Origin of the sequence: Mesorhizobium salmacidum (SeqCode) (assembly GCF_037179605.1) — a bacterium.
In the GTDB taxonomy this organism is placed as follows: Bacteria; Pseudomonadota; Alphaproteobacteria; order Rhizobiales; family Rhizobiaceae; genus Mesorhizobium; species Mesorhizobium salmacidum.
This window is the reverse complement of record NZ_JAPYKS010000001.1, coordinates 169,095-225,529: the sequence shown is the minus strand read 5'-3', so window position 1 is coordinate 225,529 and position 56,435 is coordinate 169,095. Positions and strand designations below refer to the sequence as shown.

Below are 56,435 nucleotides of genomic sequence, written 5' to 3'. Positions count from 1 at the left end.
CCCGGCCATCATGAAGGTGAAGATGACGGGCATCCAGGTGAAGATCGCGGCCTGCGTCGGATCCGGCGGCGTCGGGTTCATGCGCATCTGCAGGAACATGGTGACGCCCATGATCAGCGGCCAGACGCCGATCATCAGCATGTGCGGCAGCGTGACTGGGACCAGCCCGAAAAGGTTGAAGATCGATGTCGGATCGGGCGCGGCCAGATCCTGGATCCAGCCGAAGAACGGCGCGTGGCGCATCTCGATGGTGATGTAGAGCACCTTGTAGAGCGAGAAGAAGACCGGGATCTGCAGCGCCACCGGCCAGCAGCCGGCGAGCGGATTGATCTTCTCGGTCTTGTACAGCTCCATCATCGCCTGCTGCTGCTTCATCTTGTCGTCCGCGTATTTCTCGCGGATCTCGAGCATCTTGGGCTGCACCTTCTTCATGTTCGCCATCGACGCGTAGGACTTGTTGGCAAGCGGGAAGAACAGCGCCTTGACGATGACGGTGGTGGCGAGAATCGCCAGGCCGAAATTGCCGAGGAATTTGTAGAGCGTGTCGATCAGCCAGAACATCGGCTTGGTGATGAAGTGGAACCAGCCCCAGTCGATTAGCAGGTCGAACCGCTTGATGTGGCGGTCTTCGGCATAGGCGTTGATCTTGGCGACTTCCTTGGCACCGGCGAACACCTCGGTCTCGACGGTCGCCGACTGGCCGGCCTCGACGTTGATCGGGTCGGTCAGGAAGTCGGACTGGTAGCGGTGGCGGCCGTCCTCGAAATAGGCAAAGCGCGGCTGGAACGGCTGCTTCTCGGTCGGCACCAGCGTGACGGCCCAGTATTTGTCGGTGATGCCGAGCCAGCCATCGGTCGACTTGCCGGGCTGGTACTGCTTGTCCTTCTCGACCGACGCGTATTTGTGTTCCTGCAGGCCTTCGGCGCCGGTGAAGCCGATGAGGCCTTCATGCAGCACATAGGTGCTGGCGACGGCCGGCTTGTCGTAGCGCGTGACGCGGCCGTAATTGAACAGCGAAACCGCGCTCGAGCCGGAATTCTGCACCGTGTCCGACACCGTGAACATGTAGTTGACGTCGACGGAGAAGGTGCGCTTGAAGGTCAGGCCCTTGTCGTTGGTGTAGGTGAGCGTCACCGGCGTCGACGGGGTCAGCGTCGGATTGCCGTCCACGCTCCACACCGTTTCGGCACCCGGCACCGCGCCGGTCTTGTCGTTGCCGACAAAGCCGATCTCGGCGAAATAGCCCGTGGGCAGAGCCTGCGGGTTGAGCAGCTCGATCTCGGGCGAATTCTTGTCGACGGTCTCGGTGTAGTGCTTGAGCTTGAGGTCATCGAGCCGCGCGCCGGTCAAATTGATCGAGCCCTCGAGGCTCGGCGTGTCGATCTTGACGCGTTTGGATGCCGCCAGCGCCTGGTCGCGGCTGGCCGCGGTGACGACGTCACCGCCGGGGGCATTGGGAATGGCGCCCGGGGCGGTAGTGCCTGGGGCCGGCGTCGATGCGCCCGGATTGGCCGCTTCTGCCGCCTTCTTCTGTTCCTCGACGCGCTGCTGCTCGACCTTGGCGGCCTCGCGCTGGGCTTCGCTGCGCGGCAGCACGTAGAAATACTGCCATACCGCCAGGATCAGCACCGACAATGCGATGGTGATGAAGAAGTTCCGGTTGTTTTCCATCGAGAGCCCTTGGCCTATCGTGTTCCGCGAAGTCGGCGGGAGAGTTCGGCCTTCAACTGGCCGAAAGGCGCGCGCAGCGCATCATCGCGTCCGACGATGACATAATCATTGCCGGGCACCATGTCATCTGCCGCATGGACGCGGACGGCCTCTTTCAGCCGCCGCCTGACGCGGTTGCGCACAACAGCGTTGCCGACCTTCTTGGTGACGGTGTAGCCGACGCGCGGCACCCCGCCGTCGCCGCGGTCAAGGACCTCGACGAGGAAAAACCGTCCGCGTCGCTTTTCACCACGACGGACGGCCAGGAATTCCGCGCGGTTCAGAAGCCGCTTGGGATTTTGCCCCACTGGCTTGCCGGTTGCGGGCAACGATCTCGTCTCGCTTAGGCGCTGAGCCGCTTGCGGCCGCGGTTGCGGCGAGCTGCGACGACGCCACGACCACCCTTGGTGGCCATGCGGGCACGGAAGCCGTGCCGGCGTTTGCGGACGAGTTTGGACGGTTGGTAGGTACGCTTCATTTGTTTTAATACCGCGGGGTGCGGCCCTTCTTGATTCTGTCACTTTGTAACAGGAGCTTTGCCGGGCCGGCTTTGGCGCGATCGAAACCGCGCCGGGACGAATGGCCCGAGCGTGAGCGGGCTTATAGAAAGAAGGGTTTTGGAAGTCAATCCGGCGTCGGCGCGCTAAAGACGCACCTCTTTTGGAGCATCTATTTTTCCGACCAAGGGAGAAATTGGCAAAAAAGCCGCAATCGCCTAATCTTGGCTGATCAAGTGATTGTGAAGATCGAGTCGCATGAGCGAAGCCAGCCAAGCAGGGGAAGGGACCGGAACGGCGCCAGCCGCTGTCCGCACGGTACCGCTGTCGCGCGGCCTGTCGACCAAACTGCTGCTGCTCACCATCGTTTTCGTGCTGCTGGCCGAAGTGCTGATCTTCCTGCCCTGGATCGCCAGCTACAGGCTGAGCTGGCTCAAGGAGAGGCTGAGCACGGCCGCCGCCGTGTCGATCGTGCTGGTGCAGGGCGATTCGACGTCGCTGTCGCGCACGGCCCAGAATGACGTGCTGATGGCCATCGGCGCCAAGGCGATCGCGGTGCGCGACGGCGGCGTCTCGCGGCTTCTGGTGGTGGCCGACATGCCGCCGCAGGTCGACGAGCACATCGATCTCGCCAGCGTCGGCATGGTCAAGGGCATGACCGGCGCGCTGGACACGCTGTTTTTCGGCGGCGACAGGATGCTGCGCGTTTTCGGACCGGTCGGCGACAGCGACAAGGAGTTCGAGCTGATCATGCCGGACTATTCCCTGCGCAAGGCCATGCTCATCTACTCGCGCAACGTCGCCTTCGTCTCGCTCCTGATCTCGCTGTTCACGGCCATGCTGGTCTATGCCGCGATCGACCTGATCATGATCGGCCCGATCCGCACCATGACGCGCTCGATGCTGTCTTTCTCCGAGGCTCCCGATGACCCCGGGCGAATCATTCACCCCGCCGACCGCGCCGACGAGATCGGCGTGGCCGAGCGCGAACTGTCGCAGATGCAGGAGCGGCTGCAAAGGATGCTGGCCGAGCAGAAGCATCTTGCCGACCTCGGCTTGGCGGTATCGAAGATCAACCACGACATGCGCAACATCCTGGCCTCGGCCCAGCTGATGTCGGACCGCCTGCGCCAGGTCAAGGATCCGACCGTGCAGGCCTTCGCGCCAAAACTGTTGCGCGCGCTCGACCGCGCCGTCTCCTATTCGGAGGGCGTGCTTCATTACGGCCGCACGCAGGAGCCGCCGCCTTCGCGCCGAAGGGTGAGGCTGCGCCAACTGGTCGAGGACGTGCACGGACTGCTCGACATCGAGGAGGGCATCGAGTTCATCAACGCCGTCGAGGTGGCTTTCGAGGTGGATGCCGATTCCGACCAGCTCTTCCGGGTGCTCACCAATCTTTGCCGCAACTCGGTGCAGGCGATGGCGGCCGACACCGAAAGCGCCGTGGTGCGGCGGTTGGCGGTCTCGGCCGAGCGCATGGGCAGTGTCAGCCGCATCGCCGTTACCGACACAGGTCCCGGCCTGCCGCCGAAGGCGCGCGAAAACCTGTTCGCGGCCTTTCGCGGCTCGGCGCGCAGCGGCGGCACCGGCCTTGGCCTTGCGATCGCGCACGAACTGATCCGGGCGCATGGCGGCACGGTGGAATTGGTCGAATCGATCGGCGGGCGCACCACATTCGCCGTCACCATCCCCGACCAGCCGGTGCGGCTCGACCAGGCCCGTGGTGGCCTGCGCCGCCCGGCCTGAGGGTTTCGTGCTGTTTTGCCTTCCCCCGTCGCTCTCCCCAACCGTTCCCGATCGTCCACTGTCTGGATTTAGGCCGGCCCCACAGCGGCTCGAAGTGCCGGGATCGGCGCCGGCATCGCCGCATGACAAGCTTGCGACAAAACTTTTGCCGGATCGGCTTGCTTTTCGTAAATTCAGTCGTTAGGGAACTGCACACATTCGCGGCCGGTCTTTCGGACCGGATCGTGGGGCCGTCGAAAACATGGCCTGATGCGCGCCCGTAGCTCAGCTGGATAGAGCACCAGACTACGAATCTGGGGGTCAGGAGTTCGAATCTCTTCGGGCGCGCCAAAACTTTCCTAGACTGCAGTTCGTCGATGGCCGAGCGCGGGCAAGCCGCTGCCGTCTCAGGCCACCGAGCGTGCCGCCGCCCGGCCGGCGCCACGGCCCGAGAAAATGCAGCCACCCAGGAACGTGCCTTCGAGCGCGGCATAGCCATGCACGCCGCCGCCGCCGAAACCGGCGGCTTCGCCGACGGCATAGAGGCCCGGCACAGGCTGGCCGTCGGGTCCGAGCACGCGGCTGTCGAGATCGGTCTGCAGGCCGCCCAACGTCTTGCGGGTCAGGATGTTGAGGCGCACCGCGATCAGCGGTCCGTTCGCGGGGGCGAGCATCTTGTGCGGCTTTGCCGTGCGGATCAGCCGGTCGCCGAGATAGGCACGGGCGCCGCGCAGCGCGGTGATCTGCATGTCCTTGGAGAACGGATTGTCGAGTTGCCTGTCGCGGGCGCGGATTTCGCGCTCGATCCCTGCCACATCGAGCAGCGGTTCGCCGCCGGCCAGCGCGTTCATGCGGGCGACCAGCTTTGGCAATTCGGCCTCGACGATGAAATCCTCGCCCTTTTCCATGAACGCCTTGACGGGGCCGGGAATGCCCGACGTGGCGCGGCCGAGCACCTGGCGCCAGCTTTTTCCCGTCAAATCGGGGTTCTGTTCGGAGCCCGACAGCGCGAACTCCTTCTGGATGATTTTCTTCGTCAGGATGAACCAGGAATAGTCGAAACCGGTGCTCATGATGTGGCTGAGCGTGCCCAGCGTGTCGAAGCCGGGATAGAGCGGCACCGGCAGGCGTTTCCCACGCGCATCGAGCCACAGCGAGGACGGGCCGGGCAGGATGCGGATCGCGTGATCGGTCCAGATCGGCGCCCAGTTCTTGATGCCCTCGACATAGTGCCACATCCGGTCGCGGTTGATGATCGAGCCGCCGGCCTGTTCCGATATGGCCAGCATGCGCCCATCGACATGGTCCGGCACGCCGGTGATCATTCGCTTCGGCGCGTTGCCCAGCCGCTTGGGCCAGTTTTCCCGCACCAGCTGGTGGTTGGCGCCGATGCCGCCGGAGGCGACGATTACGGCTTGGGCATGAAGCCCGAAATCGCCTGATACCTCGCGCGAGCTCTTGTGGCCACGCTCGGCAGTGCTCGGCTGCAGGATATCGCCCTGTACCCCGGTCACGGCTGCCCCCGTCCGCGTCAGCGCATTGACACGATGGCGGAACCTGAAGTCGACCAATCCACGCTTTTGCGCCTCGCGCACGCGCAGCACGAAAGGGTCGAGCACGCCGGGGCCGGTCCCCCAGGTGACGTGGAAGCGCGGTACCGAATTGCCGTGGCCGATGGCATTGCCGCCGCCGCGTTCGGCCCAGCCGACGACCGGAAAGAACTTCAGGCCGCGCTCGATCAGCCAGGAGCGCTTCTCGCCGGCGGCAAAGCCGACATACGCCTCCGCCCATTTGCGCGGCCAGTGGTCTTCCGGCCGGTCGAAAGCGGCGGTGCCCATCCAGTCATCGAGCGCCAGATCATGGGAGTCGCGGATGCGCATGCGCCGCTGCTCCGGTGAATCGACGAGGAAAAGCCCGCCGAACGACCAGAACGCCTGACCGCCCAACGATTGCTCCGGCTCCTGGTCGACGATGATGATTTTCTTGCCGGCCTCGGCAAGCTCGGCGGCGGCAACCAGCCCGGCAAGGCCGGCGCCGACAATGATCACATCCGCGGCGTCAGCCATTTTTCCTCCAGTGAACCGGCTAAGCAAGCAATTCCAGGAAAAGTGTGGGGCGGTTTTCCCGGGAAAAGCGCGTAGCGCTTTCCCTAGGGAATTGCGTCAAACAATGGCTCAGACGGTCTCCCAGCCGCCTGTGTCTCCGGCGCGGAAGATGGCGTCGATGACTTTCTGGTTGAGCACGGATTCTTCCAGCGTGAAGACCCGCTCCTTGCCGCCAAGTGCTGCCCGCGCGAAGGTCTCGACCTCGAGCCTGTATTGCTGCGTGCCGGGGAAGCGGAACACCTGCGCCTCGGTGTGGTTCTGGTTGTGCAGTTCGACGCGGTGATGGTCGTAGAGCCCGGCATTGAAGGGCGAGAACACTTCGATGAAACCCTTCTCACCGTGAAACACCATCACCTGGCGTGCCGCCATCTGGGTCGACAAATAGAAAGACAGTTCGAAATCGCCGAAATCGGCGCGGATCGAGGAATAGATGTCAGTGCCGAATGTCTTGTCGCGCTCGATCGTCGCCTGCACGCGCAACGGCTCCTTGCCGGTCGAAAAGCGCGTCGACACGGTCGGGTAGACGCCGATGTCGGGCAGCGCGCCGCCGCCCAGATCGAGCTTGTTGCGCATGTTGTTGGGGTCGACATTGTAGTAGGAGAAAGCGCCCTGCACATGGCGCAGCCGGCCGATGGCGCCGCTGGCGATGAGATCACGCACCTTGATCCATTGCGGATGGTAGATGACCATGAAGGCTTCGCAGACCAGCACCTTCCTGGCGTCGCGCAGCTTGATCAGGGGCGCGATGTCCTTGGCGTCGAGCGCCAGCGGTTTTTCGACCAGCACATGCTTGCCCGCTTCGATGGCTTTGGCCGTCCATTCGACGTGCTGCGAGGTGGGCAGCGGGATATAGACGCCATCGACCTCGTCGGAAGCGAGCAGGTCCTCATAGGAGCCGAAGGCGTGGGGCGCGCCGAAGCGGTCGCCCAATGCCTTGGCCTTCGACAGGTCGCGGCTGGCGATCGCCGAGAGCACGCCGTTTTCCGCCCCGACGATCGCCGGCAACAATTGCTCCCGGCCGATCTTGGCCGTCGACAACACACCCCATCGGAACATCACGCTTCTCCATGTCGATTTTACCGGCCACGAGGTTTGCCCGAAATCGCTGGAAAAGCCAATGCGGGTGCTCTGTTCCTCGCGCCACGAAAGTGGGCGAGGAAACCAGGTACCGCAGCCGCGCTTAGCCCCTTTTCCCCGTCAGCGTCATATCGAAATCGACGACGTTGGAATAGAGCGGCGTGCCGACATCCATGCCGTAGCGCGAGCGCAGCACCTTGCCGGTGACGTGGAATTTTATCGTGCCACCCTTCAACCCGTCGAGCTCGGCGGTGAATTTTTCCGGAAACGTCTTGCCGCGCGCCGTCAGCCGGCCGGTGACGAGCGCCGTCGTGTCGCCGGTGCGGGTCACGCTGGTCGAGCGGAACTGGATTTCGGGGCTGTTGGCCGCGTCGAACACCGCGTCGGAACGTAGGAAGGCATCGATGCGGCCCTGGCCGGTCCCGACACTTTCGGGATAGATGGTGAGGTCGACCTTAGAGCGACCGACATCCTTGTTGTCGATGCGGATCGTGCCCTTGAAACGGGCAAAGGCGCCGTCGAAGCCGCCGCCGCCGGCCTTGCCGATGGTGAAGCGGATCGCGGAACCAGCCTGGCTGATCGTATAGTTGCCGGCAGCATCGCTAAGCACGACTGCCGCATGGACTGGCATGGCAAGGCAGGCGGCGGCAACCGCCCATCCGAGGATTCGCGCACGCATTGGGTTGTTCCTTGTTAGGAGGCAACGCTCTCTGGCGTCCTCACCTCACAAACGAGACCAACGCCCGTCCTATTCCCCGGCTGACGAAGGCGTGATCATGCGCGTGAGCACGCTGTCGCGCAGCAGGAAATGGTGGCGCAGGGCCGCGCAGACATGCAGCGCAACGAGCCCGATGCCGGCATAGGCGAGATACCAGTGCGCCGACGCCCAAAAACTTTCAGCGGCGTCGGATTCGGGCAGCGGCAGGTTGGGCATGACGAACAGGTTGAATGGCATGCTGGGGATTTCCAGCGTCGAAACCGACACCAGCACCCATCCGGACAGAGGCAGGGCGAGCTGGAATACATAGAGCGCCAGATGCGCCAGCGGCGCCGAGCGACGCTCCAAGGCGCCGACAGAAGACGGCAAGAGCGGTGCCGGATTGCCGAGCCGCCAGGCGATACGCAGGATGACGAGGCCAAGCAGCAGAAAGCCCAGGGATTTGTGCAACTGGATCAATTCGAAGGCCGTGCGTTGGCTTTGGGTCCTGACCATGACGAAGCCGAGCATGAACTGGCCGATGAAGATAATCCCGATCAGCCAGTGGAGGACGATGGTTGCCCAGCCATAGCGGGTGGCGGTGTTGGTGATGGTCTGCATGGGAGGCGAACGAATGCCAGGCTGGGTTTCTTCCCGGGAGGATGGACTACCCGCTCACCTTGAAGAAGTCGACGAAAGCCCTCAGCGCCGGCCGCATTTGCCGGCGGCTCGGATAGTAGACGAAGAAACCGTCGAAGGACGGGCACCAGTCCTCCAGGACGCGGATCAGCCGGCCGTCGGCAAGCGGCGCGCGGACATACTCCTCGAAGACGAAGGCAAGGCCGGCGCCGTCGACGGCGGCCTGAGCGATCAGATGGTCCTCGTCGAGGATCAGCGGTCCTTGCACCGCGATCTCGACCTCTTCGCCGTCCTTCTCGAACTCCCAGCGGTAGAGGACGCCGCTGGAGAAGCGGAAGCGGATGCAGCGATGGTCGGCAAGATCGCGTGGATGGCGCGGCTTGGGGCTTGTCTCGAAATAGGATGGCGCGCCTACCACGGCGCCACGAATGTCCGGCCCGATGCGCACCGCGATCATGTCACGCTGCAGGCTTTCGCCGAGCCGCACACCCGCATCGAAACCGCCTTCCACCACGTCGGTGAAGCGATCCTCGATGACGATCTCCAGCACGATGTCGGGATAGGCTGACGCAAAAGCGCTGAGCCGCGGCGTCAGCACCAGATGCGCTGACGTGCGTGGCACGCTGAGCCGCAGGTTTCCGGCAGGCCGGTCGCGCGCCTCGACGGCTGTCTCCAGCGCCAGGTCGATCTCGGAAAGCGCCGGGCGCAATCGCTCCAGCAGCTGCGCGCCTTCCTCGGTCGGAGCGACACTGCGCGTGCTGCGCGCCAAAAGGCGCACGCCAAGCCGTGCTTCCAGGCTGGAGACCGCGTGGCTCACCGCCGAAGGCGCGATAGCCAGTTCCCTGGCCGCGCCGCGAAAACTGCCGCATTGGGCAACGGTTGCCAGCACCGCAAGTTGTGAGAGATGTGCTCGGTTCATTGATCTATTTCTTGGAACGACCCGTACGAAGAAGAGCCGATTATCGAACGGACTGCAAGCCGTTATGTCTGCCGCATCACAACAAGGAGATGCGCGATGAAAACTCGCAAGCTAGGAACTGAACTCGAAGTCTTCCCGGTCGGCCTTGGCTGCATGGGCATGAGCTTTGCCTACGGCGGCCAACCAGAAGCCGAGGCGATCGCCACCTTGCACCGCGCCGTCGAGATCGGTGTCAACTTCTTCGACACGGCGGAAGTCTACGGACCCTACGAGAACGAAATCCTGCTCGGCAAGGCGCTGAAATCGGTTCGCGGCAAGGTGACGATCGCGACCAAATTCGGTTTCAAGATCCTGGAGGAAGGCACCGGCATGGATCGCATGGCCGGTGTCGACAGCCGCCCCGAGCATGTCAAGGCTGTCGCAGAGGCCTCGCTGAAGCGGCTCGCCACCGATGTCATCGACCTCTACTACCAGCACCGCGTCGATCCGGACGTGCCGATCGAGGATACGGTCGGCGCCATGGCCGAGCTGGTGCGCGAGGGCAAGGTGCGGGCGCTTGGCCTGTCGGAGGCAAGTGCGGCCACCATCCGACGGGCACACGCGGTGCACCCGATCGCGGCGGTGCAGAGCGAATATTCGCTGTGGAGCCGCGACCCGGAAGACGAGGTCTTTGCCGTCTGCCGCGAACTCGGCATCGGCTTCGTGCCCTACAGCCCGCTCGGCCGCGGCCTGCTCACGGGCACGATCGCCAAGCCGGAGACCCTGAGCGACGATGACTGGCGCCGTGGCCTGCCGCGCTTCCAGGCCGACGCCATGGCCGCCAATGCCAAGGTGATCGCCACGCTGAATAAGATGGCGGCCGAAAAGGGCGTGACTTCGGCACAGCTGGCGCTGGCCTGGGTGCTGCACCAGGGCGATTTCATCGTGCCGATCCCGGGTGCCCGAAAAATCCGCCATCTGGAGCAGAACACCGCGGCGGCCGGGATTGAGCTGAGCGCGGCCGAGGTGGCATCGATCGGCGATGCGCTGTCGCCCGACAAGGTGATGGGCAAGCGCTATACCGAGGAGCTGCTGGCGCTGGTGAATGGGTAGATAGATAGGCGCGAGGCGCCCCCTCTGTCCTGCCGGACATCTCCCCCTCAAGGGGGGAGATTGGATATTACCTCGGCTTTCGCCAATCGCCGGCGTCGAAAGAAGGCCGAGACCGCCAAGCGGCTGATCTCCCCCCTTGAGGGGGAGATGCCCGGCAGGGCAGAGGGGGGGCGCTGTCCCGCCGACAACATTCAAATTTCCGCCACTCACCACGGCACCACCCTAATCTCCGGCCAGTTCTCCTTTGCCCGCTTGCCCTTCGTCTCATGCGTCCGCCGGTTATCCATCACCCGGTTCGGTGTGATGCGAAACGAGAAGAGATCGTCGAGCCCGAACGGCGCCACGAGTTCCAATTGCCCATCGCCGCCGTAGCGCACACCGACTGCATGCGTCTTCGAGGCGAAATAGCTGACGGATTCACTGGCACTCGCATAGCGCGGGCAGGGTTGCCCGAACTTCTGCGGATACCAAAGATGCACGCGGGCCTGGTTGCGCACTTCGACCGGCAGCGGCAGTCCCTCGAAATGTGCCGCCGCCCTGCGGATGACGGCGTCCTCGGCGTCATAGGATAGGTCGGAGTCATCGAAATAGAAAAGGTCGATATCCCTGATGCCGTAGCCCGACGGCTTGCCGGTCAGATGGTTCCAGACGCTGTTGTAGAGCGCGCCGGAAACCACCAGCCAATCCGGCAAGGCAAGGTCGCGCACTCGCGCCAGCGTTTCACACAGCAGCGGATCAGCCGCGACGATGTCGAGAAACGCCGCACGCTGTGGCTCAAAAGGAAGCCCGGAATACGCGAGATGGTCCATCGCCCTTTTGAGGGCGATTCGCCACCTGCCCGCAATCCTGAATTCTCTATGCCCTGAGCGCGCCGCCCGTCTGCTTGCCGACATTGTCGACGATGCGCCTGGCCAGCGCCTCGAAATCCTCGTCTGTCAGCGTCTTTTCGACCGGCTGGATCGACACTTCGATGGCGATCGACTTCTTGCCCTCGCCGAGTGACGCGCCTTCGAAGATGTCGAAGACCGAGACAGCCGTGATCAGCTTCTTGTCGGCGGCAAGTGCGGCGCGCACCAGCGTGCCGGCCTCGACGGCCCTGTCGACGACGAAGGCGAAGTCGCGCTTCACCGCCTGGAAAGCGGACAGCTCCAGCCTGGGCTTGGTTTTCGTGGGCTTGGTCTTCGGCTCGGGCACGGCATCGACGAACACCTCGAAGCCGCATAGCGGTCCGGAGACATCGAGCCCTTCCAGCGTCTTCGGATGGAACTCGCCGAACGTGCCGAGCACGGTCTTTGGCCCGAGCTTGATCGTGCCGGAACGGCCGGGGTGATACCAGGCCGGTCCGCCAGCCTCGATCTGCAGCCGGTCGACCGGCGCGCCGCAGGCTTCGAGCGCGGCGATGGCATCGGCCTTGGCGTCGAACACGCCGACGGGACCGGAATTGCCGGCCCAGTTGCGGCCTGAGCCGTCGAGCTTGGCCGTGCCGCGTCGCACGCCGGCGGCGACGCGCCGCTGCTGGTCGGCGCCATCGCCTTCATAGGTGCCCGACACCTCGAACAAGGCAACGTCGCCGATGCCCTTGTCGGCATTGCGCTGCGCGGCCGAAATCAGCCCTGGCAGGAGCGAGGGCCGCATATCGGACATGTCGGCTGCGATCGGGTTGGCAAGCTTCAGCGCCGTCTGGCCGCCGCCGAACAACTCGGCGTGCCTGGCGGGAATGAACGACCAGGTAACGGCCTCCATCATGCCGCGCACGGCAAGTGAACGCTTGGCGGCACGGGTGCGGATCTGCAGTGTCGTCAGGATCTTGCCGTTGACCACGTCATGCGCGCCGAGCGGCTGCGGCGCGATATTGTCGACGCCATGGATGCGCATGACCTCTTCGACCAGGTCGGCCTTGCCGTCGACATCGGGGCGCCAGGAGGGCACGGTCACGTCGACGACGTAGCCCGATCCCTGCGCGTGGAAGCCGAGACGCGACAGGATGTCGAGGCTCTCCGCCTTCGGCACCTCGATGCCGGTCAGCCGCTTCACTTCCGACAAGGGAAGGGAAACGATCTTCGGCTGATGTCCGGCATAGCCGGCCACCTCGGTCTCCGTCGGGGTGCCGCCGCAGAAGTCGATCACCAGCTTCGTCGCCAACTCGATACCCGGCACCATGAATTCGGGATCGACACCGCGCTCGAAACGGTAGCGCGCGTCGGTGATGATGCCGAGTGTGCGGCCGGTGCGGGCCGTGGTGATCGGGTCCCAAAGAGCGGATTCGATCAGCACGTCCGTCGTGTTCTCGTCACAGCCGGACTGTTCGCCACCCATGATGCCGGCAATGGATTCGACGCCATTGTCGTCCGCGATCACGCACATCTCCGGCGTCAGCGTGTATTCGCGCCCGTCGAGCGCCTGCACCGTTTCGCCATTCTTGGCGCGGCGCACGACGAGATTGCCGGCGACCTTGGCGGCATCGAAGACGTGCAGCGGCCGGCCGCGGTCGAAGGTGACGTAATTGGTGATGTCGACCAGCGCGCTGATCGGTCTGAGCCCAATGGCGATCAGCCGCTGCTGCAGCCATTTCGGCGAGGGGCCGTTCTTGACGCCCCTGACCAGCCTGAGCGCGAATCCGGGACAAAGCTCCGGCGCCTCGATCGTCACCTTCACCGGGCACATGCCGCTGCCGACATGCGGCATGATCGCACCGCCGACGAGGCGGCCAAGTCCGCTCGCCGCGAGATCCCTGGCGATGCCGTAGACGCTGGTGGCATCGGGCCGGTTCGGCGTCAAATTGATCTCGATGACCGGATCGTCGAGATGCGCGTAAGCGGCAAAGCTGGTGCCGACCGGCGCATCCTCTGGCAGGTCGATAATGCCATTGTGCTCGTCGGACAGTTCCAGCTCGCGCTCGGAGCACATCATGCCATGGCTTTCGACGCCCCTGATCTTGCCGACCGTCAGCGTCACGTCGATGCCGGGCACATAGGTGCCTGCCGCGGCGAAGGCGCCGATCAGGCCGGCGCGGGCATTCGGCGCGCCGCACACCACTTGCACCGGCGGCTTGCCGTCGCCGGTATCGACGGTCAGCACCCGCAGCCGGTCGGCATCGGGATGCTGCACCGCCGTCAGCACCTTGGCGATGACGAAGGGCTTCAGGCCCGCCTTGTCGTCGACATGCTCGACCTCGAGGCCGATCGAGGTCAGCCGCTCGACGATCTCGGCCAGCGTGGCGTCGGTCTCGAGATGATCCTTGAGCCAGGAGAGGGTGAATTTCATTGGATTGTTCCGTAATAGCTGGCAGCAGGAGGCTTCAGGACCGTCACGCGCTCAGGCCTCCGAACAGCGTCGGCATGTCGAGCGGCCGGAAGCCGTAATGCGATAGCCAGCGCACATCGGCGTCGAAGAAGGCGCGCAGATCCGGCATGCCGTATTTCAGCATGGCGATGCGGTCGATGCCCATGCCCCAGGCAAAGCCCTGGTACTCGTCGGGATCGAGCCCGCCGGCCCTGAGCACGTTGGGATGCACCATGCCGCAGCCGAGGATCTCCATCCAGTCGGAGCCTTCACCGAAGCGCACTTCGCCTGGCCGCGAGCGGTCGCACTGGATGTCGACCTCGAGGCTCGGCTCGGTGAACGGGAAGAAGGACGGCCGGAAGCGCATCTTGACCTGCGGCACTTCGAAGAAGGCCTTGCAGAACTCTTCCAGCACCCACTTCATGTTGGCGACGTTGGCCGACCTGTCGATCACCAGCCCCTCGACCTGATGAAACATAGGCGAATGGGTGGCGTCGGAATCCTGGCGGTAGGTCTTGCCGGGAATGACGATGCGGATCGGCGGCTTCTGCTTCTCCATGGTACGGATCTGCACCGGCGAGGTGTGGGTGCGCAACAGCTTGCGCTCGCCCTTCTCGTCCGGCTGGAAGAAGAAGGTGTCGTGCATCTCGCGCGCCGGATGGCCTTCCGGGAAATTCAGCGCGGTGAAATTATAGTAGTCGGTCTCGATGTCAGGTCCTTCGGCGATGGCGAAACCGAGATCGCCGAAGATCGCCGCGATCTCGTCGATGACCTGGCTGATCGGATGGATGCGGCCGCGCTCGGCCGGCGACTGCCGCACCGGCAGCGTCACGTCGACCTTTTCGGCGGCAAGCCGTGCGGCGATCGCCACGTCTTTCAATTCCGCCTTGCGCAAAGCAAGCGCATCGGTGACGCGGTTCTTCAGGCCGTTGATCGCCGGGCCCTTCACCTGCCGTTCCTCGGCGCCCATCGCGCCAAGCGTCTTCAGCATTTCGGAGACCGAACCCTTCTTGCCGAGCGCCGAGACACGCACGGCCTCGATCGACGCCTCGTCGGCGGCCGAGGCGATGTCAGCCATCAGGGAATTTTCGAGTGCATCAAGGCCAATGGTTGCGTCGTTCACGATCAAGCTCGCTGCGTTGGAAATCGCTCTAGACGTGAAAGTCACGTTTGGAGTGAAAGTTCAGGCATAAGAAAAACCCGCGCCAGCCGTGCCAGCGCGGGTTCCCCAAATCAAGTGTCGAAAGTGCTTGGGAAGCGCTGGGCTCGGAGCCCGATCCCGAAAAGTTGCAGACTTTTCGGAAAAGATCGCGCTCCTCGCTAATTTCCCTGGAGCATGATGTTGTCCAAAAAGTCAGAAACTTTTTGGCATCATGCTCTAGGCGACAGCGCTCTCAAAAGCATTCGGCGTGGTGTTCTTCAGATATTCGAGCGCGACCTTGGCCTTGGCGACCAGGGCGGCGAAAGCCTGCGGCTCGTGGATGGCCATGTCGGACAGGATCTTGCGATCGATCTCGATGCCGGCCTTGTTCAAACCGTCGATGAAGCGGCCATAGGTCAGGCCATGCTCGTGGGTCGCGGCGTTGATGCGCTGGATCCACAGCGCGCGGAACGAGCGCTTGCGGTTCTTGCGGTCGCGATAAGCGTACTGCAGCGACTTTTCCACCGCCTGCTTGGCGATGCGGATGGTGTTCTTGCGGCGGCCGTAGAAGCCTTTCGCGGCTTTCAGGACCTTCTTGTGCTTGGCGTGCGAGGTGACGCCTCTTTTTACGCGTGCCATGTCATGATCTCCTTAAAAGCAATTCCAGGAAAAGTGCGGTTTTCCGTTCGGAATTGCGTAAAACAAATGCGTGTCCGGACCGAAATGCCTTAGAGGCCGTTCGGAAGAAAATTCTTGATGACCTTCTTGCCATCCGGTTCAGCCAGAACCATCGTGCCGCGGGCATTTCGAATGAACTTGTTGGAACGCTTGATCATGCCGTGACGCTTGCCGGCCGCAGCCGACAGGACTTTACCCGTACCTGTGATCTTGAACCGCTTCTTGGCGGCCGATTTGGTCTTCATCTTGGGCATTTTGCTACTCCGTAATGTTGGCGCACGATCGCGCTTCTTGTTCGCTTCAGGCCGACCAAAGCCCGAAAAGCAAATGAAACCGCCACGGCATGCCCTGCCGGGCGGTTTTCTTGGAACGGCGGTGCTATAGATCAAAGATGGCGCGGGCGCAACACCTCAGGCCGTGCGACGCACTGTCCCCGGTCAGGGCAGCCTGAACCACACCGGCAGCATGCCCGACAACTGCGCGCCGTCGATCAGTTCGAAAGCCGGCAGCGCGATCAGGAACACCAGTCCGTCGAGCAGCGTAGTCAACAGCAGGCGCGGCTTGAAGCTGCCGGTGTCGCCTTCCTGGTAGAGCGAAAGCTTGGGGAAGAAGCGCGGCACGCGCGCCAGATAGTCGGCATACGGCGCGCCGAGCGCTTCCTTGAGGAATTTCTCCTCGCGCAGGATGACGATATGGAAGGCACCAGCGCACAGAACCGCGAAAAGGATGATGCCGGAGAACGAGCCGATCTGCGCGCCGACGCCGGCGGCGGCCACGGTCGAGAACACGTAGAGCGGGTTGCGGGTGATCGAATAGGGCCCGCCAGTGACCACTTCGGAGGATTTGCGCCCGCCTATATAGAGCGTCGCCCATAGGCGCCCGACGATGCCGAGGAAAATCAACAGCACGCCGAACATCTCGATCGATTCGTGCACCGGCGTGTCCGGCGGGAACGTCGATTGGCCGAACAGCAGTGCCAGAAACAGCACCGCGACGAGCACGGCAAGCACCAGCCGGCGCATCTGCTGGTAGTTGCCCAGCCCGTGTTTGTATTCTGTGTCCAAGGTTGGGATCCGATCGTCGAGGAGCTTAGCGGCGATCGCAGCTCTAGCCAGGAATAGGCGTCCCGCCGGTCGTCGGGACGCCCTGTAGCACAATTCAGGCGGATTTTAGCGCGATGACTAGATCTGACGTCATCGTGATCCAAGCGGGTTCCGCAAAAGTGTTCACGGTTTTGCGGTGAGAACCCGCGACAACCGTGGAAACTATGCAGACGGCGCGTTGCGAAGCGTGCGCAGCCTGCTTAGCGCGGCGCCAGCACCATCATCATCTGGCGGCCTTCGAGCTTCGGCTCGGCTTCCACCTTGGCGATGGTCGCCACCTCCTCGCGCACCTTGTTCAGGAGCTGCATGCCGAGTTCCATATGCGCCATCTCGCGGCCGCGGAAGCGCAGCGTCAGCTTGACCTTGTCGCCTTCCTCGAAGAAGCGGCGGACCGCCTTCATCTTGGTCTCGTAGTCATGGCTGTCGATGTTCGGGCGCATCTTGATCTCCTTGATCTCGATGACCTTCTGGTTCTTGCGCGCCTCGGCCGCCTTCTTCTGGTTGGCGTATTTCAATTTGCCGAGATCGAGGATTTTTACAACGGGCGGCACCGCGTTGGGCGATATTTCAACCAGATCGAGCCCGGCCTCTTCGGCGAGCAGCAATGCGTCGTTGATGGAAACATCGCCGCGGTTCTGGCCTTCGGCGTCGATAAGCTGGACCCGGGGAACCCGGATATCACGGTTGGAGCGCGGCCCATCCTTGGTCGGCGCCGCTGCTTTGAAAGGTCTGCGAATGGTCGTGGTCTCCTTGGCCGTTTCGTTCGGGGTTCGTACAAATCTGTGTGGACGCGCCAATGTGGGAAGCGCGCGGCGCAAGTCAATAGCACAGCGTTCTCAAGAAATCACCTGATCACGAGCCTGTGCCAAGCAAAGAAACATCGCGAGCACTTTCCGCCTTGCCTTTGGCCGTGCCAAAAGCGAGGCGTGAAAAAAACCAGGACCGTCCCACAGCCATGACCGCCGCTCCGATCTTTCTCTATGTTGATGGATCCGATATCGCCGTGCGCCATTCAGCGGGCTCGACGCCCGGCATCGTCTGGCTCGGCGGCTACAAGTCGGACATGTTGGGCACGAAAGCCGAGACGCTGTCGGACTGGGCGGCACAAGAAGGCCGCGCCTTCCTGCGGCACGACTATTCGGGCCATGGCGAATCCGGCGGCGCTTTCGCCGACGGCACGATTTCGACATGGCTTGCGCAAAGCCTTGCGGTTTTCCGGAATTTCGCCAAGGGCGATCAGGTCCTGGTCGGCTCGTCCATGGGTGCCTGGATCGCGCTGCGCATGGTGCAGGAATTGCGCAAGGCGGGCGACGCAAGCGTCGTCGGCATGGTGCTGCTGGCGCCGGCGCCGGATTTTACCAGTGAATTGGTCGAACCGGTGCTGACCAAGGCGCAGAAGCGCGACCTCGCCAAAAAGGGCTACTTCGCGGAGCCGTCGGACTATTCCGCGGAACCCTACATCTACACGAGCGCCCTGATCGAGGATGGCCGCCATAACCGGGTGATGACCGGGCCTATCGACACGCATTGCCCGGTTCACATCTTGCAGGGGCTGGCCGATGCGGACGTGCCGTCGAGCCACGCCTTGAGGCTGGTCAGCCTGCTGCCGGCCGACGATGTCACGCTGTCGCTGATTCCCGACGGCGAACATCGCCTGTCGCGGCCGCAAGATCTCGACATGCTGGTGCGGGCCGTCGGTGACATGGCCGGACGAGGCAGAGGCAAATGACCATGCGCCTTTCCATCCCGGTCTCCGCCTTCGTCGCGGCCATCGTCGGCTTTGGCGGCACGCTGGCCATCGTCATCGCCGCCGCCAAGGCGGTCGGCGCGACGCAGGTCGAGACGGCAAGCGGTGTGACGGCGATCTGTCTGGCCATGACGGTCGAGTGCCTTTGGCTGTCATGGCGCACGAAAATGCCTGTCATCACCGCCTGGTCGACTCCGGGCCTGGCACTGGTCGCCGCCTCGAGTGGCTTTTCGATGGGCGAGGCCGTCGGCGCCTATATCATCACCGGCGTCCTGCTGGTCACGACCGGCCTGTTTGGGCCGCTGACCCGGCTGATATCGAGAATACCGGCTTCGGTCGCTTCCGGCATGCTGGCCGGCATCGTCGTCACCTTCGCCATCAATGCCATGAAAGCCATCCCGGCGGACCCTTGGCTCATCCTGCCGCTGATCGCCGCATTCTTTGTCTTCCGGCTGTTCAATCCGGCGCTATCGGTACTGGCCGTGCTGGTTGGCGGTGGCCTTGCCGCCTTCCTTGCCGGCCGTGTCGGCGGCTTGCCCGCGCCCGAACTGTCGACACTGACGTTCATTGCTCCCCATTTCACCGCCAAGGCCATTATCGGCCTGGCGCTGCCGCTTTATCTCGTCACCATGGCCTCGCAGAACCTTTCCGGCCTCGCTGTGCTGCGCGCCGCCGGCTACCATCCCGAGCCCGGCCCGCTGATCGGTGTCACCGGCCTATTTTCGCTCTTGTCGGCGCCATTCGGGGCCGCAACCACCAATCTGGCGGCGATCTCGGCGGCGATATGCACCGGGCCGGACGTCCATCCCGATCCGGCCGAACGCTGGAAGACCGGCCCGTTCTATGCGCTTGCCTATCTGATCTTCGCGATTTTCGGCGCTTCGCTGGTGGCGATCTTCGCCGTCCTGCCGCAGAGCCTGATCGTGCTGGTGGCGGGTCTCGCGCTGATGGCCTCGCTCGCCAATGCGCTGGCGATCGCGCTTAGGGATGAGAGCGACCGGATGGCCGCCACCGTCACCTTCGTCGTCACCGCCTCCGGGCTGACGCTGTTCGGCGTCGGTGCGGCATTTTGGGGCCTGATCGCCGGCTTGGCCATGCTTTTCCTCGATATGCTCAAAAAGCGACAATCATTTCAGAAGCTTGTCCGGTTTTGGCCGACATTGTCTTGAATCGCCGTTTTCGCCTTCCCATTTCGATTCCACGCAGCCGGTTCTGGCTGTCTCCAACCGAAGGAATGGGAGAAAATGAACACATCTGCATTGATCCGCCCGGCCTGGACGCCGGCTACCATCGCCTTGATGGTGATCGGCTTCATGGTGTTCTGGCCGCTCGGCTTCGCCATGCTCGCCTACATCATCTGGGGCGACCGGCTTGAGGGCTTCAAGCGTGACGTCAACCGCGCGACCGACGGCATCTTCGCCGGTTGCCGCCGTGGTTCCGACAAGGCCGCACGCTGGGGCAACGGCTCCGCCCGCACCGGCAACGTCGCTTTCGACGACTGGCGCGAAAAGGAGCTTGAGCGCCTGAACGAAGAGCGCCGCAAGCTCGACGAGATGCTGACGCAGTTCGACGAGTATGCCCGCGAGTTGCGCCGCGCCAAGGATCAGGACGAGTTCGACCGGTTCATGGCCAACCGCAACAAGTCGACCGCGCCGACCAAGACCGATCCGGGCACCGGAACAACCCCCACCAAGCGTGGCAAAGGCTCGAACCTGCTCGACGACTGAGGCCAGGCGACAGGGCCAAGGTGTAATGACGGCGTCGCGCGAGCGGCGCCGTTTCTTTTTTGTTCTATTCGTTTTCCTCGAATCGCGTATCGTCCCGCCATGACCATCGGGTTCTTCCGCAATCTGACGAAGCCCAAACCCACGCCTGCCGTGGAGCGGGAATATTGCGTCGCCGGCCGCACCCTGCCGCTCAAGATCGTCGAGAGCGCCAGGGCAAAGCGCCTGACGCTGCGCATCGATTCCGGCGGTCAGGGCCTGCGCATCACCGTGCCGCCGGGCCTGCGCCGGGGCGAGGTGGACAGGTTCCTCGACCGCCATCAGGACTGGCTGGAGCAGCGGCTGGCCAAGGTGCCGACGCGGCCGCAGGTGCGGCCCGGCATCAAGATACCGGTGCGCGGCGTGCCGCACCGCATCGTCCACGAGCCGTCAAAGCGCGGCACCGTAACCATATCGCGCGACGAGCGCGGTCCGCTGCTGATCGTGCATGGCGAGCGCATCCATCTGCCGCGCCGCATCGCCGATTTCTTGAAGCGCGAGGCCAAGAAGGAGATCGAGAAGCTGGTCGTCAGGCACACCGAGGCGCTCGGCAAGCGCGCCAAGGCGATCCGCTATAAGGACACCTCCAGCCGCTGGGGCTCCTGCACCTCCGAAGGCAATCTCTCCTTCTCCTGGCGCATCATGATGGCACCTCAGCCCGTGATAAACTACCTCGTCGCGCACGAAGTGGCGCATCTCAAGGAGATGAACCACGGGCCGAAATTCTGGAGATTGTGCGAAAAGCTCTGCCCCGACACCGATCGTTGCAAGGACTGGTTGAAGCGCAATGGCGGAGCGCTGCAGGCGATCGTGTTCGAATAAGGGTTGGGAACGGCGACGCATTGAAGGCCGCTAGTCATCATTTGCAGCGTTGAGCTCCTCCGGCCGCAGCCCCTCTTCGCCCTGATGCGGCCAGGGCAGAAAGTTCCGGTCGAAGGCGTCGCCGCCGAAATAATCCAGCGCCCGATGCGCCTCGGCGCCGTTGAAGGCGGCCTTGTCCATGAGATGCGCGATGACCTCGCGCGCCTGTGCGATCTTCTGCTTCAGTTCGGCAACGGTCTGGTCGGCCATGGCTGTGCTCCCGCCTTGCATGCTGTCCATCCATAGGTAGCGCCTTTCACCTTGCCGGCAAACAGCATGCTTTTTCTCGACTCCTGGCGCTTTTCGTGCCAATTCCCGCGTCATGGCGCTCGACATCAAAATCTGCGGCTTGAAGACCGACCAAGCAATGGCCGCGGCCCTTGCCGGCGGCGCCAGCCATGTCGGCTTCATTTTCTTTCCGAAAAGCCCGCGTTACGTCGAACCGGCCGAAGCCGGCCGTCTGCGCGAAGCGGCGCGCGGCAAGGCCTTGGCGGTTGCCGTCACGGTCGATGCCAGCGACGCCGTCCTCGATGAAATCGTGGAGAAGATGCAGCCCGACATGCTGCAACTGCACGGCTCCGAAACCCCCGAGCGGGTGACCGAACTGAAAGCCCGCCATGGGCTGCCGGTGATGAAGGCGTTGCCGCTCAGCGAGGCTGCCGATCTCGACCGGATAAGGCCGTTCGTCGGCGTTGCCGACCGCTTCCTGTTCGATGCCAAGCCGCCGAAGGGCTCCGAGCTGCCGGGCGGCAACGGCGTCGCCTTCGACTGGCGCATCCTCGCCGGCCTTGACGCCGGGATCGATTACATGCTTTCCGGTGGGCTCAACGCCGCCAACATCGGCGATGCCCTTCGGCTTGCCAATCCGCCCGCAATAGACATTTCGTCGGGCGTGGAAAGTGTGCCGGGCGTCAAGGATCCGGCGCTGATCGAACAGTTTTTCCGGGCCGTCAGGGCCGCGCGGGACGACCGCGCCGCCTGAACAAAATTTCGAACCCTGAGCATGTCCCGGAAAAGTGGGAACCGGTTTCCGACAGGGACATGCTCAAAGTACAGATCTAGGAGATCGGCGATGAACAAGCCGGCGACACCCAATTCCTTCCGCACCGGACCCGACGAACAGGGCATGTTCGGCATTTTCGGCGGTCGTTTCGTCGCCGAAACGCTGATGCCGCTGATCCTCGACCTCGAGAAGAACTGGAACGAGGTCAAGAACGATCCGGATTTCAGGGCTGAACTGACCGACCTGTCGACCCACTATGCCGGGCGGCCCTCGAAGCTCTATTTCGCCGAAGGCCTGACGAAGCATCTTGGCGGCGCGAAAGTCTATTTCAAGCGCGAGGATTTGAACCACACCGGCTCGCACAAGATCAACAATTGCCTCGGCCAGATCCTGCTGGCCAAGCGCATGGGCAAGAAGCGCATCATCGCCGAGACGGGCGCCGGCCAGCATGGCGTGGCCTCCGCGACCGTCGCCGCCCGCTTCGGCTTTCCCTGCGTCGTCTATATGGGCGCGACCGACGTTGCCCGGCAAAGCCCCAATGTCTTCCGCATGAAGCTGCTGGGCGCCGAAGTGCGGCCGGTGACCGCGGGCCACGGCACGCTGAAGGACGCCATGAACGAAGCCCTTCGTGACTGGGTGACCAATGTCGAGGACACCTATTACCTGATCGGCACCGCCGCTGGTCCGCACCCCTATCCGGAGCTGGTGCGCGACTTTCAGTCGGTGATCGGTACGGAAGCCCGCGCGCAGATCCTCGAACGGGAGGGACGGCTGCCCGACACCATCATCGCCGCCGTCGGTGGCGGTTCCAACGCCATCGGCATGTTCCATCCCTTCCTCGATGACAAGGACGTTCGCATCATCGGCATCGAAGCGGGCGGGCGCGGCCTCGACGGCATCGAGCATTGCGCTTCGATGAATGCCGGTTCTCCCGGTGTGCTGCACGGCAACCGCACCTATCTCCTGCAGAACGCCGACGGCCAGATCATGGACGGCCATTCGATTTCGGCCGGCCTCGATTATCCCGGCGTCGGTCCGGAGCATTCCTGGCTGCGCGACTCGGGCCGTGTCGAGTATGTGCCTATTCTCGACGACGAGGCGCTGGAAGCCTTCAAGCTGACGACGCGCGTCGAAGGCATCATCCCGGCGCTGGAATCGGCGCACGCTATCGCTCATGCCGTCAAGATCGTACCCGCCATGGACAAGGACCAGATCGTCATCGTCAACCTGTCCGGCCGTGGCGACAAGGACGTGCACACGGTGGCCTCGATGTTGGGCATGGAGATCTGATCATGGCAACCCGCATCGACCGCCGCATGGCGAAGCTCAGGAACGAAGGCCGTCCGGCGCTCGTCACCTATTTCATGGGTGGCGACCCCGACTATGCAACCTCGCTGTCGATCATGAAGGCGCTGCCGGGCGCCGGTTCAGACGTCATCGAGCTCGGCATGCCGTTTTCCGATCCGATGGCTGACGGCCCGGCGATTCAGGCCGCCGGCCTCAGGGCGCTGAAAGGCGGCCAGACGCTGGTCAAGACGCTGAAGATGGCGTCGGACTTCCGCGCCGGCGACGATGAAACGCCGATCGTGTTGATGGGCTACTACAATCCGATCTACATCTACGGCGTCGACCGCTTCCTGAAGGATGCGATTGCCAGCGGCATTGATGGGCTGATCGTCGTCGACCTGCCGCCGGAGATGGATGAGGAGCTGTGCATCCCGGCGTTGAAGGCCGGCATCAACTTCATTCGGCTGGCGACGCCGACCACCGACGACAAGCGCCTGCCCAAGGTGCTGCAGAACACGTCCGGCTTCGTCTACTACGTGTCGATGACCGGCATCACCGGCTCGGCGCTTGCCGACACAGGCAAGGTCGCCACGGCGGTCCAGCGTATCAAAGGTCACACCAACCTGCCGGTCTGCGTCGGTTTCGGTGTCAAGACCGCCGAACAGGCGCGCGTCATCGGCGCCAACGCCGACGGCGTGGTCGTCGGCACGGCGATCGTCAATGCGGTTGCCAATGTGCTGGGGCCGAAGGGCGAAAAGACCGCTGATCCGGCCGAGGCGGTCGCCACGCTGGTCAGCGGCCTTGCGCAAGGCGTGCGCTCGGCCCGCCTTGCTGCTGCCGAATAGTTTTCCTACTTCTCTTCCCAACTCTTCGTCAGGACAGGAGCCGAAGCGATGAACTGGATTACCAATTACGTTCGCCCGAAGATCAACTCGATGCTCGGCCGGCGTACCGACATGCCCGAGAATCTCTGGATCAAGGATCCCGAGACCGGCGAGATGGTGTTCCACAAGGACCTGGAATCCAACCAGTTCGTCATCCCGTCCTCCGGCCATCACATGAAGATCTCGGCCAAGGAGCGGCTGAAATTCTTCTTTGATGACGGCAAGTACGAGACCCTGGACAATCCCAAGGTCATGCAGGATCCGCTGAAGTTCCGCGACGAGAAACGCTATGTCGACCGGCTGAAGGACGCCAAGGCCAAGACTGGCCTGGACGACGCCATCATCAATGCGCTGGGGACCGTCGAGGGCCTGCCAGTCGTGGTGACGGTGCAGGATTTCGCTTTCATGGGCGGCTCGCTCGGCATGGCGGCGGGTGATGCCATCGTGCATGGCTTCGAGGTCGCCCTGCAGCGCAAGCGGCCGCTGATCCTGTTCGCTGCTTCCGGTGGCGCCCGCATGCAGGAAGGTATCCTGTCGCTGATGCAGCTGCCGCGCACCACGGTCGGTGTCGACCGGCTGAAGGAAGCCGGCCTTCCCTACATTGTCGTGCTGACCAACCCGACCACCGGCGGCGTCACCGCCTCCTACGCCATGCTGGGCGATGTGCACATCGCCGAGCCGGGAGCGTTGATCGGTTTTGCCGGTCCGCGCGTCATCGAGCAGACCATCCGCGAGAAATTGCCGGACGGCTTTCAACGCTCCGAATATCTGATGGAGCACGGCATGGTAGACATGGTGGTGTCCAGGCTGGAAATGCGCCAGACGATCGCGCCGCTTTTGAAAATGCTGCTCAAGATGCCCGAGGAGCAAAAGCCGCTGGAACCGGAAATCATGCCGCCGGCCGTGCTTGCCGCCGAAGCCCGGCCGCAAGCTTGACGCTACAATGGCCGGCCGCGACACCGGCCTGACGTGAGACTGGCCTGACGCGACATTGGCCGCCGCGGACAGCGATTGCGCAGCATCCGTGGCGCGCTGTAGCCTTTTGATAGCCGTGGTCATTGCGGGAGCGATTCTGGCTCTCGGGCCATGCGCCGGGATTGTGCCATGACGACGCTTGCCGCTGACCGCGAAATCGAAGCCCTGATGGCGCTTCACCCGAAAGGCTTTGACCTTTCGCTCGACCGCATCACGCGGCTTCTGAAGCGGCTGAGCAACCCGCAGGACCTGCTGCCGCCGGTCATCCACATCGCCGGCACCAACGGCAAGGGTTCCTGCGCCGCCTTCTCGCGGGCGCTGCTAGAAGCTTCCGGCCGGCTCGTCCATGTCCACACCTCGCCGCATCTGGTCAGCTGGCACGAGCGCTACAGGCTTGCGGCCGAGGGCGGCGGCAGGCTGGTCGACGATGACATCTTCGCCGAGGCCATTGCCCGCGTCGCAAAGGCCAATGGCGGCCAGAAGATTACCGTCTTCGAGATACTCAGCGCCGTCACCTTCGTCCTGTTTTCGGAACATCCGGCCGATGCCGCCATCATCGAGGTCGGTCTTGGCGGCCGCTTCGATGCCACCAATGTCATCGCACGGCCGGCCGTGTCGGTGATCATGCCGGTGTCGATGGACCATGAGGCCTATCTCGGCGACCGTGTCGAGTTGATCGCCGCCGAAAAGGCCGGCATCATGAAACGCGGCTGCCCGGTGGTCATCGGCGCGCAGGAAAGCGAGACCGCGCTGCAGACGCTGATCGACACCGCGGAGCGGCTGGAATGTCCGACCCTGGTCTATGGCCAGGATTTTCTCGCTTTCGAGGAAAACGGCCGCATGGTCTACCAGGACGATGATGGCCTGATGGATCTGCCGTCACCGCGTCTGCCCGGTCGCCACCAATTTGCGAATGCGGCGGCGGCGATCGCCGCGGTCAAGGCCGCCGGTTTCGAGATCAGCCACCGCGCCGCCGAGAAGGCGATGACCAACGTCGCCTGGCCGGGCCGTATGCAGAAGCTGGTGCAGGGCCGGCTGGCGGAACTTGCGCCGAAGGGCGCCGACATCTGGCTCGACGGCGGCCACAATCCGGGTGCCGGCGTGGTCGTCGCCGAAGCGCTGGCCGAGCAGGAGGAAAAGAACCCGCGCCCACTGTTCCTCATCTCGGGCATGATCAACACCAAGGACCAGAGCGGCTATTTCCGCGCCTTCAAGGGCCTGGTCAAGCATGTCTACACGGTGCCAGTGAGCCAGAGCGACGCCGGCGTGCCAAACGACGAACTTGCCATCCGCGCCACGGAAGCCGGGCTGACGGCCGAACCGGTAAACTCCGTCGCCAGCGCCCTGATGCTGCTGCGCGATACCTGGGACGGCCCGACGCCGCGCATCCTGATCGGGGGGTCGCTTTACCTGGCCGGCGCGGTTCTCGCCGAGAACGGCACGCCGCCAACCTGAGGCGCGACAATTACATCTTACGTGGCTCTCGGCGGCGGGGAAATTCGTCCTACCCGGATTTCACCCGATTCAGAAATCCCACGGTGAGATCAGGTCAAGGCCGGTGGCGCCAAAGTCGTTGAGATTGCGTGTTGCCAGCCGGCCTCCGTTTACGCGCGCGATCGCGGCAATCATTCCGTCGGGAGCCGACATGCCGCGGCCTTGGCGCGCCGCTGCCCCCATGATCTCGCCATAAGCCAAGGCAGCCTCTTCCGTCAGTCCAAAAATCCGGTCGGCAAATCGATGGCGCCATTGGGAAAGGCCCAGCTCCAGCCGATCGGCACGCTCATCAGGTCTTATTTTTTGAATGCCGAAGGCAATTTCGGCAATCGCCACTGTGGGAAGGGCCAGTTCAGCATCATTCCGGACAAGCCACGCCAGGACGGCTGTATCCGGCGCCTTCCTCAGGGTCTCCGAAATCACATTGGTATCGACAAAAATCAAAGCTCAGGCCCTGGATGGACCCGGCGGCCTTCGCGGATAATCTTCTCCAGATCGATATCGGTGCCACTGGTTGACGCAAGTCGAGCATAGAAGGTGGATGGCGGTTCGCGACCCGCTTCACGAATCTCGTAGGACTCAAGCGCACGCTCGACCACATCGGCTATCGAACGATTTTCGCGGCGAGCAAGCCTATGGGCCAGGTCGCGCGCTTTTGCACTGCGGACTGAGAGCTGTGGTTCGGCCATTTCAAACTCCCGTTCGAAAAGGGAAATATATACCGATTATGAAATGCCATCAAGATGGCAGTTGATGGCATGCCATCCTAACAACTACTTCAGCTCGATCTCGATAAAAGCGTACTCGCCCTCGTTGGCGCTGATGACGTCGTGTTCGACGCCCTCCTTGCGGAAGTAGGGGGAACCTTTCTTCATTTCGGCGAAGGTTTCGCCGTCCTTGGTCACCAGCTTCAGCTTGCCGTCCATCAGCGGGACCACGACATAGTCGTGGCGCTGGCGATGCCAGCCGGTATTGTCGCCCGGCCGGAAGCGGTATTCGGTGACGATGACACGCTCATTGTCGATGAAGACTGTGGCCTTGGCGGATCCGGTCATTTCTCTCTCCATGCTTCTGCTGCCAACAGAAGACATGGAGAGCCCCGACGTGAGTGCCAGAGCGGCGCACCGATGGCGCCAACAAAAAGCCCGGCGCAATGGCCGGGCTTGATATCCGAAATTCGGAATGGATCAGGCGAGATTGCCATTGACCCAATGCGACAGCGCGGTCTTGGGCGCGGCGCCAACCTTGATGTCGGCCACTTCGCCGCCTTTGAAGATCATCAGCGTGGGGATCGAGCGCACGCCAAACTGGGCGGCAAGCTCGGGATTCTCGTCGATGTTCAGCTTGGCGATCTTGACCTTGGCGCCGAGTTCAGCGGCGATGTCCTCAAGCGCCGGTGCGATCATCTTGCAGGGGCCGCACCACTCCGCCCAGAAATCAACCACGACCGGTACCTGGGCATTGAGCACATCGGCCTGGAAATTGTTCTTGTCGACCTTGACGGTGGTCATGCGGAAATCCTTTCGAAATCTTTCGCCGCACCAAATGTGGTGGTTGTCGCGCCCTTCTTCAAGCAGTTCTTGTGTCACGCTCCCGTGAGTCGGGCAAGGGCGTCGTCCATGGCCCGAGCCGGCAGTTCGATCAGCCTTGGCGCTTCGGTGAACAGCAGGGACGCCTTGACTTCCCGCCCGGGATAAAGCGGCTGCAGCAGGGCGCGATACAGCGCGAGTTGGAGCAGGTAGGCCGGCGGAACTTCGGCCAGGGAAGCGGGTGCGGGCCTGTTGGTCTTGTAGTCGGCGATCGAAACCGTATCCGCTGTCACCGCCAACCGGTCGATCTTGCCGGAGATGGAGCGGATTTTGCCCTTGACCTCAAGGCTGCCCATGATCGCGACCTCGGCACGTGACGACGGCGCGAACAGTTGACCGAGGCCGGGCTCGGCAAGGATGGCCACGACCGAGGCCAGAGCCTTTTGGCGCTCGGCTTGCGGCCACGCCGCACCCGTTCGCGAGAGGTAACGCTCTGCCGCACTTTGGCGGTCGCTCTCGGCAATGCCGGGCAACATCTGCAGCAGTTTGTGCAGGGCGAGCCCGCGCAGCACGGCAAAACCCGGCTCGGCATCGGCGTCCAGCACCGGCGAGGCCTTGTCGACCACCGCTTCCTTGCCTTCCTCGATCAGCGCCGAGGCGCCCGACGGCGACAATGGGCGCGGCAGGTCCTCGAAAGGCGGCAAGGGCCGGAACAAAGTCGCCGGCAACGGACCGAACGCATCTACCTGCCGCGCCTGCTCGCCCGGGCTTGGCGTAACCGGCGGCAGTTTGGTGACGTGAAAACGGTAGACAGGCTCGCCGCCGGCTGGATGCGGACGCTGTTCGCTTTCGGGCGCGCCGCTCAGTGCTCGGCTGACGATCGAATGCCAGGTGCCGCTGTTCGGCGCCCGCTTGCCGTGATAGCCGCAGACGATCAACCGGTCCTCGGCGCGCGTCATGCCGACATAGAGCAGCCGGCGGTACTCGTCGTCGGCGAGTTCACGGGCGCGAGCGGCGGCCGTTTTCGAAAAGCCGTTGGCGACGTCGCTCGCCGAACGCCAGAGGTAGCCCTTGCCGTCCCAATGCCGGCCCGAGCCGTCGAAAGGCATCAGGCGCGGCAAATGCTGGTCGCTGAACGGGGCGGAACCGCCGTCGACCAGGAACACAACCGGCGCCTCCAGGCCCTTGGCCGCGTGCACGGTCATCACCCTGACCTCGTCACGGGTCTGGTCCATCTCGCGTTTGATCTCGGGGCCGGCGTTTTCCAGCGTCGACAGGAAGGCTTCCAGCCCGGGCAGGCCGGTCCGCTCCTCGGCAAGGCAGAAGCTCAGGAATTCGTCGAGAATATCGCCGGCTTCCGGCCCGAGCCGCGCGATCATCTTGCGGCGCACGCCATCGCGCGCCAGCAGGGCGGCATAGAACTCGAACTCCGGCTTCAAGGCGGCCTCGTCAGCCCAGGCGTCGAGTTGCGCAACGATCGCCGCTAGCGCTTCGCTTTCGCAGGCATGCTGGCGCAGCGATGCCGTCAGCGACACGCCGGGCGGCCTCTGTGCGGCGAGCGTGAAAAGCGTCTCCTCCGGCAGGTCGAAGATCGGGCTGCGCAGGACGGCGGCCAACGACAGGTCGTCCTGCGGCTGGATCAGCAGATGGCCGAGCGCGATCAGGTCCTTGACCGCGATATGTCCGGGCAGGCTCAGCCGGTCGGCGCCGGCAACCGGAATGTCGCGCCGCTTGAGCGCGCGCGTCAGCGCGTGCACAAAGCTGTCGCGCTTGCGCACCAGCACCAGCACGTCGCCCGGCCGCAGCCGCTTGCCACGGCCCTCGATGATTTCGCCCTTGCCGATCCAGCCGGCAATGGTGGCCGCGACATTCTCGGCGACGCGCACCGCCGGTGCATGGGCATGGTCGATGGCTTGCGCCCAGTCGTCGGGCTCGTCGACAGCCTCGGCGCCGATCGATGGCCAGACCTCGACATAGCCCGGCGCATCGGTGCGGATCGCCTTGTGGTTCAGCGGATCGGGGTCGTGGCTGATGCCGCGCCGCACGATTGGATCGGCAAAGATGCGGTCGACGGCGGCCAGCACATCGTCCGTGGAGCGGAACGACCACGTCAGCTTGAGGTCGGCGAAGGACGCCTCGGCGTCGCGCACCCGCCCGGCGAACAACAATCGGCTGTCGGCGAAAGAATCCGGTGCCGCGCCCTGGAAGGAGTAGATCGACTGCTTCTCGTCGCCGACGGCGAAGATCGTGCGGTGGACCCGGTCGCGGGCGCCGAAGCCGGCAAAGAATTCTTCGGCCAGCCGCTTCACCACCTCCCATTGATCCGGGCTGGTGTCCTGCGCTTCGTCGAGCAGGATGTGGTCGATGCCCTGGTCGAGTTTGTACTGCACCCAAGGGCCGGCATCGGGCCGCGCCAAGAGGTTTACCGTGCGGGTGATCAGGTCGTTGAAGTCGAGAAAGCCGCGGCTGCGTTTCAACACTTCGTAGCGCGCGATCAGCCAGTCGGCGATGGTCAGCGCCGCGCATGTGCCTTCCAGCATCCGGAACAGCGCCAGCCGGTCGACGGTCTCCATGATGGCGCTGGCCGCCGAGAGATAGCGCTCGGCGAGATCTGGCAGCCGGTCGGTCAGCGCCTTCTTGAAGGCCTTTGCCGGGTCGTAGGGATCGCCATCGGTCTTGAGGAAGGCTCTTGCCAGCAACTGCAGCCGGCGAACGGGGTCGCTCTCGGCGAAGGCTAGGCGCGTATAAGGCAGGATGTTGTTCAGCGCCGATCTGGCGTCGGTGGCTTCGGCGGCCTGGGCAAAGCCGGCAAAATAGTCCGGCAGGAAGCCGGGCAGCGGCCATACAGATGCCGCTATGCCTTCGGCGGCCTGGCCGGGCTGGAAATGGAATTCATCGAACAAGGGCTGGAAGCCGTCACGCCCGACGGCATCGAGGAAATGGCGCAACCCGTCGCGCTTGCGCACGATTTCACCAAGCAACACGTCGAGACCGGCCTCGCCCCCACGTTCCAGCACAGTGGCGAAGGCCTCGGCCAAATTCCTGTCGCCGGCGGCGGAGATCATCTCGCGCCGCGCGGCGGCAAAAAGCGAGGCCTCCATCTGGCTGTCGAGCATGTCGAAATGGGCGGGAATGTTGGCTTCCAGCGGGAACTGGTGCAGCACGGATTCGCAGAAAGCGTGGATCGTCTGGATCTTCAGCCCGCCAGGCGTTTCCAGGGCCTCGGCGAACAGGCGGCGCGCTCTGCGCATGGTGTCGCGATCGGGCCGGCGTCCCTCCAACGCCTCGACTTTGGACGCCAGGTCGGCGTCACTGAGCGTCGTCCACTCCGACAGCGTCGAAAAAACCCGGTTCGACATGTTGGCGGCCGCGGCGCGCGTATAGGTCAGGCACAATATCTTCGACGGGTCGGTGCCGTTGAGCAGCAGCCGGATGACACGCTGGGCAAGCACATGGGTCTTGCCCGATCCCGCATTGGCCGACACCCAGGCGGAATTGTCGGGATCGGCGGCGCGGGCCTGGCTCGAAGCGGTATCGGTCGGGATCGGATAGCCTTTCTTCATGCCTCCCCTCCCTCATCCCCGGCGTCTCCGCCGGCGGACCATTCGAGCACGCGGGCGAGATGGTCGTAGTCGCCATCGGTTTCGCCTTCGCGAAACGGCAGCGCGCGCGACAGATAGCCGGTCGCCGGGTTGGCATAGTGGATCAGCAGTTTCTCCAGCCGCGCCCAGGCTTCCTCGGCGAGATCGGCCGCGGTGCGTTGTTGGCGGTTGTGTTCGAGTATGGACTCCTCGAAGACCTCGCCATTCGGCTTCAACCTGATGAAGGCCAGTTGCGACGGCTCGCGCGTGCCTAGGTCCTTGAACGCGCCACGCCTGAGCAGCGCGCCCTCCAGCGCCAGCTGAGGCGCCAGCAGCGTATGCGCCTGCGCCTTGGAAGGCGAGGAGCCGGTCTTGTAGTCCAGAATGTCGGCCATGCCGCCGGCCAGCAGATCGACTCGGTCGGCATAGCCGGACAGCGTCACGCCGGACTGGCCGACGACGGTCTTGCCGGCGCGCTCCTCGGCATGCCGCTGGACCACCGCGTCGGCGCGCGTGCGCTCCCATTCGATGATGTTGGCGGCGAGCTTTTCGAAACGCGGCCACCACACCGCCTCGACATCGGCTGGAAGCGCTGCCCCGGCAAAACAGGCGCGGCCTGTGGCGATGAGCCCGGCCAGCGCGTCAGGCGCGCGCGGGTCCGCCACCTCGGACGAGAAGAGATGCAGGATGGCGTGAAAAAGCGTGCCGCGCTCGGCCGCACCCGGATCGCGGATGAGCGGATCGAGCGGCATCAGGCCGAGGACCCTTCGAGCATAGACGGCGTAGGGGTCGCGGCGCAGCGTCTCGATCTCGGTGACGGAGAAATGCGTGGGGCGCACCGATAGCGGCGGCTTCGGCTGCGGCCGCGGCGCGAAATCCCGCTTCGGCCCTGTGTCGAGCGCGCGTGCCCAGGCAAGCAGCTCATCGCCGCGCCGGCGCAGTGCTGCCGCCTGGTCGTTGCCGATGAAGGTGACCAGCCGCTGCAACCAGCGCGACGGCACGGCGGGCGCGTCGCCGGCACGCGCCGAGCGCGCCAGCACCACGTGTCTCGCGCCCATGGCCATCTGGAAATCATGCGCGGCAAGACCGATGCGCCGCTCCGGCGGCTCGAGATCGATGCCGGTCTTCATCAGCCGCGACATGAAGCGGTCACTCTCCGGCTTGCGCGGCCAGACTCCTTCGTTGAGCCCGCCGATGACCAGCGTATCGACATCCTGCAGCCGCGCCTCGAGTGCACCCCAGATGGCGATGTTCCTGTCGGTGCCTTGCGCCGGCTTGACGGTCTCGGGCGCGATCAGCGCCTCCATCACATCGGGCCATTCGCTCGCCGCGAACGACAGCGATGCCGAAGCCGCGACCAACCCGCGCAGCAGTTCGGCGAGCTTTTCGCCGGCGTCACCGGTGTAGAGTTCGCCAAGGCTGCCGTCAGCGGAACGGCCGAGATTCTCCAGGGCGACCACGCTGGCTTCGACCAGCGCGGCAAGGTCGGCTTCCGCCTGGCCGCGAAAGACCGAAAGCGGCGCCAGCGCTTGCTTGAGACGCCCAAGCAAATTCCGCGCGCCTTCGATGGAGCGCACGGTCAGGCGGGCAAACCAGAAGGGCGGTCGGCTATCACCGCCGAGCCCGGTGAGGCGGGCCTCGAAAAGGTCCGGCAGCGAAGCGATGTCGGGGCGGCCGGTGCCGCCGCGCAGCGCCACCAGCTCTACCAGTTCCGCCGCGTGGCGCACATCGGACCTCTCCAGACCAAGGCCGAGTAGTGGATGCTTGAGCAGCGACAACAGGCCGACCGGATCGCCCGGCCGGAACACCGCTTCGAGCGCCAGCCTGAGGAGGCTGGCTGCCGGGGTGTTGGAAAGCGGCGTGCCGCCGGAATCGTCTGCAACGACACCGAAGCGCTTGAGCTCGACGCTGACGCGGCGTGCCAGCGCGCGGTCACCGGTGACGAGTGCCGCTCTCTGGCCGGGGTCTTCGACCGCGCGCTTGAGCGCGACGGCGATGGCGACGGCCTCATCGCGCTCGCTGGCCGCTTCGAGCAGCGTCACGTCGGCGAAGGCGCCGGCAATATCGGACGCCGAAAACCCGTTTCGCGTCTCGGCCCACAATTCGGTGGTCTCGGCCGGCCGCAGCGCCTCGCCGACAAGGGCCGCGCGGAGCCCAAGCTTCGGCTCGGCCGCACCGATCTCCTCGACATCGCCGCGCAGCACGCCGATCTTGCCGATCAGCTTCGCCAGGCCGTATTGCGGATGGCCAAGCACGGCTGGACGCGCGCCGGGTGCGACGAGCGCCTGGAAGGAGGCTTCGTCCAGCATCCGGTCAAGCCCAGGCAGCACGATGGCGCCGCCGGAGAGGTCGGCGATGGTCGCAAGCAGCTCCGCCGTGGCGGGGATGGAGCCGGTGGACCCTGCGGCTATGATCGGCCCGGCGGGCGGATTGCGCCGCAGCCGCGCCGCTTCGGCACGGATCAGGGCGCTGCGATGCGCGGCCGGGTTGGAGCGGTCGCTCTCTTCGAGGAATCTCGGCCAGGCATCGGTGACAATGCCGAGGAATTCGAGCGTCACCTGCCACCATCCGGCAAGGTTCCCGCTCACTAGGCCGGCGAGTTTGGCCCAGTCGGTGCCTTCCGTCTCGATCTCGTCCATCAGCCCGGCCAGATCGCGCGCCAGCCAGATCGCGTCGGCGGTGGAGGCCGGGACGACGATCTCCTCGGCGAAGAGGGCCGCGACATGGGCGGGCAGCCGGCGTTTCCACGCCCGCACCAGCGGCGTCAGCAGTAACAGCCGCTCGGTGGCGGCGATCGGTGGCGCGAGGTCGATTGCCGCGGTTGGCTCGGCATCGAACGCGGCCTCATCCTCGTCGAATTCGCCCAGCGGGCGGATCACCGGCAGGATCGCCGAACCGCCGCCGCCACGCGCCTTCAGGCTGTCGACGAAGACGCCGCGCAAGGCACGTGCGGCGCGGCGCGTCGGCACATAGATGGTGACATCGGCCAGGGCGAGCGGGTCGCCTTCGACACGAAACCCGGGGACAAGACGGCCGTCAAGCAGCGCCTCGGCCAGCGTCGGCAGAAACGGCGCTCCGGAGGGAATGGAGAAAACGCGGCTTGAGCCGCTCATTGCGACCCGATGAGTGCACCGGCCACCGCGTCTTCGGCGAGCGGAATGGCATCGGGCGTGCCGACGGTTATCCAGTGGCCATGCATCGGCATGCCGAACAGGCGGCCGCCGGCAATCGCCTTGTCGAAATAGGTGTTGATCGAATGCGGTTCGGCGGGTGCGTGCTTGAACAGGCGCGGGTGGATAATCGCGGCGCCGGCATAGATCAGGCCGGCAGGATCGCCTTTTGAACGCCGCAGGGCGCCATCCGGCGCCACCAGGAAATCGGTGCTGCCACAGTGTCCCGTCGCCTGGTGGAGATCCGCCAGCATCAGCAGAATATCCATTTTCGCGGCGTCCCATGCAAGGGCAAGCCGCCCGAGATTGAGCGGGCCGTGGTCGATCCAGAATGTATCGGCGTTGAGGATGTAGAACGGCTCCCGGCCGAGCTCCGGCAGCGCCTTGACGATGCCGCCGGCGGAATCGAGCAGCCGATCGCTCTCATCGGAAATGACGATGCGCGGCGCGCGGCGCGCGGCGACATGGGCGACGATCTGTTCGGGAAGATAATGGACATTGACCACCGCCTTGCCGACGCCGGCCGCAGCCAGGCTGTCGAGGCCCCAATCGAGCAGCGTCTTGCCGGCGATCCGGACCAGAGGTTTAGGCATGGTGTCGGTGATCGGCCGCATGCGCTTGCCGAGCCCGGCGGCAAGAACGATGGCGGTCTCCGGTCTTGTTGTCACAGCGCTCGTTCCTCCAGCAGCCCGTGCGCGCTGTAGAAATTCCGCAGGTCGGCGAGCGCGGGATGCGACAGCGCCCGCCTGAGATAGTCGCGGATGCGCGGCAGGTGCTTGAGATAATAGGGTTTGCCGTCGCGTTTTTCGAGACGCACGAAAATGCCCAGAATCTTGGAATTGCGCTGCGCGGCCATGATTGCATAGGCTTCGAGGAAGCCTGCTTCATCGAAGTCGCCCGCTGCATGACGCGCCGCGAGATAGGCATCGAGCGTCCGCTTCTCGATCTCGGGTGCCATGGTGACGCGGGCGTCCATGGCAAGCGAAGCGACGTCATAGGCGGCGGGCCCGATCAGCGCGTCCTGGACGTCGACGATGCCGAGCCGGTCGAGGCCGGACCGTTCGCCGCGCCAGATGATGTTGGGCGAGTGGAAGTCGCGCAGCATCAGCGTGTATTCGCTGCCTTGCAGCCGGTCGAGAAGCGCGTTCCATATCTTGTGGTAGCCGGAACGCAGCGCGTCGCTCGCCGGGCCGCCCGATATCGCCGGCACGTACCAGTCGATCAGCAAGTCCGCTTCGATCAGCATGGCGTCGCGATCGAAGGGCGGCACGTCATGAACGACGCCTGGAGCCGCCTCCATCCGGTGAGGCCAGGCCTTGCCGTGCATCATGGCGAGCAGTTCGGCTGCCGCCTCGTAACGTTCGGCGACCGGCTCGCCATTGCCGTCGAGAAAGCCTTCCGAGCCCAGATGCTCAAGCAGCAGGAAACCCTGGTCGATATCCTGCGCGTCGATCCTGGGCACCGCGACGCCGGCGGCCAGCAGCGCACGGTCGATGGCGACGAAGGCGGACACCGACTGCGCGGTGTGGGCGATCACCGCATAGGGCTTGCCGTCGCGCACGGGAGGGCCGAGCACCAGCCGCGGCGAGTTCATCAGCACGCGCGGCGCCTCGCCGGCAAGCGAGACGATCTCGTAGGAGCGGGCCGAAGCATCGCCGATGAAATGCCGGCGCCGCGCTTCCCCCCATCCGGCGCTCTCCAGGAAGCCGCGCATGGCCAGCGAGCGCGCGACACGGTCGAAGGTCGCGCCTTGCCCCGACAGTCGGGCCAGCCGGCCCTCGCCATGCTGGACGAGTTCGATCAGCACCGTCGTCCTGGGCAGATAGCCGTCAGCCCGTTCCGGCCATTCGATAAGGGCTGCACCTTGCGCCAGCGCTTCCTCGAAGCCCAGTTCGTCCAGCTCGGCCGCCGACGACAGGCGATAGAGGTCGAAATGATGGACCGGGATGCGCGTGTCGTAGCTCTGCACCAGGGTGAAGGTCGGGCTCGGCACTTCGAGACCGGCATCGTCGGCCAGCGTCCGGATGAGCGCTCTTGCCAGCGTCGACTTGCCGGCGCCGAGATCGCCCTTGAGCGCCAGCACGTCCCCCACGCGCAGAGCCAGCGAAAGATCCTCGCCCAGCCGCGCTGTCTGGGTCTCGTCTGCGAGCAAACGCTCCAGCACCGGTTCCGTCATCGAGCGCGCTACTCGGCCGCTGCACGGATACCCGGCATGTCGGGAAAGGTGCAGATGACGGTCGTGCCCTTATCCCTGCCGGTTTCGATGCGAACGGCGCCGCCATGCAGTTCGACAAAGCTCTTGACGATGGACAGGCCGAGGCCAGCGCCGCGCCGGCGGCCGCCATTGGCGCGCGGCTCGAAGCGGCGGAACACCGAATCGAGCACGTCGGGCGGCATGCCGGGCCCGTCGTCGTGAACCGAGAACTCGACTCCGTCCGCTAGCTGGCGGCATGCCAGCCGGATGGTGCTGGCCTCCGGCGCGTAATTGGCGGCGTTGCTCAGCAGATTGTAGAGGATCTGGCGGATGCGGGTTTCGTCGCCATGGAAGGTCTTTGGCGCGGCGGCGGCGTCGACCGCGAGCCGGATCGAATGCTCCTCCAGCCGGTCGGCGACAAGCTCGGCGGCGGCCGCGATGGTGCGGTCGACATGCACTTCGGAAATATCGAGCTGCATGATGCCGGCATCGACCGTCGCCAGGTCGAGTATGTCGTTGACGATGGTCAGCAGCACCGATGAGGACGAGCCGACATGCTCGATATATTCGCGCTGCTTCTGCGTCAGCGGGCCGGTCGCCGGCAGCGACAGCAACTCGGTGAAGCCAATGATGTTGGTCAGCGGCGACCGCAGTTCGTAGGACACATGCTGGACGAATTCGTTCTTGAGCTGGTCTGATTTCTCGAGCGCCTCGTTCCTGTCCTTGAGCGCTCGCTCGATGTGGACGCTGTCGGTGACGTCGACGAAGGTCATCATCACTTGCCCGTTGGGCAGCGGAATCACGGCGTAACGCAGCACGGTGCCGTTGTTGAGCTCGGTCTGGCCGTGGCGGTCGCGGCGCTCGTCGTCGAAGCCGGTGATGGCGGCGACGAAGCCGGGCCAGGGGCTCTCGACCGCTTGCCGATCGGACAGCTCGCGTATGGCCGATACGTGCACATTGGGCTTGGCGGCTTCCGCGTCCAATCCCCACAGCGTGGCAAAGGCCGGGTTCGACAGCCGCAGCCGGCCGTCGGGGCCGAACACCGCGACGCCCTCGGCGAGGTTGTCGAGCGTTTCGCCCTGGACCCGAACCGCGGTGCGGTAGCGGCTTTCGAGATCCATCTTCTCGGTCAGGTTCTCGAACACCCAGGTGACGCCGCCCTTGGGTTGCGGGTTGGCGACGACGCGGATCGTCTTGCCATCCGGCAGGTGCCACCAGTGTTCCTGCGATTCGACCGCACGATAGGCGCTGAGCAGGCCTTCCTTCCAGCGGCGCCACTCCGGCTGTTCGGCGATCTTGCCCTCGCTGCGCAGCCGGTCGAGCAAAAGGGCGTTGTCGGGCGCGCTGTGCAGGAAGCCGCTGTCGAGCCCCCACAGCTTCTGGAAAGCCTGGTTGAAGAAGCGCAGCTTCTCGTCGGTGTCGAAGATGGCGACAGCGGTGTTGAGCTGGTCGAGCGTATCGGCGTGGCTGCGCACGGTCCGCTCATATTCGCCACGGATTGCCTCGATGGCGCTGGTGTCGGAGGCAAGGCCGGCCGAACCGTCGGCGCCGGCAAAGTCGGTCACGGCGAACACGCGGCGGTCGCCTTCGATCACCGTCGAAAGCGACTGCTCGAAGACCGGATGCGATTTGTGCTGCGTGGCGATGGCTTCGCGCGCCTGGCCGCCGAGGAATTCCTTGGCGTCACGCACGGCGGCTTCCGCGCTCTCGGCTTCGACCGCGTCGGCATAGGCCCGGTTGACCCACTTCAGGCGGCCATGCTCGTCACGCAGCCATGCCGGCATCTTCAGCGCCTCGAGCAGCCCGATCATGGTGTCATGATCGGTGGCCAGCCGCTGGTTGTCGATCTTGAGCCGGGCCTGGCTGCGCTGCGTCTCGGAAAGCGAGACAAACCGCACCAGCACATGAGCCGCGCTCTTGCGGCCATGCACTTCCAGTGGAGCGCCGGCCTGGGATTCGATCACCAGGTCGAACGGCCTGCCTTTTTCGCGCAAACCCGCCACGGCATGTTCGAGTGCCGCCGCCGAACGCGGCATCAGCCAGCGGCCAAAGGCGAGGAACGCGGCCCGGTCCTCCGGCGCACCGCTTTCGGTCGGCAATGTGCCGATGAGTTCGGGTTTCTTGTTTTCCGAGGCCCAGACGACGACACGCTGGTCGCGCAGGTTGAGCAGCGCTTCCGAACGCCGCAACGCCGCGCTGACATCGGCGACGCGGCTTCTCAGCTCGACATTCTCCGCCGAGGTACGCGCCCGTTCGCGGATGAGAACGATGGCCGACAGGAATGCCGTACCCGTCACGCCGACGAACACCGCCAGCTGTACGACCTCGATGGTGCTGATCGAAAGACTGGCCACGGCGGCGCCGGCGGTCTGGGCATGCGCGACCGCGCCGGCCAAGGGGCAGGCGAGAGCGGAGCCGGCAAGAAACAATCCCGCACGGGCGCGCCATGAAAGGCGCTCGCCTCGCGGGGCGGAGCCCATGGTCCTCGACTCGTCATGGCCGCCGGAAACGGCCTTTCCCGCCTGAAGCGGGTTATCCCCCGGCATGTCTTGGTCCTCTTCGCCGCCTGAATGCAAGACCGCCCTGATGCGTACGCCGGTCCTCGTCCCCGGACCCGCGAATCACAACATAGCGCCTGCCGGAATCGGCGTGAAGAATCATTCGGCGCAAAAATAAAGCCGGGCGAAAAGTCAATCGCCCGGCGTCAATATCTAGTGGTAAATCCGGATTTGGTTAATAGCGGTAGTGTTCCGGCTTGAACGGACCCTGCGGTGTGACGCCGATATAGGCTGCCTGCTCGCCCGATAGTTCGGTCAGGCGGGCGCCGAGCTTGTCGAGATGCAGGCGCGCGACCTTCTCGTCGAGATGCTTGGGCAGCACATAGACCTGGTTCTGGTACTGCTCACCCTTGGTGAACAGCTCGATCTGGGCCAGCACCTGGTTGGTGAAAGAGGCCGACATGACGAAGCTCGGATGGCCGGTCGCGTTGCCGAGATTGAGCAGGCGGCCTTCCGACAGGAGGATCATCCGCTTGCCGTCCGGGAAGGTGATCATGTCGACCTGCGGCTTGACATTGGTCCACTTCAGATTGCGCAGCGACGCGACCTGGATCTCGTTGTCGAAATGGCCGATGTTGCCGACGATCACCATGTCCTTCATCGAACGCATGTGGTCGAGGGTAACGACATCCTTGTTGCCGGTGGTGGTGATGACGATGTCGGCGGTCGGGGCCGCCTCTTCCAGCGTGACCACCTCAAAGCCGTCCATAGCCGCCTGCAGCGCGCAGATCGGGTCGACCTCGGTGACCTTGACGCGGGCGCCCGCGCCCTTGAGCGAAGCCGACGAGCCCTTGCCGACGTCGCCATAACCGCAGACGACCGCGACCTTGCCGGCCATCATCGTGTCGGTGCCGCGACGGATGCCGTCGACAAGCGATTCCTTGCAGCCATATTTGTTGTCGAATTTCGACTTGGTGACCGAGTCATTGACGTTGATGGCCGGGAAGGGCAGCAGGCCCTTCTTCTGCAACTGGTAGAGCCGGTTGACGCCGGTCGTCGTCTCTTCGGTGACGCCGTGGATCGCCGCTTTCTGTTTGGTGAAGAAGCCCGGCGAAGCCTTGAGGCGCTTCTTGACCTGGGCGTAGAAGTATTCCTCTTCCTCGCTCTGCGGATTGGACAGCACGTCCTCGCCAGCCTCGGCGCGGGCGCCGATCAGGATGTACATGGTGGCGTCGCCGCCATCGTCGAGGATCATGTTGGAGAGGCCGCCATCGGCCCACTGGAAGATCCTGTCGGTGTAGTCCCAGTACTGCTCGAGGCTCTCGCCCTTGACGGCGAAGACCGGAATGCCGGCCTCGGCGATGGCCGCGGCGGCGTGGTCCTGGGTCGAGAAGATGTTGCAGGAAGCCCAGCGGATGTCGGCGCCGAGCTCCTTCAGCGTCTCGATCAGCACCGCCGTCTGGATGGTCATGTGCAGCGAGCCGGTGATGCGCGCGCCCTTGAGCGGCTTCTTGGCGCCGAATTCCTCGCGGCAGGCCATAAGGCCCGGCATTTCGGTTTCGGCGATATCGAGTTCCTTGCGGCCCCAGCCGGCAAGCGAGATGTCGGCGACCACATAGTCCTTGCTACCCGTCATGGCAGTGCTCCGATGCGAATTGTCATACTTGCGAATTGTTAGCGGATGCGCCGTGCCGGAAGACATTTCCAAGGGCGCGAATTGCCGGCCTGACTAGCAGATCAGGCCTCAGACGACAATGGGACATAAAGAAATCTTTATTCGTGCATGTCCTGGAGGGCTGACTTCGAGGTCAGCACTCCTCGCCGAAACGGGAGGCGACAAGCTGCTCCAGCGCATCCATGACCTCGAGCGCCTCGGGGCCGCTGGCGGTGACGCGGATCGAATATCCCGGGCTGGCGGCCAGCATCATCAGGCCCATGATCGAGGTGCCGCCGACCTTGACGCCGTCCTTCTCGACATGGACCGAAGCATTGAAGCCGCTGGCAAGCTGGACGAATTTCGCCGAAGCGCGCGCATGCAGCCCGCGCTGGTTGACGATCGGAAACTCCCGGACGATCTGGTCCTTGTCAGGCGACAGCGTGCTCATTTGCTGCTCAAAAGCTGGCTGGCGACGTTGATGTATTTGCGGCCCGCGGCCTGCGCTTCGTCGAGCGCTGCCGCCATGTTATCGCCCTTGCGGATCGACGACAGCTTGATCAGCATCGGCAGGTTCATGCCGGCGATCACTTCGGTGCGGCCGGACTCCATCACCGAGATTGCAAGGTTGGATGGCGTGCCGCCGAACATGTCGGTCAACACGATCACACCTGCCCCCGTATCGACACGGGCGACCGCATCGACGATGTCGCGGCGACGCTGCTCCATATCGTCGTCGGCACCGATCGCCACGGTTTCGAAATTGTCTTGTGGCCCGACGACATGTTCGACGGCATGTCTGAACTCGGTGGCCAGTTGACCGTGCGTTACAAGCACGAGTCCGATCATTCTTTGGTGGCTCCCGTCATCGCCGCTTCACAGGCGCATTTTATGCTCGCCAGCCAATCCAGGCGGCGGGAGCGCTATCTTGTCGACGCGAGGCCCGTTGACAAGCCCAAAATTGCGCCGGCCCATGCCATTTTGACGCATTGCAGCAAAAAACGCAGGGCGGATCATAGAAAAGGCGCGATCGACAGCCGCGCCATCACGGCGGCCAAGGCGGCGGCGACATTGCGTTCGGCCAGATCGATGCGCGCCACCGCGCAGCCGGCGATCTCGTCGCTGGCGTCCTCCTGGAAGCGTGCGATTTCGACGGCCGGCAACAGCCGCACATGCAGGTCGACGACGCAGGCCGGCTCGAATGGCAGGGGTCGTGGCCCAAGCCGTGGAACTTCGGCCAGGCCCTTGATGGTGGCGGGTGCACGGCACACCAGCCGCCCCGCATGGGCTTCGACGAAGAGCTGATCGTCGCCGACGAGCCGCGAGAACAATCCGCGTTGCAGGCAATGGTCGATCAGCGTTAGTGCCAGCGTTGTCTTGCCCGACCCGGGTGAGCCGGTGATGAGAATGCCGTGATCGCCGATCAGCAGTGCCGTCGCATGAATGTTCTCAGGCCGCACGGCGCAATCCATAACGATCGGCGGTCATCCCTCGGCCGGCAGCGTCACGACGAAGCGTGCGCCCTTGATCTCGCCGGGCTTGGTGCCGGGAATGTTTTCGGCGGTCAGCGTACCGCCATGGGCCTCGACGATCTGCCTGGAGATCGACAGGCCAAGGCCCGAGTTCTGGCCGAACGCCTCGCCGGCGGGCCGGTCGGTGTAGAAGCGTTCGAAGATGCGGTCGATGTTGTCGGCGCGGATGCCGGGACCATTGTCGTCGACGGTCAGGATGTTGAACTTGCCGGCGCGCGCCAGCGACAGGCTGATGTGGCCATGGTCCTCCGGCACGAAGGAGCGGGCGTTCTCGATCAGGTTGGTGATGACCTGGCCGATGCGCAGATCATGGCCGACGACGACATAGCCCTTGGCGCCCTGCGGCAGCTTGGCAACCTTGAGCTCGATCTCGACCGCCTTCTTGTTGCGCGTCGTTTCACGCGAAACAGCGACGAGGTCGGTAACGAATTTCTTCAGGTCGACGGTTCCCGCGTCCTCGCGCGCCAGTTCGGCGTCGAGGCGGGAGGCATCGGAAATGTCCGTGATGAGACGGTCCAGCCGTTTGACGTCATGCTGGATGATCTCCATCAGACGCGCGCGTGAGGTGTCGTTTTTCGCCAGGGGCAATGTTTCGACGGCGCTGCGCAACGACGTCAGCGGGTTCTTCAGCTCATGCGAAACGTCGGCGGCGAAACTCTCGATTGCCTCGATGCGCGCATAGAGCGCGTTGGTCATGTCGCGTACGGCGATCGACAGATTGCCGATCTCGTCCTGGCGGTCGGAAAAGTCGGGGATTTCCTCGCGGCTCTTGACGCCGCGCCTGACCCGCACGGCAGCGGCTGACAGCCGGCGCAGCGGGTTGGCGATGGTGGAGGCCAGGAGCATCGACAAGATGGCCGTGACCAGCGCCGCGATGCCGAAGACGCGCAGGATCGCCTTGCGTTCCGCCGCGACGATCTTGTCGATATCGCCGCCTTCGGTCGACAGCATCAGCACACCGAGAACGGCGCGAAAACGCTGGATCGGCACCGCCACCGAGACGATCTGCTCGCCCTGTTCCGAGACGCGCACGATGGTCGACGGACTGCCGGTCAGCGCCTTCACCACTTCCGGGAAGGCAGCGCCATTGCCGCCCGGCTGCTCGTGATAGACCGGCAGGTCGGTGTTGCGGAAGAAGTCGAAGATGAACTTCTGGATGCGCTCGACAAGGTCCGGCTCTTCCTCGTCCACCGGCGGCAGGTCATAGCGCAGGATCTGGCCGCGCGAATAGAGATGGCGCGAATCGAGCAGCAGGTTGGCGTCGCGGTCATAGATGCGGGCGCGGGTGCGGGTCGGCGAGATCAGTCGCCGCAGCACCGGCGCCACGCGCTCGGGATTGATCGGAAAATCGAGGTTGTCGAGCTGGTCCGAGCCAGGCCCCAGACTTTCGCCGGCCTGTAGCTCGAGCAGCTTTTCCGGGTCGATGCTGATCGAGTCCGTCTCGACCGTCGCCGACGCCGCGATCGCCCCGGCGATGATCTCGCCTTGCGTCATCAGGCTTTCGACGCGCGCGTCGATCAGCCCGTCGCGGAAGGTGTTGAGATAGAGGATGCCGGTGACGAGCACCGCCAGGCCGGCAAGGTTGAGGAAGAGGATGCGCCGCGTCAGGCTGGAAAAGATGTGGTGGCCGAGGAACCGGCGCATCGGCACCGTGATTTTCGACACGAAGGAAGGCATGATGCGCGACGGCCGCCTGGCGGCGCCCGTCGGCCTGCTTCGCTGTGCTTCCACTGCCATCGAATAGCAGCTCCCGCTAGTCCCAGGTTTGAAGTATGTCGCAGCCCCAAGCCGGGGGCCGCTTTTGCTCGACATACATCAAATTACGCTTCGCGGAACCGATATCCGACTCCGTAAAGGGTTTCGATCATCTCGAAGTCGTCGTCGACAGCCTTGAATTTCTTGCGCAGCCGCTTGATGTGGCTGTCGATCGTGCGGTCATCGACATAGACCTGCTCATCATAGGCCGAATCCATCAGCGCATCACGGCTTTTTACCACACCGGGACGTTGCGCCAGCGAGTGCAGGATCAGGAACTCGGTGACGGTGAGCGTCACCGGTTCGCCCTTCCAGGTGCAGGTATGGCGTTCCTGGTCCATGACGAGCTGGCCGCGCTCGAGCGAGCGGGCCTGCTGGCTCGGCGCTTTTGCCGCGGCCTCGCGGGCGCTGGCCCGCCGCAATACGGCGCGCACCCGCTCGACAAGCAGGCGCTGCGAGAACGGTTTGCGGATGAAGTCGTCGGCGCCCATCTTGAGACCGAACAATTCATCGATCTCGTCGTCCTTGGAGGTCAGGAAGATCACCGGCAGGTCGGATTTCTGGCGCATCCGGCGCAGAAGCTCCATGCCGTCCATGCGCGGCATCTTGATGTCGAGGATGGCGAGATTCGGCGGCCGGGCCGCCAGGCCTTCCAGCGCGGACGCACCATCCGTGTAGGTCTCGACACGATACCCCTCGGATTCGAGGGCGATCGACACCGACGTCAGAATGTTGCGGTCGTCATCGACAAGCGCGATTGTTGCCATTTCAAGCGGCTCCCTCATGAGCTGTCCCTTCTGTCGTAAGAGAAGGGGCTTTTGCAGGACAAATTAGGTACAAAATGTGGCATAGGCCTTGTCCGCTGTCACGAGCGGCGTGCCGGCGGCCACAATTCTACCTCGACACCGATTGGACGAACGAGCACCGCCAATCCTTTGGGCAACCACCGAACTTTTTGCATATATAAACGATTTAAACAACTTTCAAAATATTTAAATCGATTAAATATTTGATATCATTTGCCTTTTCTGGTTCTGACCATCTAGCCTGCTTAGTAGGTGTGCCGGAAATATGCCGGCAAAGATGCGGCAAATCTTGAGAAGGGTCACCAAATGTCGGAATTCGGCAAACGCAATCCTGCCTGCGCGATCGATCGTATCGGTCTGAAAACCTCCGGCATGGTGCGCTATAATTTCGGCGCGGCCGCCCTCTATCAGGAATCGATCCGGCGCGGTGAAGCCCGGCTGACCGCGCATGGCGCGCTTGTCGCCGAGACCGGCCAGCACACTGGTCGCTCTCCCAAGGACAAGTTCGTCGTTCGCGACGGCGCCACCGAACCGCAAGTCTGGTGGGACAACAACAAGGCGATCTCGCCGGCCCAATTCGACGTTTTGCTCGCCGATTTCCAGGCCCACGCCGCGGACAAGGACCTTTACGTGCAGGATCTGGTCGGCGGTGCCGACGCCGAGCTCAACCTGCGCACCAGGGTGATCACCGAATTTGCCTGGCACTCGCTGTTCATCCGCAACCTGCTCATCCGTCCCGACGCGGCCGAACTCGAACAGTTCGTGCCAGGGATGACCATCATCGACCTGCCGTCCTTCCGCGCTGATCCCGCCCGTCACGGCAGCCGCACCGAAACCGTGATCGCCGTCGACCTGACGCGCAAGATCGTGCTGATCGGCGGCACCTCCTACGCCGGCGAGATGAAGAAGTCGGTGTTCACCATGCTCAACTACCTCCTGCCGGAGAAGGGCGTGATGCCAATGCACTGCTCGGCCAATGAGGGACTGGCCGGTGATGCCGCCATCTTCTTCGGCCTGTCGGGCACCGGCAAGACCACGCTGTCGGCCGATCCGTCGCGCACTTTGATCGGCGACGACGAACATGGCTGGGGTCCGCATGGTATCTTCAATTTCGAAGGCGGCTGCTACGCCAAGACCATCAAGCTGTCGGCGGAAGCCGAGCCGGAGATCTTCGCCACCACGCAGCGCTTCGGCACGGTGCTGGAAAACGTCGTGCTCGACGCCGACGCCGTGCCGGACTTCAATGACGGCCGGCTCACCGAAAACACACGCTGCGCCTACCCGCTCGACTTCATCCCCAATGCCTCGAAGACCGGGCGCGCCGATCACCCGAAGAACATCATCATGCTGACCGCCGACGCTTTCGGTGTGATGCCGCCGATCGCGCGGCTGACGCCGGCGCAGGCGATGTATCATTTCCTCTCCGGCTACACGGCCAAGGTGGCCGGCACCGAAAAGGGCGTGACCGAGCCCGAAGCGACCTTCTCGACCTGTTTCGGCGCGCCGTTCATGCCGCGCCATCCCTCGGAATACGGCAATCTGCTGCGCGAGCTGATCGCACGCCATGGCGCCGATTGCTGGCTGGTCAACACCGGCTGGACCGGCGGCGCCCACGGCACCGGCAAGCGCATGCCGATCAAGGCGACGCGCGCGCTGCTCGCCGCCGCCCTCGACGGCTCGCTGAAGGCAGGCGCGTTCCGCACGGATGCCAACTTCGGCTTCGAGGTGCCGGTGGCGGTGCCTGGCGTCGACAGCGCCATTCTCGATCCGCGCTCCACCTGGATCGACCAAGCGGCCTACGACCGGCAGGCGGCAAGGCTGGTCGGCATGTTCGCCGTCAACTTCGAGAAATTCGAAAGCCATGTCGATGCAACCGTCATGGGCGCGGCGCCCCGCATGCAGGAAGCGGCGGAGTAATCGCCAAGGCATCGTTGTGGCTCAGCACCATTGAAGGCCCGGTTTCGATCGGGCCTTTTCTTTTTCGGTCCGCCGCGCCATGACTGCGGCATGCCGATCGACGACGACATCATCATATCGGGCGAAGCCGTGATCCACCCGGGCGACCTGCACGAGGATTTCATCCGCTCGTCCGGTCCCGGCGGCCAGAACGTCAACAAGGTGGCGACGGCGGTGCAGCTTCGCTTCGACGCGCAGAACGCGGAGGGCCTGTCGGAGCGCGTGCGCGAGCGGACCATAAAGCTTGCCGGCCAGCGCGCCACCAAGGACGGTGTCATCGTCATCGAAGCCGGGCGCTTCCGAACCCAGGAACAGAACCGCGCCGATGCGCGGGCGAGGCTCACGGCACTGGTCGCCAAGGCCGCCGAACCACCGCCGCCGCCGCGCAAGAAGACACGGCCGTCGAAAGGCGCGGTCGAGCGACGGCTGAAGAGCAAGGCGGGACGCGGCACGATCAAGAAGCTGCGCGGCCGGGTGGAGAACGATTAAGCACCACACCAGGCGCGTGTACAAAGCGGTTTCCCATTTCGCACCGCAGATGCGAGGTTTCCCCATTGTCACAGCAAGGGAGACCTGGAGATGGGTATGTTCGATTTCGTCAAGAGCGTCGGCAAGAAGCTCGGCATCGGCGGCGACGAGGAAGCCGCACCCACCGCCGACACGCTCAAGAAAGAGCTCGATTCACACAAGCTCGGTACCGATGGCGTGCAGGTCGTCGTCCAGGGCGATACGGCGGTGCTGAAGGGTGTGGTCAAGGACCAGTCGATCTTCGAAAAGGCGGTCATTGCCGTCGGCAACACGCTGGGCGTCTCCAAGGTGCAGGCTGACGAGTTGCAGGTCGCGCCGGCTTCCGGCACGGCGGCCCCTGCCAAGGAGCCGACCTTCTACACCGTCCGGAAGGGCGACAATCTCTGGAAGATCGCCGAAAAGAGCTATGGCAAGGGCCAGGGCGCCAAGACACGGTCATCTTCGAGGCCAACAAGCCGATGCTGACCCATCCCGACAAGATCTATCCGGGCCAGGTCCTGCGTATTCCCGAGCCTGGCTGAGCCACAGGGCAGAAATCAGTGCGCCGTGCGTCCGAAAGGTCGCGCGGCGTTGCATTACCAGCGGCGCTTCGTCTTTATTCGTCAACCGCCATTGGCGAATGGAAAGACGAATTCGGCGCGCGGCATCTGGCAAAAACCACGACGGCTTTCGGGTCGCCGTTTTCGTCCGCTGGTGGCATGCTGGGCTCCGAACCATTCACATGAGCCAAATCCATGCTCGTTCTGCCCAAGGGCGTACGCCACATGCCGGCCCATCTGTCCCGCGCCGTCCAGGAGGCGCTGGTCGAGGAGGTGAGGAGCATAGTCCAGCAAGCGCCGCTGTTCGTGCCGGCCATGCCGCGGACCGGCAAGGAGATGAGCGTGCGCATGACCAATTGCGGTCCGCTCGGCTGGGTCACCGACAAGGAACGCGGCTATCGCTACCAGCCGACGCATCCGCTGACCGGAGAGCCTTGGCCGCCTATCCCCGACAGCCTGCTCGACCTGTGGCGGCAGGTGTCGGGCTATCCGAATCCGCCGGAGGCCTGCCTGGTCAATTTCTACACGCCTGATGCGAAGATGGGCCTGCATCAGGATCGCGACGAGGCCGATTTCTCGGCACCAGTCGTCTCTGTCTCGCTGGGCGACGATTGCCTATTCAGGGTCGGCCAGACAACGCGCGACGGCGCCACCAAATCGTTTAGGCTGAAAAGCGGCGATGTCGTCGTGCTTGGCGGCGAGGGTCGCCTTGCCTTCCATGGCGTCGACCGCATCTACCCTTCGACCTCGGCGCTGCTCAAAAACGGCGGCAGGATCAATCTGACGCTGCGGCGGGTGACGAAGCCTGACGAGACCTCCAAATAAGCCGATCTTAACGCGCGTCCCCTATCAAGACTGCCAGGGTCTTGGAAAACAGCGCAATGGCACCAGTCAACCAGACTGCCCCCAATCGATCCGATATCCGTTTCGCGGCACTTGTGCTGTGCACCGGAATCCTGATCGGGCTGCGCTACTATCTTGCCTTGTGGACCTTCGACGAGCACGGCTTCTCCGAGCTCAGTGACCGGCTGCCCTATTGGGATTTCACCAATCTGTGGGCCGGCGGACGCATGGCGCTCGACGGCCATGTAGCCTGGCTGTTTGACGTCGACAGCTATCGCGCGGCCTTGCGGCGGATGTTTTCGCCCGATCTTCCCAACCAGGAATGGAGCTACCCGCCCAGCATCCTGGTCTTCGGCGCGCCGCTCGCGCTGGTGCCGGTCTTTCCGGCCTATTTCATCTGGACTTTCGGCACCGTCTTCTGCCTGTGGCTGGCGGTGCGGCCGCTGAAACTGGGCACGCTGGCCGAAGCGGCCGTCCTTGTGTGTCCGGCCGTCTTCATCAACGCCATCTTCGGCCAGAACGGTGCCCTGACCACCGCTCTTCTCATTGGCGGGCTGGCCGTGGCGCCAAAACGGCCAATTCTGGCTGGGCTGCTGTTCGGTTTGCTGACGATCAAGCCGCATCTGGGCATTCTGGTGCCGTTCTGCCTGCTGGCCGGCGGCAACTGGCGTGCCATCGCCGCCGCGGCCCTGTTATCGGCCATGCTGTTCATTTTGACCGGGCTCTCGCTCGGGTTCCACGTTTGGCATCTGTTCTGGACCGAAACCCGCCCCCTGATGACGGCGATCCTGGAGGCACCGTATCCGCAACCCTACCAGGCCAATGCCGCAACCATGTTCTTCCTGGCGCGCGCATGCGGCGCCGGGCTGACAGTGGCCTATGCGCTGCAGGCTGTTGCGACCATTGCCGCAATCTGCGCCGCCATCTGGGTCTGGTTGCCCCGGCGGCAGGTCGAGGACGGCAAAAGAGTGGTCCTTACCGCCGTGCTGACAACGGTCGCGACGCCGTATGGCTACAGCTACGACACGGTCGGTCTTGCCGTCGCCGTGGCCTACCTGTTTTCGACGCGCGCCAACATGCCCAGGATTTTCCTGGCGCTCATCTGGCTCTATCCTGCCATCGCCCATCTGGTGAACGGCATCGGGCTTGGCATCGGCGTGTTGGTGCCCTTGTCCCTATCGGCATGGATGCTTGCCGACGTAAGAGCCCGCGAATGCAGGACCTCAACGACGCCGACGGCCGGACATCATAGCTATAGTGAACGATTGCCGCGATCGGGCGGTTGATCCGTTCGTGCCGCCATCGCGGCCCTGACGGGTGAACGCCGCTATCTCAGCCGACCGCCGAAAAGGTCGCCGAGACCAGCTGGAAAGGCAATGCGCCATAGGCGGCGACCGTCGCCTGATCATCCCACTGGCGGAATTGCCGCGATGGCCGCGCCTCCAGCGTCAAGGCATGCTGCCGGCCGTCGACTATAACCTTGCCGCGAAAGCGCAGCATCCTTTCCCCGCCGGACCGGCTGATGGCCGTGGCACGCAGCCGCGCGACGTGGTCGTTATCCTGGTTGATCTCCATTTCGATGCGGCGCCGGACCGGCGGAACGCTGATCCTGACCGTGATGTCCAGCATCATCTCCCCCACTGTCGGCGGGCACGGTATGGTCTGCGAGAAGACCAGGGGCGACGGTCCCTCCAGCGGCTCGCGGCGAGCCGGTCCGCCGCGCCACGCTTTGCCGCGCCATGCCCTGGCGGGCGGCTCCTGCCGCAGCCGGTCGCTCTTGCGTCTCAGCCGCAACTGCTTGGCAAAGCCGCGCGACAGCCAGGCCAGCCTGCCGAAATCGGTTCGCGGCTTGGCCTGCAGCACCGCCGACCAGCGCGAAACACCGGTGAGGTCGGCCATGTCAAGCACGCGCGCCAGCACCCTGTCCGGCACCGCCGCGCCAATATCGAGCGCGAGGTAGGAGAGCGCCACCGCCGCGGCCACGGCAAGGCCACGCCTGGCGACAACGTCGAGGAACACGTCCCAGTCGACATCGCCGGCGCGAATGGCCACAGCGCAATCGACCAGCCAGTCGCTGTGCGTGTGGGCGTCGAGCCCGCCATGGGCGATGGCGAGCGCGATGCGGTCCGCAGGCGACGGCACCAGCACGCCGACGCCGCTGAATTCGGCCGCCGCCGCTCGCCGCCAGATCGCCTGGTCGTCCTCGTCGCTTTGCTGCGAACCGTCATAGGCAAGCTGGTGCAGGTCGATGTCGCCGTAATTGCCCTTGAAGAAGTTCATCGAGCGCAGCGACGCCAGTCTTGTCCTCAGATATTGCGGGCTCACCCCGGTGGCGATCTGCCAGTCGCGGTCGCGCAGCACGTCGAACGCCGCCGGCATGTCCTGCGGCCGCACCAATATGTCGATGTCGTGCGCCACCCGGCCACGTTGCGCCGATGCGTTCAAGGCAATGCGGCTGGCACCCTTGATCAGCATCACCAGGCATCCGGCGTCCGTCATCGCCCGCAGCGCCGGTTCGGCCTCGCGCATCGCCATGCGCGACTTGGTCCACAGCATTTTTTGCAGGCCGACAAGACGTGGATAGGCGGAATGGCCGGCCAATTTCCGGCCGAACCGGTCGCAGATGGCGGCCAGCAGCCGATGTTCCCTGAAGGAGACGAGATCGATATCGTTGGCGCTCAGCCACTGCATCGCGCAAGCGGCGGCCGCGTCCTCATCGGCAAGAAGCGCGGCCTTGAGCAACTGGTCGAGCCCGCCCGTCGGCCAGGACCAGCCATAATCCGGGAAACGTCGGCTGATGCGGCGGATGCGCGCCATCAGCCCGCGCCGGCCTTGTTCCGGGCCCGCCGCAGCATGGCCAGCCGCGCCACTTCGAGGTAGCCGCGGTCGCGCGTCGCATCGCGCCCGTAGGACAGGCTGCCGGGCCTGATGCGGCGCAGCGCCAGCACCTCTTCCATCATGTCGAAGGCAAGGCCGGCCTCGCGTGCCCTCGCGATCCAGTCGATCATTTCGCCGCGGCCGCCCGGCGGATCGACGACTGGTCCGACGCTCTCGGCGACCTCGCTCCGGATCAGCATCGTGGTCCGCGACCAGCCGGGTACGGTGGCGTCCTCGGGCACGTCCGGCCGGTCGTTGCGGAAGGTCCGCAAATGGCAGAAGACGCCCGATGTACCGGGCGATCCTCGCAGATATGCAAGCTGGCGCTCGATCTTGGTCGGCAGCCAAAGGTCGTCGGCGTCGAGCGTCGCGATGAACGGCGTCGACAAGGCGGCGATGCCCCTGGTCGTGGCGCTGCCCGGTCCGGCATTTGCCTGGCGCAGCAATTTCAGCGGCAGGTCCGTTCCGCCGATCGCCGCGGCGAGATCATCCGTTGATCCGTCATCGACGATCACCACCAGTTCCGGTCGTACCGTCTGGGCCGCGACCGATCGCAGCGTCTCGGCGATGGTGCCGCTGGCGTTGAAGGCGGGTATGACGACGCCGTATTCGTCCATCACAGGGATCGCCAATCTGAAAGTTTGTCGAGCTCGAAGATACCTTCGATCGGCCGCAGCGTCGGGTCGGCCTTGCGCCGCTTCATCGACTTATAGATAGCCCGCAGGAATTCCCGCGACTGGACGTCCTCTTGCCTCGTCATGTTGCCCGCATGCCGTCTGTAATAGAGCGCGACCGTGTCGGGAAGCACGTATCTGGGGCCGATCTCGAAACCGCGCAGCAGGTAGTCGGTATCTTCGGCCTGGACGAAATCCTCGTCGAAATCGCCTATGCGCGCGACGAGCCGGCGCGCGAAGATCGCCGCCGACAGATGAATGCCACGAACCGTGATGCTGTTGCTGTCCGCCGTGGGCTCCAGGGTCCCGTCGTCGATCTTGTCGACCAGCATCATCCTTGAATAGGTCAGATCGAGATCGGAATTCTCCCGGAAAAGCTCAACATCGGCCTTGAAGCGTCCGGCTGGCGAGATGTCGTCCGAATCGAGGAACGACACCAGTTCCGCCTCGGGCTTGAGCTGCCTGAGCCCGTTGTTGCGCGCCCGCGTCACTCCCATGTTCTGCTGCTGGAACAGCCGGATGCAGGAATGATCATCGATCATCGCGCGCACGGCCTCGACCGAGCGATCGGTCGAACCATCGTCGATGACGATGATGTCGAGGTCGGCGGCGTCGCCTTGCCTGAGCAGCGAGCGCAGCGCGGCGCCGACATAGGCCTCGCGATTGTACACCGGCATGATCACGCTGAGCTTCACCAGGCGCCTCGTGTCAGGAAAACCTCTATCGTGCCGGCGATCTCTGCCGGGTCGGTGCCGAGGGACAAACGAAAGCAGGGCAGGTGGCGCGTCAATTCGCTGAAGAAGCGAAAGCCGCTTTCGCGCTCGCCCGGCATCTGGGCGATGCCGGACGGCGCCAAGGCAATCATGGCATCCCTGCGCGACACCGGCATGATCGAACTTGCTCCGCCACCGCTGATATGTGGCACCATCAGCGCAACGATGTCCAGCATCGCGGGCACCGGCCCAGGCGCGATGTCATCGACGTGAAACATGTGCTTGCCCTGCCAGTTCAGCGGGCCTTGCGCCGTTAGCCGCTGTTGCAGGCCCAGCCGCGCGAAACCTTGCGCGTCCTGCTTCAGCGTCGAGAATAGGGGTCGCGCGGTCACGCCTCCGATGAGATCGATCAGCACGTAGTCGTCGCCGACACTGTCGAGCCCGTTGAGCAGGCCGGCGGCGACGGTGCCGGATTTCCCGGCCCCGCCGGAGCCGGCGAGCAGGATGCCCTTGCCCTCGATGCCGAGCGTGCCGGCATGGGTCAGCCGCATGCCGCGCGCGGCATATTCCCAATGCAGGAAGGCGCGCAGCGGTGCTCCCGGCTCCCAGGGCGGAAAGGCATCTGCCGAGGCCATCAGCTGCACGCCAATGCAATGTTGCGGATCGTAGATCTGCCAGAAATCCAGGTCGTGGAAATAGTGGCCGCGCAGCCCGGCTTCGGCGAGCCGTTTGGCAAAACCGTGCTCGGTGAAATGCGCATCGCCCCATCGCGCCGGCTCCGGGATGCCGTCGATGCCGGGATGAGCGATGAAGATGCGGCACATGGACAGTTCCGGCTGATCATGACCGGCCTCGACAAATGCATGGCTTAGTGCATCGGCAAGCACGCCGTGGCCGAGATGCGCGGTCAGTTCCAGCCGGGGCAGGCGAACCTTTCGTGTGGTCGGATAGCGCGGGGCCACGCCTTCAGCGGCGGCGATGAGATACCGGGCGTAGTCGGGCAAGGTTTCGAGCGTGACGCGCGGCATCAAGCGCCTTCCATCACGGCCGCGGCCGGCCCGTCAGGAAGCCTGCTTGACCGCCGGCCAGCCAAGAGGTTCCTCGACCTCATGGATGGGATCGACGACGATCAGATCGGCGAGGTCGTCGTGAATGCTCACATTGAGCGGTTCGTTCGTGGCGGCGAGCTCGGCTGGCAATTCGCCTGGCAGTGGCTGCGCCGTCGCTTCCGAACGGACCAGCAAACCCAGTTCGAGCAATTGCGATATGAAGTGTTCGAGTTCGGCCTGGCCTATTGTCGAGCCGGCCGCGGCCAGCCCGATCAGAGCCTGGGCGTCCGCTCCGGACGAAAGCGCTTGCCACACCTTGCTGCCGGAATCCGAGAAGCCGAAATATTTGCCATTGGCAAGGTTGAGCACCACGGCTTCGCCATCGAAGGATTCGAAAACGATATCCCGGCTCGCAACCGCATAGGCATGGGATCATGCATCATTGTTGCCCCGCTCTGCATTTCCTGCCCGCCAGCAGGACCGCTTCCACCGACAACGGCTGTAAACTTTCGGGTCTTCCTTGGCAAGGTAACCATCGCCGGCAAGGCGCGGACCATTCCCGGATCAGTCGAAGGCCGGGCCGATCAAGCCTCGATTTCCAGTGCCGACAGTGGCTTTGAACAGCAGGCCAGGATGAAGCCATCATCGATCTCGTGATCGAGGATGCCGCCATTGTGGCTCATCTCGACGCTGCCGGAGACTTTCTTCACCTTGCAAGTTCCGCACAGGCCGAATTCGCAGGCCGCCGGTATCCGCACGCCCGAAGCACGCGCCGTCTGCAGCACGGTCTGGCCGGCGACACAGTCGGCGTCGACGTCCGAAAGCGCGAAGCGGATCGGCGTTGCGGCTTCGACGGGGACAGCCACACCGTCCTGCGCCGGCGCCGCGAATAGCGCCGGGATTTCCTCAACGGTCGGCGCGGCAAAGCTCTCCTGATGGTACTTTGCCATGTCGAAGCCGGCGGCTTCGAGCATGCCGCGCACGGCGCGCATGAAGGGGTCGGGGCCGCAGCAGAAGATTTCGCGTTCGCGGAAATCGGGCGCCAGCAGCGGCAGCCGGATGGCGTCGATGCGGCCCATATGGCCATACCAGCCCTCGCGGCTCGACCGTTCCTCGATCATGAAGCCGAGCGACAGGCCCGGCATGTGGCCGCCGAGCAGCTCCAGCTCCTTGCGGAAGATGATCTCTTCCGGGCGCCGCGCGCAGTTGACGAAGCCGACATCGGTCCATGGCGCGCAGTCGTTCAGCCAGCGCAGCATCGACATCATCGGCGTCACGCCGGATCCGGCCGAGATGAACAGATATTTCGCCGCCGGATGGCTGTGCAGTGAAAAGTCGCCGCCTGGTCCATAGGCCTTGACGTGCGAGCCGGGCGCCAGGTGATCGAACATCCAGCGTGTGCCGATGCTGCCCACCTGCGCCTTCACCGTCACCGCGATCGAGAATGGCCGCGACGGTGACGATGACAGCGTATAGGTGCGCATCAGCGGCCCGTCCGGTGTCGGCAATTCCAGCGTCACGAATTGGCCCGGCTTGTAGCGGAACCAGGTCTGGTTGTCGGACCGGAAGGTGAAGGTCTTCACGTCGGGCGCCTCGTCGGTGACGCCGGTCACTTCCAGCACCTGCAGCCTGTCGTTCCAGGGCGCCATCTGGTCGAGATGGCGATAGAGGCCGAGATCCGTCATCGCATTCATCCTCTTGTCCCTTTTGTTCCGCGCATGTCCAAAACCGCCGTCTCTAGCGATATGCCTTAGGCAACGCTGCGCAGGGCCGGCCGGCCGCCTTCGGCAAGCCGTGGCCCGATGAAGGATGCGTACCACTCGACGAACTGGATCACGCCGCCCTCATGCAGCTCCGA

Annotated in this window: 53 protein-coding genes, 1 tRNA gene and 1 pseudogene (2 of these 55 cut by a window edge); 17 read left to right on the top strand and 38 right to left on the bottom strand. The window is 64.2% G+C overall.

What is annotated here, in order from left to right:
• The 3 genes in view from yidC to rpmH are tightly spaced (at most 14 nt apart) and all read right to left on the bottom strand, a layout consistent with a single transcriptional unit that may run on beyond the window.
• On the bottom strand, positions 1-1,671 hold the 5' portion of the coding sequence (yidC, locus tag O7A60_RS01075; RefSeq protein ID WP_337104635.1) for a membrane protein insertase YidC. The gene continues 150 nt to the left of window position 1, outside the view; the window shows 1,671 of its 1,821 coding nt (coding positions 1-1,671); the start codon lies at positions 1,669-1,671; its stop codon lies beyond the left edge, outside the window.
• 14 nt (positions 1,672-1,685) lie between these two features.
• A complete protein-coding gene (gene rnpA / locus O7A60_RS01070; RefSeq protein WP_027143858.1) occupies positions 1,686-2,039 on the bottom strand; it encodes a ribonuclease P protein component in 354 nt (117 codons plus the stop codon).
• 14 nt (positions 2,040-2,053) lie between these two features.
• A complete protein-coding gene (gene rpmH, locus O7A60_RS01065) occupies positions 2,054-2,188 on the bottom strand; it encodes a 50S ribosomal protein L34 (protein ID WP_008833937.1) in 135 nt (44 codons plus the stop codon).
• A 277-nt stretch (positions 2,189-2,465) separates the two neighbouring features.
• Between rpmH and O7A60_RS01060 the strand changes: the two genes are divergently transcribed.
• A complete protein-coding gene (locus tag O7A60_RS01060; protein WP_027143859.1) occupies positions 2,466-3,953 on the top strand; it encodes an ATP-binding protein in 1,488 nt (495 codons plus the stop codon).
• A 253-nt stretch (positions 3,954-4,206) separates the two neighbouring features.
• Positions 4,207-4,283, top strand: a tRNA-Arg gene (locus O7A60_RS01055).
• 56 nt (positions 4,284-4,339) lie between these two features.
• Here the strand turns inward: O7A60_RS01055 and O7A60_RS01050 are convergent.
• The 5 genes from O7A60_RS01050 to O7A60_RS01030 form a co-directional block, all read right to left on the bottom strand.
• Positions 4,340-5,998: an FAD-binding dehydrogenase gene (locus tag O7A60_RS01050; protein WP_337104633.1), complete on the bottom strand. Its 1,659-nt coding sequence runs from the start codon at positions 5,996-5,998 to the stop codon at positions 4,340-4,342.
• 108 nt (positions 5,999-6,106) lie between these two features.
• Positions 6,107-7,093: a Gfo/Idh/MocA family protein gene (locus O7A60_RS01045; protein ID WP_337104632.1), complete on the bottom strand. Its 987-nt coding sequence runs from the start codon at positions 7,091-7,093 to the stop codon at positions 6,107-6,109.
• Positions 7,094-7,217: 124 nt separating this feature from the next.
• Positions 7,218-7,793: a YceI family protein gene (locus tag O7A60_RS01040; RefSeq protein ID WP_337104631.1), complete on the bottom strand. Its 576-nt coding sequence runs from the start codon at positions 7,791-7,793 to the stop codon at positions 7,218-7,220.
• Positions 7,794-7,862: 69 nt separating this feature from the next.
• Positions 7,863-8,432, bottom strand: a complete 570-nt coding sequence (locus O7A60_RS01035; RefSeq protein ID WP_337104629.1) for a cytochrome b — start codon at positions 8,430-8,432, stop codon at positions 7,863-7,865.
• Positions 8,433-8,478: 46 nt separating this feature from the next.
• Entirely contained in the window at positions 8,479-9,369 is an 891-nt protein-coding gene (locus O7A60_RS01030; protein ID WP_337104627.1) for a LysR family transcriptional regulator, read from the bottom strand.
• A 96-nt stretch (positions 9,370-9,465) separates the two neighbouring features.
• Here O7A60_RS01030 and O7A60_RS01025 point away from each other — a divergent pair, with 96 nt between their 5' ends.
• A complete protein-coding gene (locus O7A60_RS01025; protein WP_337104626.1) occupies positions 9,466-10,461 on the top strand; it encodes an aldo/keto reductase in 996 nt (331 codons plus the stop codon).
• A gap of 206 nt (positions 10,462-10,667) precedes the next feature.
• Here the strand turns inward: O7A60_RS01025 and O7A60_RS01020 are convergent, their stop codons facing one another.
• The 7 genes from O7A60_RS01020 to infC form a co-directional block, all read right to left on the bottom strand.
• Positions 10,668-11,270, bottom strand: a complete 603-nt coding sequence (locus O7A60_RS01020) for a nucleotidyltransferase family protein (RefSeq protein ID WP_337104625.1) — start codon at positions 11,268-11,270, stop codon at positions 10,668-10,670.
• A 46-nt stretch (positions 11,271-11,316) separates the two neighbouring features.
• Complete coding sequence (gene pheT / locus O7A60_RS01015; protein WP_337104624.1) at positions 11,317-13,725, bottom strand: phenylalanine--tRNA ligase subunit beta; 2,409 nt, start codon at positions 13,723-13,725, stop codon at positions 11,317-11,319.
• A 43-nt stretch (positions 13,726-13,768) separates the two neighbouring features.
• Positions 13,769-14,821, bottom strand: a complete 1,053-nt coding sequence (gene pheS, locus O7A60_RS01010) for a phenylalanine--tRNA ligase subunit alpha (protein ID WP_337104877.1) — start codon at positions 14,819-14,821, stop codon at positions 13,769-13,771.
• Between the two features lie 300 nt (positions 14,822-15,121).
• Positions 15,122-15,523 (bottom strand): 50S ribosomal protein L20, encoded by a 402-nt coding sequence (gene rplT, locus O7A60_RS01005; protein ID WP_006201247.1) that lies wholly within the window; start codon positions 15,521-15,523, stop codon positions 15,122-15,124.
• A gap of 89 nt (positions 15,524-15,612) precedes the next feature.
• Complete coding sequence (gene rpmI, locus O7A60_RS01000; RefSeq protein WP_006201248.1) at positions 15,613-15,816, bottom strand: 50S ribosomal protein L35; 204 nt, start codon at positions 15,814-15,816, stop codon at positions 15,613-15,615.
• A 183-nt stretch (positions 15,817-15,999) separates the two neighbouring features.
• Positions 16,000-16,626, bottom strand: coding sequence for a methyltransferase family protein (locus O7A60_RS00995; RefSeq protein WP_140506875.1), 627 nt, complete (start codon positions 16,624-16,626; stop codon positions 16,000-16,002).
• A gap of 239 nt (positions 16,627-16,865) precedes the next feature.
• Positions 16,866-17,402: a translation initiation factor IF-3 gene (gene infC, locus O7A60_RS00990; protein ID WP_010912915.1), complete on the bottom strand. Its 537-nt coding sequence runs from the start codon at positions 17,400-17,402 to the stop codon at positions 16,866-16,868.
• Positions 17,403-17,620: 218 nt separating this feature from the next.
• Here infC and O7A60_RS00985 point away from each other — a divergent pair, with 218 nt between their 5' ends.
• The 4 genes from O7A60_RS00985 (at position 17,621) to O7A60_RS00970 (ending at position 20,997) form a co-directional block, all read left to right on the top strand.
• Entirely contained in the window at positions 17,621-18,394 is a 774-nt protein-coding gene (locus tag O7A60_RS00985) for an alpha/beta hydrolase (RefSeq protein ID WP_337104619.1), read from the top strand.
• A 2-nt stretch (positions 18,395-18,396) separates the two neighbouring features.
• The gene (locus O7A60_RS00980; protein WP_337104876.1) at positions 18,397-19,581 is read left to right on the top strand and encodes a benzoate/H(+) symporter BenE family transporter; all 1,185 of its coding nucleotides are present in this window, start codon (positions 18,397-18,399) and stop codon (positions 19,579-19,581) included.
• Between the two features lie 75 nt (positions 19,582-19,656).
• Positions 19,657-20,139 (top strand): DUF2852 domain-containing protein, encoded by a 483-nt coding sequence (locus O7A60_RS00975; RefSeq protein WP_027143871.1) that lies wholly within the window; start codon positions 19,657-19,659, stop codon positions 20,137-20,139.
• Between the two features lie 99 nt (positions 20,140-20,238).
• Entirely contained in the window at positions 20,239-20,997 is a 759-nt protein-coding gene (locus O7A60_RS00970) for a M48 family metallopeptidase (RefSeq protein ID WP_337104618.1), read from the top strand.
• A gap of 30 nt (positions 20,998-21,027) precedes the next feature.
• Here the strand turns inward: O7A60_RS00970 and O7A60_RS00965 are convergent, their stop codons facing one another.
• Positions 21,028-21,246 (bottom strand): hypothetical protein, encoded by a 219-nt coding sequence (locus O7A60_RS00965; protein ID WP_337104617.1) that lies wholly within the window; start codon positions 21,244-21,246, stop codon positions 21,028-21,030.
• A 112-nt stretch (positions 21,247-21,358) separates the two neighbouring features.
• Here O7A60_RS00965 and O7A60_RS00960 point away from each other — a divergent pair, with 112 nt between their 5' ends.
• The 5 genes from O7A60_RS00960 to O7A60_RS00940 all read left to right on the top strand — a co-directional run bounded on the left by O7A60_RS00960 (position 21,359) and on the right by O7A60_RS00940 (position 26,640).
• Entirely contained in the window at positions 21,359-22,018 is a 660-nt protein-coding gene (locus O7A60_RS00960) for a phosphoribosylanthranilate isomerase (RefSeq protein WP_337104616.1), read from the top strand.
• Positions 22,019-22,108: 90 nt separating this feature from the next.
• Positions 22,109-23,329 (top strand): tryptophan synthase subunit beta, encoded by a 1,221-nt coding sequence (gene trpB, locus O7A60_RS00955; protein WP_337104615.1) that lies wholly within the window; start codon positions 22,109-22,111, stop codon positions 23,327-23,329.
• A gap of 2 nt (positions 23,330-23,331) precedes the next feature.
• The gene (gene trpA, locus O7A60_RS00950) at positions 23,332-24,171 is read left to right on the top strand and encodes a tryptophan synthase subunit alpha (RefSeq protein ID WP_027143876.1); all 840 of its coding nucleotides are present in this window, start codon (positions 23,332-23,334) and stop codon (positions 24,169-24,171) included.
• A gap of 48 nt (positions 24,172-24,219) precedes the next feature.
• On the top strand, positions 24,220-25,146 hold the full coding sequence (accD, locus tag O7A60_RS00945) for an acetyl-CoA carboxylase, carboxyltransferase subunit beta (protein ID WP_337104614.1): 927 nt from the start codon (positions 24,220-24,222) through the stop codon (positions 25,144-25,146).
• A gap of 168 nt (positions 25,147-25,314) precedes the next feature.
• A complete protein-coding gene (locus tag O7A60_RS00940) occupies positions 25,315-26,640 on the top strand; it encodes a bifunctional folylpolyglutamate synthase/dihydrofolate synthase (protein ID WP_337104613.1) in 1,326 nt (441 codons plus the stop codon).
• Positions 26,641-26,709: 69 nt separating this feature from the next.
• Here O7A60_RS00940 and O7A60_RS00935 read toward each other — a convergent pair whose 3' ends face one another.
• The 15 genes from O7A60_RS00935 to O7A60_RS00865 all read right to left on the bottom strand — a co-directional run bounded on the left by O7A60_RS00935 (position 26,710) and on the right by O7A60_RS00865 (position 45,359).
• Positions 26,710-27,123, bottom strand: a complete 414-nt coding sequence (locus tag O7A60_RS00935; protein ID WP_337104612.1) for a type II toxin-antitoxin system VapC family toxin — start codon at positions 27,121-27,123, stop codon at positions 26,710-26,712.
• Positions 27,120-27,368, bottom strand: coding sequence for a type II toxin-antitoxin system VapB family antitoxin (locus O7A60_RS00930; protein ID WP_337104610.1), 249 nt, complete (start codon positions 27,366-27,368; stop codon positions 27,120-27,122). Before O7A60_RS00930 ends, O7A60_RS00935 begins: the two co-directional genes overlap by 4 nt.
• An 84-nt stretch (positions 27,369-27,452) precedes the next feature.
• Positions 27,453-27,734, bottom strand: coding sequence for a cupin domain-containing protein (locus tag O7A60_RS00925; protein WP_337104609.1), 282 nt, complete (start codon positions 27,732-27,734; stop codon positions 27,453-27,455).
• Positions 27,735-27,866: 132 nt separating this feature from the next.
• Positions 27,867-28,190, bottom strand: coding sequence for a thioredoxin (gene trxA / locus O7A60_RS00920; protein ID WP_027143880.1), 324 nt, complete (start codon positions 28,188-28,190; stop codon positions 27,867-27,869).
• Positions 28,191-28,264: 74 nt separating this feature from the next.
• The gene (addA, locus tag O7A60_RS00915; RefSeq protein WP_337104608.1) at positions 28,265-31,771 is read right to left on the bottom strand and encodes a double-strand break repair helicase AddA; all 3,507 of its coding nucleotides are present in this window, start codon (positions 31,769-31,771) and stop codon (positions 28,265-28,267) included.
• Entirely contained in the window at positions 31,768-34,902 is a 3,135-nt protein-coding gene (addB, locus tag O7A60_RS00910) for a double-strand break repair protein AddB (protein WP_337104607.1), read from the bottom strand. Before addB ends, addA begins: the two co-directional genes overlap by 4 nt.
• Entirely contained in the window at positions 34,899-35,627 is a 729-nt protein-coding gene (locus O7A60_RS00905) for a nucleotidyltransferase family protein (RefSeq protein WP_337104606.1), read from the bottom strand. The genes addB and O7A60_RS00905 overlap by 4 nt, the downstream gene beginning before the upstream one ends.
• A complete protein-coding gene (gene tsaE, locus O7A60_RS00900) occupies positions 35,624-37,135 on the bottom strand; it encodes a tRNA (adenosine(37)-N6)-threonylcarbamoyltransferase complex ATPase subunit type 1 TsaE (RefSeq protein ID WP_337104605.1) in 1,512 nt (503 codons plus the stop codon). Before tsaE ends, O7A60_RS00905 begins: the two co-directional genes overlap by 4 nt.
• Before the next feature lie 8 nt (positions 37,136-37,143).
• Complete coding sequence (locus O7A60_RS00895; protein WP_337104604.1) at positions 37,144-39,699, bottom strand: sensor histidine kinase; 2,556 nt, start codon at positions 39,697-39,699, stop codon at positions 37,144-37,146.
• Positions 39,700-39,886: 187 nt separating this feature from the next.
• On the bottom strand, positions 39,887-41,287 hold the full coding sequence (gene ahcY, locus O7A60_RS00890) for an adenosylhomocysteinase (protein WP_337104603.1): 1,401 nt from the start codon (positions 41,285-41,287) through the stop codon (positions 39,887-39,889).
• Positions 41,288-41,459: 172 nt separating this feature from the next.
• Complete coding sequence (locus tag O7A60_RS00885; RefSeq protein WP_015314359.1) at positions 41,460-41,756, bottom strand: HPr family phosphocarrier protein; 297 nt, start codon at positions 41,754-41,756, stop codon at positions 41,460-41,462.
• On the bottom strand, positions 41,753-42,154 hold the full coding sequence (locus O7A60_RS00880; RefSeq protein WP_010912939.1) for a PTS sugar transporter subunit IIA: 402 nt from the start codon (positions 42,152-42,154) through the stop codon (positions 41,753-41,755). Before O7A60_RS00880 ends, O7A60_RS00885 begins: the two co-directional genes overlap by 4 nt.
• 164 nt (positions 42,155-42,318) lie before the next feature.
• Positions 42,319-42,777 carry an HPr kinase/phosphorylase gene (locus tag O7A60_RS00875; RefSeq protein WP_337104597.1) on the bottom strand — a complete coding sequence of 153 codons (459 nt, stop codon included), beginning with the start codon at positions 42,775-42,777 and terminating at the stop codon, positions 42,319-42,321.
• A 12-nt stretch (positions 42,778-42,789) separates the two neighbouring features.
• Positions 42,790-44,574: a sensor histidine kinase gene (locus O7A60_RS00870; protein WP_140506841.1), complete on the bottom strand. Its 1,785-nt coding sequence runs from the start codon at positions 44,572-44,574 to the stop codon at positions 42,790-42,792.
• 83 nt (positions 44,575-44,657) lie between these two features.
• The gene (locus tag O7A60_RS00865; RefSeq protein ID WP_010912942.1) at positions 44,658-45,359 is read right to left on the bottom strand and encodes a response regulator transcription factor; all 702 of its coding nucleotides are present in this window, start codon (positions 45,357-45,359) and stop codon (positions 44,658-44,660) included.
• 345 nt (positions 45,360-45,704) lie between these two features.
• Between O7A60_RS00865 and O7A60_RS00860 the strand changes: the two genes are divergently transcribed.
• The 5 genes and pseudogenes from O7A60_RS00860 to O7A60_RS00840 all read left to right on the top strand — a co-directional run bounded on the left by O7A60_RS00860 (position 45,705) and on the right by O7A60_RS00840 (position 50,550).
• Positions 45,705-47,315 (top strand): phosphoenolpyruvate carboxykinase, encoded by a 1,611-nt coding sequence (locus O7A60_RS00860; protein WP_337104593.1) that lies wholly within the window; start codon positions 45,705-45,707, stop codon positions 47,313-47,315.
• Between the two features lie 90 nt (positions 47,316-47,405).
• Positions 47,406-47,843 carry an alternative ribosome rescue aminoacyl-tRNA hydrolase ArfB gene (arfB, locus tag O7A60_RS00855; RefSeq protein ID WP_140506833.1) on the top strand — a complete coding sequence of 146 codons (438 nt, stop codon included), beginning with the start codon at positions 47,406-47,408 and terminating at the stop codon, positions 47,841-47,843.
• 90 nt (positions 47,844-47,933) lie between these two features.
• A pseudogene (gene lysM / locus O7A60_RS00850) lies at positions 47,934-48,403 on the top strand (peptidoglycan-binding protein LysM).
• 213 nt (positions 48,404-48,616) lie between these two features.
• Complete coding sequence (locus O7A60_RS00845; RefSeq protein WP_337104592.1) at positions 48,617-49,246, top strand: alpha-ketoglutarate-dependent dioxygenase AlkB family protein; 630 nt, start codon at positions 48,617-48,619, stop codon at positions 49,244-49,246.
• 56 nt (positions 49,247-49,302) lie between these two features.
• Positions 49,303-50,550, top strand: a complete 1,248-nt coding sequence (locus O7A60_RS00840; RefSeq protein ID WP_337104591.1) for a glycosyltransferase family 87 protein — start codon at positions 49,303-49,305, stop codon at positions 50,548-50,550.
• Positions 50,551-50,596: 46 nt separating this feature from the next.
• On the opposite strand, the gene O7A60_RS00835 is transcribed toward O7A60_RS00840, so the two are convergent.
• From O7A60_RS00835 to O7A60_RS00805, 7 genes are all read right to left on the bottom strand, one after another.
• A complete protein-coding gene (locus O7A60_RS00835; protein WP_337104590.1) occupies positions 50,597-52,081 on the bottom strand; it encodes a nucleotidyltransferase family protein in 1,485 nt (494 codons plus the stop codon).
• Positions 52,081-52,758 (bottom strand): glycosyltransferase family 2 protein, encoded by a 678-nt coding sequence (locus O7A60_RS00830; protein WP_337104589.1) that lies wholly within the window; start codon positions 52,756-52,758, stop codon positions 52,081-52,083. The genes O7A60_RS00835 and O7A60_RS00830 overlap by 1 nt, the downstream gene beginning before the upstream one ends.
• Complete coding sequence (locus tag O7A60_RS00825; RefSeq protein ID WP_337104588.1) at positions 52,758-53,510, bottom strand: glycosyltransferase family 2 protein; 753 nt, start codon at positions 53,508-53,510, stop codon at positions 52,758-52,760. Before O7A60_RS00825 ends, O7A60_RS00830 begins: the two co-directional genes overlap by 1 nt.
• Positions 53,507-54,556: a serine kinase gene (locus tag O7A60_RS00820; RefSeq protein ID WP_337104587.1), complete on the bottom strand. Its 1,050-nt coding sequence runs from the start codon at positions 54,554-54,556 to the stop codon at positions 53,507-53,509. Before O7A60_RS00820 ends, O7A60_RS00825 begins: the two co-directional genes overlap by 4 nt.
• A 33-nt stretch (positions 54,557-54,589) precedes the next feature.
• Positions 54,590-54,949, bottom strand: a complete 360-nt coding sequence (locus tag O7A60_RS00815) for a PqqD family protein (protein WP_337104586.1) — start codon at positions 54,947-54,949, stop codon at positions 54,590-54,592.
• Between the two features lie 212 nt (positions 54,950-55,161).
• Positions 55,162-56,262, bottom strand: coding sequence for an FAD-binding oxidoreductase (locus O7A60_RS00810; RefSeq protein WP_337104584.1), 1,101 nt, complete (start codon positions 56,260-56,262; stop codon positions 55,162-55,164).
• A 65-nt stretch (positions 56,263-56,327) separates the two neighbouring features.
• Positions 56,328-56,435 carry the final stretch of an aromatic ring-hydroxylating oxygenase subunit alpha gene (locus O7A60_RS00805; RefSeq protein ID WP_337104583.1) on the bottom strand. 1,140 nt of this gene lie beyond the right edge of the window, so only the last 108 of its 1,248 coding nucleotides appear in the window; its start codon lies off the right edge, out of view — the gene reads right to left on this strand; it ends in the stop codon at positions 56,328-56,330.

Coding starts and splice junctions, on each gene's coding strand:
- rpmH (WP_008833937.1), bottom strand. CDS start 2,188: ATGAAGCGTACCTACCAACCGTCCAAACTCGTCCGCAAACGCCGGCAC.
- O7A60_RS01060 (WP_027143859.1), top strand. CDS start 2,466: ATGAGCGAAGCCAGCCAAGCAGGGGAAGGGACCGGAACGGCGCCAGCC.
- O7A60_RS01050 (WP_337104633.1), bottom strand. CDS start 5,998: ATGGCTGACGCCGCGGATGTGATCATTGTCGGCGCCGGCCTTGCCGGG.
- O7A60_RS01045 (WP_337104632.1), bottom strand. CDS start 7,093: ATGTTCCGATGGGGTGTGTTGTCGACGGCCAAGATCGGCCGGGAGCAA.
- O7A60_RS01040 (WP_337104631.1), bottom strand. CDS start 7,793: ATGCGTGCGCGAATCCTCGGATGGGCGGTTGCCGCCGCCTGCCTTGCC.
- O7A60_RS01035 (WP_337104629.1), bottom strand. CDS start 8,432: ATGCAGACCATCACCAACACCGCCACCCGCTATGGCTGGGCAACCATC.
- O7A60_RS01030 (WP_337104627.1), bottom strand. CDS start 9,369: ATGAACCGAGCACATCTCTCACAACTTGCGGTGCTGGCAACCGTTGCC.
- O7A60_RS01025 (WP_337104626.1), top strand. CDS start 9,466: ATGAAAACTCGCAAGCTAGGAACTGAACTCGAAGTCTTCCCGGTCGGC.
- O7A60_RS01020 (WP_337104625.1), bottom strand. CDS start 11,270: ATGGACCATCTCGCGTATTCCGGGCTTCCTTTTGAGCCACAGCGTGCG.
- pheT (WP_337104624.1), bottom strand. CDS start 13,725: ATGAAATTCACCCTCTCCTGGCTCAAGGATCATCTCGAGACCGACGCC.
- pheS (WP_337104877.1), bottom strand. CDS start 14,821: ATGGCTGACATCGCCTCGGCCGCCGACGAGGCGTCGATCGAGGCCGTG.
- rplT (WP_006201247.1), bottom strand. CDS start 15,523: ATGGCACGCGTAAAAAGAGGCGTCACCTCGCACGCCAAGCACAAGAAG.
- rpmI (WP_006201248.1), bottom strand. CDS start 15,816: ATGCCCAAGATGAAGACCAAATCGGCCGCCAAGAAGCGGTTCAAGATC.
- O7A60_RS00985 (WP_337104619.1), top strand. CDS start 17,621: ATGACCGCCGCTCCGATCTTTCTCTATGTTGATGGATCCGATATCGCC.
- O7A60_RS00980 (WP_337104876.1), top strand. CDS start 18,397: ATGCGCCTTTCCATCCCGGTCTCCGCCTTCGTCGCGGCCATCGTCGGC.
- O7A60_RS00975 (WP_027143871.1), top strand. CDS start 19,657: ATGAACACATCTGCATTGATCCGCCCGGCCTGGACGCCGGCTACCATC.
- O7A60_RS00970 (WP_337104618.1), top strand. CDS start 20,239: ATGACCATCGGGTTCTTCCGCAATCTGACGAAGCCCAAACCCACGCCT.
- O7A60_RS00965 (WP_337104617.1), bottom strand. CDS start 21,246: ATGGCCGACCAGACCGTTGCCGAACTGAAGCAGAAGATCGCACAGGCG.
- O7A60_RS00960 (WP_337104616.1), top strand. CDS start 21,359: ATGGCGCTCGACATCAAAATCTGCGGCTTGAAGACCGACCAAGCAATG.
- trpB (WP_337104615.1), top strand. CDS start 22,109: ATGAACAAGCCGGCGACACCCAATTCCTTCCGCACCGGACCCGACGAA.
- trpA (WP_027143876.1), top strand. CDS start 23,332: ATGGCAACCCGCATCGACCGCCGCATGGCGAAGCTCAGGAACGAAGGC.
- accD (WP_337104614.1), top strand. CDS start 24,220: ATGAACTGGATTACCAATTACGTTCGCCCGAAGATCAACTCGATGCTC.
- O7A60_RS00940 (WP_337104613.1), top strand. CDS start 25,315: ATGACGACGCTTGCCGCTGACCGCGAAATCGAAGCCCTGATGGCGCTT.
- O7A60_RS00930 (WP_337104610.1), bottom strand. CDS start 27,368: ATGGCCGAACCACAGCTCTCAGTCCGCAGTGCAAAAGCGCGCGACCTG.
- O7A60_RS00925 (WP_337104609.1), bottom strand. CDS start 27,734: ATGACCGGATCCGCCAAGGCCACAGTCTTCATCGACAATGAGCGTGTC.
- trxA (WP_027143880.1), bottom strand. CDS start 28,190: ATGACCACCGTCAAGGTCGACAAGAACAATTTCCAGGCCGATGTGCTC.
- addA (WP_337104608.1), bottom strand. CDS start 31,771: ATGAAGAAAGGCTATCCGATCCCGACCGATACCGCTTCGAGCCAGGCC.
- addB (WP_337104607.1), bottom strand. CDS start 34,902: ATGAGCGGCTCAAGCCGCGTTTTCTCCATTCCCTCCGGAGCGCCGTTT.
- tsaE (WP_337104605.1), bottom strand. CDS start 37,135: ATGACGGAACCGGTGCTGGAGCGTTTGCTCGCAGACGAGACCCAGACA.
- O7A60_RS00895 (WP_337104604.1), bottom strand. CDS start 39,699: ATGCCGGGGGATAACCCGCTTCAGGCGGGAAAGGCCGTTTCCGGCGGC.
- ahcY (WP_337104603.1), bottom strand. CDS start 41,287: ATGACGGGTAGCAAGGACTATGTGGTCGCCGACATCTCGCTTGCCGGC.
- O7A60_RS00885 (WP_015314359.1), bottom strand. CDS start 41,756: ATGAGCACGCTGTCGCCTGACAAGGACCAGATCGTCCGGGAGTTTCCG.
- O7A60_RS00880 (WP_010912939.1), bottom strand. CDS start 42,154: ATGATCGGACTCGTGCTTGTAACGCACGGTCAACTGGCCACCGAGTTC.
- O7A60_RS00875 (WP_337104597.1), bottom strand. CDS start 42,777: ATGGATTGCGCCGTGCGGCCTGAGAACATTCATGCGACGGCACTGCTG.
- O7A60_RS00870 (WP_140506841.1), bottom strand. CDS start 44,574: ATGGCAGTGGAAGCACAGCGAAGCAGGCCGACGGGCGCCGCCAGGCGG.
- O7A60_RS00865 (WP_010912942.1), bottom strand. CDS start 45,359: ATGGCAACAATCGCGCTTGTCGATGACGACCGCAACATTCTGACGTCG.
- O7A60_RS00860 (WP_337104593.1), top strand. CDS start 45,705: ATGTCGGAATTCGGCAAACGCAATCCTGCCTGCGCGATCGATCGTATC.
- arfB (WP_140506833.1), top strand. CDS start 47,406: ATGCCGATCGACGACGACATCATCATATCGGGCGAAGCCGTGATCCAC.
- O7A60_RS00845 (WP_337104592.1), top strand. CDS start 48,617: ATGCTCGTTCTGCCCAAGGGCGTACGCCACATGCCGGCCCATCTGTCC.
- O7A60_RS00840 (WP_337104591.1), top strand. CDS start 49,303: ATGGCACCAGTCAACCAGACTGCCCCCAATCGATCCGATATCCGTTTC.
- O7A60_RS00835 (WP_337104590.1), bottom strand. CDS start 52,081: ATGGCGCGCATCCGCCGCATCAGCCGACGTTTCCCGGATTATGGCTGG.
- O7A60_RS00830 (WP_337104589.1), bottom strand. CDS start 52,758: ATGGACGAATACGGCGTCGTCATACCCGCCTTCAACGCCAGCGGCACC.
- O7A60_RS00820 (WP_337104587.1), bottom strand. CDS start 54,556: ATGCCGCGCGTCACGCTCGAAACCTTGCCCGACTACGCCCGGTATCTC.
- O7A60_RS00810 (WP_337104584.1), bottom strand. CDS start 56,262: ATGACGGATCTCGGCCTCTATCGCCATCTCGACCAGATGGCGCCCTGG.